This window comes from Streptomyces sp. NPDC102274 (assembly GCF_044766385.1).
Taxonomy (GTDB): domain Bacteria; phylum Actinomycetota; class Actinomycetes; order Streptomycetales; family Streptomycetaceae; genus Streptomyces.
The window spans coordinates 112,216-169,886 of the sequence record NZ_JBIWLW010000010.1 but is presented as its reverse complement, the minus strand read 5'-3'; the positions used below and the strand labels follow the sequence as shown (position 1 = coordinate 169,886).

The window sequence follows — 57,671 nt, the reverse complement described above, 5'->3', positions numbered from 1 at the left end:
GACAGGGGGCGCTGCCCGGTGAGGACCTCGGTGACCGACCACCCCGTCCAGGGCAGCAGGGCGGCGTCGCACATGGCCACGGTCTCGGCGAACACCGGCGAGTGCTCACACAGAACCCGGCCCATGCCCTCCCACTGCGACCCCTGCCCCGGGAATACCCACACACCGCCGGAACCAGCCCCTTGGCGGGCCTCTTCGCCCAGTCCCTCGACGGGCGCGATCACGCCGGCCGCGTCGGTCCCCTCGGCGAGTGCTTCCAGTCGGCTGATGGCCTCGTCGCGGGTGGCGGCCAGTACGGCGCCCCGGTGGTCGAACCAGCCGCGGTTCCACAGCGCGGTGGACGCCACCCGGTCCAGCGAGACCTCCGGGTGCTTACGCCACCACTGGGCCCAGCGCCGGGCCTGCGCCCGCACCACACCCGCGTCCCGACCCGACACCACCACCGGGAACACACCCTCCGTCACCGTCTGCTCAGTGACGGCCTCCGCGGCAGGGGACTCCTCAAGTACGAGGTGGGCGTTGGTCCCGCTCAGTCCGAACGACGACACACCCGCGCGCCGCGGCCGGGACTCCTCCCGTGGCCAGGAGCGTGCCTCGCCCAACAGCCGGAGCCCGCTGCCCTCCCAATCGATGTGCTCGCTGGGCCGCTCGGCGTGCAATGTCGCGGGCAGCCGCTCGTGCTGCAGCGCGAGCACCATCTTGATCACCCCGGCCACGCCCGCGGCGGCCTGGGCGTGACCGATGTTCGACTTCGACGACCCCAGGTACACCGGCCGCCCCACGGAACGCCCCGGCCCGAAGACCGCCGCCAGAGCGCCCGCCTCGATCGGGTCACCGAGCGGGGTCCCGGTGCCGTGCGCCTCGACCGCGTCCACGTCCGACGGGAAGAGTCCCGCACGCGACAACGCCTGCTCGATCACCCGCTGCTGCGAGGGCCCGTTCGGAGCGGTCAGACCCTGGGACCGGCCGTCCTGATTCACCGCCGATCCGCGGATCACCGCCAGAACGCGGTCCCCGGCCGCCTGCGCGGCCGACAGCCGCTTCAGGACGAGCACGCCGCAACCCTCGGACCAGCCGGCCCCGTCCGCGTCGGCGGAGAAACTCTTGCACCGCCCATCGGCAGCGGTGCCCCGCAGCCGGGAGAACTCCACGAACACCGACGGCGTCGACATCACCGTCACACCACCGGCCAACGCGACATCACACTCCCGCTGCCGCAGCGCCGTCACCGCCAGGTGCAAGGCCACCAACGACGACGAACACGCCGTGTCCACCGTCACCGCCGGGCCCCGCAACCCCAGCGAATACGACACCCGACCCGACAGCACACTGCCGGCGCTGCCCATCGAGCCGTACGCGTCGAGCGCACTCAGGTCATGCTTGTTGAAACGGTCGTAGTCCGACCCCATCGCACCGAGGTACACGCCGGTGTTGCTGCCCTCAAGGGTTTCGGGGCGGAATCCGGCGCGTTCGAGAGCCTCCCACGAGGCTTCCAGCACAAGCCGTTGCTGCGGGTCCATCGCCTGCGCCTCACGCGGCGGAATCCCGAAGAACCCCGCGTCGAACTCCTCGACGTCCCGCAGGAATCCGCCCGTACGCGCATAGCTCTTGCCCACGGCCTCCGGATCCGGGTCGTACACGTCCCAGCCGTCCCACCGCGACGGAAACCCCTCGATCGCATCCCCGCCCGAGGACAACAGCTCCCAGAACTCCTCCGGCGTCCCCACCCCGCCCGGCAGCCGGCACGCCATCGACACGATCGCGACCGGATCGTCGTCCTCGTCCGCGGCCCGGACGACAGCCTCGGCGGTCAGCACCGCCTGTGACAGGTCCAGCCGTTCCAGGAGGAACTCCGCCATGGCGGCCGGGGTCGGGTGGTCGAACGCCAGTGTCGCGGGCAGCGGAACCTCGGTTTCCCGCGAGACCCGGCGCCGCAGTTCCACGGCCATCAGCGAATCGAGGCCGAGGTCCCTGAGTACCTGCTGGGCCGGCACCGCACCCTCGTCCGGAAGGCCGAGCACGCTCGCCGCCGCCGACCGCACCAGCAGCGTCACCGACTCCCGCCGCTGGTCGGGAGAGAGCGCCGCGAGCCTGCCGCGCAGGCCCGAGGGGGCCTCACCCGCGTTCGCCCGCCGCAGGCGCGTCCTGACCATGCCGCGAAGCAGCGCCGGCACCTCGTCCTGGCCACGGTGCGACGAGGTCGGCCCGAGCCGCACGGGAACCAGATGTCCCCGCGAATCCGTCGCCAGCGCCGCGTCCAGTGTCCGCAGCCCCTCGTCCACGGACAACGGCTCGACGCCCATGCGCCGGATCCGGGCCAGCTCGGCCTGGCCGAGGTGCGCGGTCAACCCCGTGCCGGCCTGCTCCCACAGTCCCCAGGACAGACTTCTGGCGGGCAGGCCCGCGTGCACACGCCATACGGCGAAGGCGTCGAGGAACGCGTTGCCCGCGGCGTACGTGCTCTGACCGGCACTTCCGAACACTCCGGCGAGCGAGGAGAACAGGACGAACTCGGACAGTGAGTGCTCTCGGGTGAGGTCGTGCAGATGCAGCGCGGCGTCCAGCTTCGGAGCGAGTACGCGTTCCAGCCGCTCCGTGTTCTGGTCCAGCAGCAGTCCGTCGTCCAGCACGCCGGCCAGGTGCCATACCGAGTCCAGATCGTCGATGGAACCGATCAGACCGGCAAGGGCCTCCCTGTCGGCGACGTCACAGGCCACGATCCGTACGCTGTCGGCCCCGGCCCCCGTGAGTTCGGCGGCGAGGTCAGCGGCCCCCGGGGCCCGGTCACCCTGACGCGAGGTCAGCACGAGACGCCGGACCCCACGGGTGCGCACCAGATGCCTGGCGAGTTCCCTGCCCAGCTCACCGGTTCCTCCGGTGATCAGTGCCGTTCCCTCCGACGCCGGAGTTCCCGTGGTGACGTCTTCCGGCTCCCGTTCGACCGCGACCAGCCGCGCGACCCGGATCTCGCCTCCCCGTACCGCGATCTCGGGCTCGTCCGTGACGGACACGGCCCTGGCGAGCGCGGCGTCGTCCTCGGCTCCGGAACCGGTGTCCACCAGTCGCAGCGAGCGCTGCGGGTACTCGGCGCGCGCGGCACGGACGAGACCCCACAGCGGGGCGTGCACCAGGCCGTCGACGCCCTTCCCCGGCTCGGCCGGTACGGCCTCCCGGGTCACCCAGACCAGTTCGGTCCCGTCCAGCCGGGACTCGGCCAGCAGACCCTGCGCCACGTGCAGTCCAGTGGCGGTGGCCGTGCGCACCGCGTCCGCCAGATCACCCGGCTCCCGCGTGGTGCTGTCGACGACGAGGCGAGCCGGGGGCTCGTCGCCGGCGTCGAGCCGGGCGCGCAGCTCGTCCACGTCGATGACGGGCCGTCCGCCGATCACATGCGCGAGATCACCGGAGCCGCCGAGGACCCAGGTCTCGGCCGGTGCCTCGCGAGTCGTGCGGGGAAGCTGGAAGTCGAGCCGGTAGAGGTGGCCGCCTGTGCGCTGCCGCAGCTGTTGTTCCGTCGCCGAACGGAGAACGAGCGCATCCACGTAGGCCACCGGATCGCCCTGGGCATCCGCCATCCACAGCCGGGCCTCGGATGACGCGGGATCCCGCTCTACCCGGACACGGAGTTCGGTCGCCCCGGTGGCGTACAGCTCCGCCCCGGTCCACTCGAAGGGGAGCGATACCCGTCCGGTGTCGGCGTCCAGCACGGAGACCGCGTGCAGCGCCGCGTCCAGCAGCGCCGGATGCACCGCGAAGTCGCCTGCCGCCGCACTCTCGGCTTCGGCCTCGGGCAGGCGGACCACGGCGTAAGCGGTGTCGCCGCTGCGGGAAAGCTCCACCAGGCCCTGGAAGGCGGGTCCGTAGTCGATTCCGCGCTCGCGCAGCCGGTCGTAGAACCCGTCCAGATCCACTGACGTGGTGCCCGCCACCGGCCAGCTCCGGAGTTCCCGGAACCCGTGGCCGTCGGTGTCGCCGACTGTCAGGTGGGTGAGTTGGGCGGTGGCGTGGGTGGTCCAGGGGGTGTCGGGGTGGGTGTCGGGGTCGGGGTGGGTGTGGACGGTGACCTGGCGGCACCCGTGGCCGTCGGTGCCGGTGACGGCGACCTGGACGCGCAGCGCGCCGGTTTCGGGGAGGACGAGGGGGGTGGTCAGGGCGAGGGTGTTGATCCCGGTGGCGCCCACGCGTTCGGCGGCGGTGAGGACCATGTCGAGGATCCCGGTGCCGGGCAGGAGCACGGTGTCGAACACCTTGTGGTCGCTCAGCCAGCGCTGTCCGGGTTCGGTGGCGTCGATCCTGCCGGTGAGGATGAGGCCGTCGTCGTCGGCCAAGGGGGTGGAGAGCGTGAGCCAGGGGTGGTCGAGCCCGTCCGCGCCCCAGGCCGAGGGGTCGGCCGGGGTGCTGCTGGGGGTGGGGAGCCAGTACCGCCGGCGGTCGAAGGCGTAGGTGGGGAGGGCGGTTTCCACCGATGTCCGCGGCACCGCGCGCTGCCACGGCCACCCGTTCCCCCGGGCCAGTCCCGCGCGGACCCATGCGGACAGCACATCAGTGGTGTCGGCCTGGTTCCGGTGGGCGGTGGCGACGGTGGTTCCGCCGTGGTGCTGGGTGATCTCGTCGAGGGCCATGGCCATGACGGGGTGGGGGCTGACTTCGATCCAGGTGTGGTGGCCGTCGGTGGTGGCGGCGTGGCTGGCCTGGTCGAACCGGACCGGCCGGCGGAGGTTGGCGCACCAGTAGTCGGCGTTCATTTCGGTGCCGTGGATCAGGCGGCCGTGGACGGTGGAGTAAAGCGGGATCCGTCCGGCTTCCGGCTGGAGGCCGGCGAGCTCTTCGGCCAGGGCGGGCAGGAGGGGGTCCATGTGTGCGCTGTGGGAGGCGTAGTCGACCTGTACCCGGCGGGCGAACACGTCCTCGGTCCGCAGTTGGGCGAGGAGGGTGTCGAGGGCGTCGCTGTCTCCGGAGATCACGGTGGATCCTGGGGTGTTGACCGCGGCCACGGACAGTTCGGTGCCGGTGAGGCGTTCGGTGATCCAGTCCACGCCGCGTTCGACGACGGCCATGCCACCCTGCCCGCGGCAGGTGGCCACGGCCCGCGAGCGGGCGGCGACGATCCGCGCGCCCTGTTCGGCGGTGAGGATTCCTGCGACGACCGCGGCGGCCACTTCGCCCTGCGAATGCCCGATCACGGCCTGCGGGGTGATGCCCATGGACTCCCACCACGCGGCCAGGCCCAGGCTCATCGTGAACAGCGCCGGCTGCACCTCCTCCACGCCGGACAGGGGGCGCTGCCCGGTGAGGACCTCGGTGACCGACCACCCCGTCCAGGGCAGCAGGGCGGCGTCGCACATGGCCACGGCTTGGGCGAACGCGGTGGAGTGTTCGTACAGGGACCGGCCCATGCCTTCCCACTGCGACCCCTGGCCGGGGAACACCCATACGCCCCCGGGGCCGGCCTCCAGGAGGGCCTCCTCACCCTGCGTCTCGATGGGAGCGATCACTCCGATGGCATCGGTGCCTTCGGCGAGGGCTCCCAGCCGGTCGATGGCCTCCTCGCGGGTGGTGGCGAGGACGGCGCCGCGGGAGTCGAACCAGCCGCGGTGCCACAGGGCTGTGGAGGCGACCCGGTCGAGCGACACCTCCGGGTGCTCGCGCCACCACTGGGCCCAGCGCCGGGCCTGCGCCCGCACCACACCCGCGTCCCGACCCGACACCACCACCGGAAACACACCACCGGTGGCGGCACCGGCCTCGGGCCCGGAGACCTCCTCGGGTTCCCCCGTGGATTCCGTTCGCGCCGGCGCTTCTTCGAGGATCAGATGAGCGTTGGTCCCGGACAGGCCGAACGACGACACACCCGCGCGCCGCGGCCGGGACTCCTCCCGCGGCCAGGAGCGCGCCTCGCCCAACAGCCGGAGCCCGCTGCCCTCCCAATCGATGTGCTCGCTGGGCCGCTCGGCGTGCAGACTCGGGGGCAGGGACTCGTGCCGCAGCGCGAGCACCATCTTGATCACGCCGGCCACGCCCGCGGCGGCCTGGGCGTGACCGATGTTCGACTTCGACGACCCCAGCCATACCGGCCGCTCCGCGGACCGGTCCGCTCCGAAGACCGCCGCCAGCGCCCCGGCTTCGACCGGGTCGCCCAAGGGAGTCCCGGTGCCGTGTGCCTCGATCGCGTCCACGTCCGACGGGGACAGCCCCGCACGCGACAGTGCTTCCTGGATCACCCGCTGCTGCGAGGGCCCGTTCGGAGCGGTCAGCCCCTGGGACCGGCCGTCCTGGTTCACCGCCGATCCGCGGATCACCGCCAGCACGCGGTCCCCGGCCGCCTGCGCGGCCGACAGCCGCTTCAGGACGAGCACGCCGCAGCCCTCGGACCAGCCGGCCCCGTCCGCGTCGGCGGAGAAACTCTTGCACCGCCCATCGGCAGCGGTGCCCCGCAGCCGGGAGAACTCCACGAACACCGACGGCGTCGACATCACCGTCACACCACCGGCCAACGCGACATCACACTCCCGCTGCCGCAGCGCCGTCACCGCCAGGTGCAAGGCCACCAACGACGACGAACACGCCGTGTCCACCGTCACCGCCGGGCCCCGCAACCCCAGCGAATACGACACCCGACCCGACAGCACACTGCTCGCCCGGCCGGTGTTGACGTATCCGTCCTGGTCCCCGAGACCGTGCCCCAGGCTGCCGTAGTCGCCGTTCATCGTGCCCAGGTACACACCGGTGTCGCTGCTCTCCAGGGCTTCGGAGCGGATCCCGGCGCGTTCGAGGGCTTCCCAGGAGGTTTCCAGGACCAACCGCTGCTGCGGGTCCATCGCCCGCGCCTCACGCGGCGGAATCCCGAAGAACCCCGCGTCGAACTCCTCGACGTCCCGCAGGAATCCGCCCGTACGCGCATAGCTCTTGCCCACGGCCTCCGGATCCGGGTCGTACACGTCCCAGCCGTCCCACCGCGACGGAAACCCCTCGATCGCATCCCCGCCCGAGGACAACAGCTCCCAGAACTCCTCCGGCGTCCCCACCCCGCCCGGCAGCCGGCACGCCATCGACACGATCGCGACCGGTTCGGTCAGTTGCGCCTCCAGATCGGTCGCCCGCTGTTTGAGTTCCCGGATCGCGGGCAGAGCGAGTTCCAACCGATTCTGTTCAGACATCAGGAATTCCTTCCAAGAAGTGCACGGTGTGGAAGCTTCTAGAGTTCGAGGAGAGCGTCGAGCTCGGCGCCGATCTCGGCGACCGATCGGGCCGGCGCCGACGCGTCCGGGTCCGATGACGACTCCGGTTCCGGTGCCGTCCCGGATTCCGGGCGAGCGATCCCCAAGAGCCGCATCAGCAGATCCGCGATGTCCGCCGGGGTCGGGTGGTCGAAGGCGAGACTCGCGGACAGCGGGACCTCGGTGGCGCTCGCGAGCCTGCGCCGCAGCTCCATGGCCATCAGCGAATCGAGGCCGAGGTCCTTCAGTACGGCCTTGCTCCTGAGCGCTCCGGGGCCGGGCAGCCCCAGTACGACGGCGACTTCCTCCATCACCAGCCTGGTGACCGAGGCGGCCTGCTCGGCGGGCGTCCGGCCCCGCAGGCGCTTGTGCAGCCCACCGCCTGCGGGGTCGTTGCCGACGCGGCGGAGGGACGGCCGGACGAGTCCCCGCAGCAGCGCCGGGGGTTCACCTTCCAACGAGGCGAGGTCGAGCCTGACGGGGACGAGGTTGCCGTCCGGCGAGCGCAGCGCGCGGTCCAGCAGCCGCAGGGCCTTGGCGACGGGCAGCGGCGCGATTCCTTGCCTGCGCAGGCGCCCCAGTTCCGCCTCCGCGAGGTGTGCGGTCATTCCCGAGCCCGCTTGCTCCCACAGCCCCCAGGCCAGACTGGTCCCACCGGTGCGGGCGGCGAGGGCGTCCAGGTAGGCGTTGGCCGCCGCGTACGCGCCCTGCCCGGCGGAACCGAGGGTTCCCGAGACCGAGGAGAACAGCACGAACGCCGACAGGCCCAGATCCCCGGTGAGTTCCGCCAGGTGCGCGGCCCCGTCGAGCTTGGGGGCCAGTACCGTGCGCAGGCGCCGCCGGTCGTAGTCGAGCAGCAGGCCGTCGTCGAGTACGCCGGCGAGATGCAGTACCGCCGACCAGTTGTCCACCGAGGACAGCACGTCGGCCACCTGGGTCCGGTCGGCGACGTCGCAGGCCAGCACCCGGACGGATCGTGCACCGGCTCCGGTCAGTTCCGCGATCAGGCTCCCGGCTTCCGGGTTCTCGGGGCCGCTGCGCGAGGTCAGCACCAGCTCGCGGACCCCGTGCTCGGTCACCAAGTGCCGGGCGACCGCCCTGCCGAGTTCGCCGGTGCCGCCGGTGATCAGCACCGTTCCGTCGGCCACGGCGGCGGCGGTGGTCGCACCGGCCGCGCCCGCCGCGGTCAGCCGGGGCGCCCGGAGCTTCCCGTCCCTGACGGCGAGCTCCGGCTCGCCGGTCACGGACAGCGCCGACAGCAGGGTCGTGGCGTCGATCCGGTCGCAGTCGACGATCCGGATGGCCGCCTCCGGGTGCTCGCGCCGCGCCGCCCGCAGCAGGCCCCACAGGGGTGCCTGCGCGAGGCCGCGGACGCGGTCCCCGGGGCGTGCGGCGAGGCTGTCCCTGGTGATCCATACGAGCTCGACGTCCCTGAGCGGCACCAGCCGGCGCAGCAGGTCCAGCGCGTGCGCGGTCGACTCGTGGGCGGCGGCGACACCCTCGGGATTCCCGGTGGCGTCGATCAGGATCCGGCGCGGGCCGTCTCCCGTGACCGTCTCGGCCGGCGTCACCCCGAGGACCTCGGACACGAGGCCGCGGCCCAGGATCCGCATCGGCTCCGGAACCGAGGGCACCTTCGGCACGGGCCGGAGGACCACGCGGTAGAGGTCGGGAACGGAGAGGGCGGCACGCAGCAGATCGGCGCTGACCGGACGCAGCCGCAAGGCGCCGACGTACGCCACCGGCGCCCCGGCAGGGTCGGTGATCGTGGCCCGGATCCCGTCGTCCAGGACGTCGACCCGGACGCGGAGCTCGGTGGCTCCCGTGGCATACAGGCGGACATCGGTGAACTGGAAGGGGAGTTGGGCCTCGGCGGAGGCCGGGACCACCGCGCGCATCACCTGCAAGGCCGCGTCCAGCAGGGCCGGGTGAACACCGAATCCGCCCGCCTCGCCGACCGGTAGCCGGACCACACCGCAGGCGGTCCGGCCCTGCCCGCGCAGTTCGGCCACGCCGTGGAAGGCGGCGCCGTAGTCGACGCCCTGGGCGGCGAAGCCCTCGTAGAAGCCGGAGACGTCCACGGCGGGCAGCGCGGGCATCGACCAGTCGGTGGGCTCCGGACCGAACGCGTCCACCAGCACACCCTCGGCATGGGTGCTCCAGGCACCCGAGCCGTCCACCTTGCTGTGCAGGGTCACCGGTCGCCGTCCGCCTTCGGCGGGGCCGATCCTGACCTGCACGTGTGCCGCGTCCTCCAGCACCATCGGCCGCGACAGGGTCAGCTCGCCGACACCGGCCGCTCCGGCCTGACCGGCTCCGGCCAGGACCAGGTCGAGCAGTGCGGTGCCGGGTACGACGACGGTGTCGAAGACCACGTGATCGGCCAGCCAGGGCTGGGACGACGCCGACACCCGGCCGGACAGCACCCAGCCGCCGTCGGCCAGTTCGGTGATCTCGGTCAGCCAGGGGTGCCCGGCGCCGGAGGTGTCCAGCCAGAAGCGCTTGCGCTGGAAGGCGTAGGTGGGAAGGTCGACGCGGCGACGCCGCTCGCCGAGGAGCGAGGGCCAGTCCAGCCCGGCGCCCGCCGTGTGTGCTCCGGCGACCGCCAGGGTCAGTGCCTCGGGTCCGGACCGGTCCGGACGCTGGGTCGGGACCACGACGGCGTCGCGGTCCAGGCAGTCCTCGATCATGGCGGCAGGTGTTCCGTCGGGGCCGATGTCGAGGAATATGGTGACGCCTTCGCCGAGTGCGGTGCGGATTCCGTCGGCGAACCGGACCGGTTGCCTCACCTGGCGCACCCAGTGGTCGGGACCGCAGTCGGTGACGATCCGCCCGGTCAGGTTCGTCACCAGCGGAATGCGCGGCGGGTGGAAGGTGAGTCCTTCGGCCACGCTCCGGAACTCATCGAGCATGCCGTCCATGTGCGCGGAGTGGAAGGCATGGGACACGTTGAGCCGTTTGGTGCGGCGTCCGGTGAACCGCCCGGCCACCTCGTCCACGGCATCGGCGTCACCGGCGATCACCACGGACTCCGGCCCGTTGACCGCGGCGAGAGCGACCCGCGCGGACAACAGCGGGGCGATCTCCCGCTCGCCGGCCTGAAGGGCGAGCATCACGCCGGTGTCCGGCCGGGCCTGCATCAGCCGGGCCCGTGCGACGACCAGCGCGCAGGCGTCCTCCAGGGAGAGCACGCCCGCCACGTGTGCGGCGGCGAGTTCACCGACGGAGTGTCCGAGAACCAGATCGGGCTTGACCCCCGAGCTCTCCAGGAGCCGGAACAGCGCCACCTCGAAGGCGAACAGCGCGGGCTGGGTGAACTCGGTACGGCGCAGTGCGTCCGGGTCGTCGATGACCTCGGCGAGCGGAAGGCGGAGGTGCCGGTCGAGTCCGGCGCAGATCTCCTGCCACGCGGCGGCGAACACCGGGTACGCCTCGCGCAGATCCGCTCCCATGCCCGCACGCTGGGTTCCCTGGCCGGCGAAGACGAACGCCGTCCGGCCGTCCCCCGCCGACCCTTCCACCACCGACGCCGAGGACTCTCCCTCGGTGATCGCACGCAGCCCGGCGAGCAGGTCGGTGGTGTCCCGGCCGATGACGACGGCGCGCTCCTGGAAGGACGTGCGCGAGGTGGCCAAGGAGAACGCCAGGTCGGCCGGGTCCGTCTCGGGGTGCGTCCCGACCCGGACGGCCAGCCGGGACGCCTGCTCGCGCAGGGCTTCCCGGCTCCGCGCGGACAGAGCCCAGGGCAGCAGCCCAGGATGGGAGCCGGCCACCGGTTCCTCGGCCTCGGCCTCGGCGGCCTGCTCCAGGATCAGGTGGGCGTTGGTGCCGCTGATACCGAACGAGGAGACGCCCGCTCGCCGAAGGCCGTCACCGTCCCAGGCAACGGGGTCCGTGACCAGTCGGAGGGAGCCCGCCGACCAGTCGACGTGGCGGGAGGGGGTCTCGGCGTGCAGGGTGCGGGGCACCATGCCGTGGTTCATGGCCAGCACCATCTTGATGACGCCGGCCACGCCCGCTGCCGCCTGGGTGTGTCCGATGTTGGACTTCACCGAGCCCAGCCATACCGGCCTGCCGGAGGCGCCGTAGGTGGCCTGCAGCGCGCGTGCCTCGATGGGATCGCCCAGCGTCGTGCCGGTGCCGTGGGCTTCCACGACGTCCACGTCGGAGGCTTCGACCCCCGCCGCGGCGAGGGCCTTGCGGATGACCTGCTGCTGGGCCCGGCCGTTGGGCGCGGTGAGCCCGTTGGACGTGCCGTCCTGGTTGACGGCCGAACCCCGGATCACGGCCAGGACCGGATGCCCGTTGCGCCGCGCGTCGGACAGCTTCTCCAGCAGCAGCAGTCCACTGCCCTCGGACAGTGCCGTGCCGGAGGCGCCGTCCGAGAAGGCGCGGCACCGTCCACGGGGGTCGAGGCCGCGCTGCCGGCTGAACCCGACGAACAGTCTCGGCGTGGCCATCACGGTGGCGCCGCCGGCGACGGCCATCGTGCACTCACCCCTCGACAGGGCCTGCGCGGCAAGGTGGATGGCCACCAGCGAGGCCGAGCACGCGGTGTCCACCGTGGCCGACGGCCCCTCCAGGCCGAGTGCGTAGGAGATGCGGCCGGAGACCACGCTGGCGGCGCTTCCGGTGAGCCCGAACCCCTCGGAGCCGTGGGGAGTGCCCAGCGACGCATAGTCCTGGCCGTTGGTGCCGAGGTAGACACCGGTGTCGCTGCCCCTCAGCGTGTCCGGCGCGATTCCGGCCCTCTCCAGCAGCTCCCAGGATCCCTCCAGCAGGACCCGCTGCTGCGGATCCATGGTCAGCGCCTCGCGGGGGCTGATTCCGAAGAACTCCGGGTCGAATTCTGCGGCGGCCACGAACCCGCCTTCGCGGACGTAGCTGGTTCCGGGGTGGTCCGGGTCCGGGTGGTACAGCGCGGAGAGGTCCCAGCCCCGGTCCTCGGGGAATGACGTGATGGCGTCGCCACCGTCGGCGAGCAGCCGCCAGAAGCCTTCCGGATCGCGGACTCCGCCGGGGAACCGGCAGCTCATGGCGACGATGGCGATGTGCTCCGCCGAACTCTCGGGAGCGGACGCCGGGGTGCTGACGGTGATGTCGGCCGGGGCGAGTTCGGCGAGCAGGTGTTCGGCGAGCCGCGCGGGTGTGGGGTGATCGAAGATCAGTGTCGCGGGCAGCCGCAGTCCGGTTGTCGCGCCCAGCCGGTTGCGCAGTTCGACCCCGAGGACCGAGTCGAGGGCGAGTTCCCTGAAAGTGCGCTCGACGTCCACGGCGTCGGGGGCCGTGTGACCGAGTATGAGCGCTGTCTGCCTCCTGACCTGGTCGAGTACGGCACGCGTCCGGCTTTCCGGGGGGAGTTCGGCCAGGCGCCGGCTGAACGCGGGCTCGTGGTCGGTCGCGGTGTCCCGGCCGTCGGGCAGGTCGCCGAGCAGGGCGCTCGGACGGGTGGCCGTGAACACCGTGCGGAACCGGTCCCAGTTCACGTCCGCCACGGTGACGCAGGGTTCCGGGCGCGCCACGGCCCTGCCCAGGGCCAGCAGTGCCAGGTCCGGCGCCATCGTGGGTACGCCGTGGCGGTCGAGGATCTCCTTCACCGGCCCCCGCGCCATTCCGTCCCCGGCCCACGGGCCCCATGCCACCGAGGTCGCGGGCAGTCCCCGCGCGCGGCGGAGCCTGGCCAGGCCGTCCAGGTAAGCGTTGCCGGGCGCGTAGTTGCCCTGGCCCGGGACGCCGACGGTCGCGCCCCAGGAAGAGAAGAGCACGAACATGTCCAGTTCGGTGGTGAGTTCATGCAGGTTCCACGCGCCCCGCACCTTCACCCGCAGCGCCGCGTCGACCTGGTCGAGGGTGAGATCCTGGACGAGTCCGTCGTGCAGTGCTCCGGCGGCGTGCACCACCGCGCGGGGCCCGGTTCGCTCCAGGAGTTCCCGGAGCGCTTCCCGGTCGGCGACGTCGCAGGCGACGATCTCGACCCCCGCCCCGAGCCGGCGGAGTTCGGTGGTCAGGGCGGCCGCCCGAGGGGCGTCCGGCCCGCTGCGGCTGACCAGCACCAGACGTTCGGCGCCCCGGCCGGCCAGCCAGCGCGCGACCTCGGCGCCGAGCGCGCCCGTTCCGCCGGTGATCAGGACCGTTCCCCCGGGACTCCAGTCGCGGGCCGGAGTGGCGGCGGTGGCGCGGACCAGGCGGCGGCCGTACGGGACAGAACCCCGGATCGCCACCTGATCCTCACCGTGATCGCCGGTGAGTATCCCGGCCAGTACCGCGGTGTCACCGTGGCGGGACAGGTCGATCAGACCACCCCAGCGCGCGGAGTGTTCCAGGGCGACGACTCTGCCCAGCCCCCACACCAGACCCCCGTCCGGGGCGACCGGTTCGTCCGCGACCGCGACGGCGTCCAGCGTCACGCACCAGAGCGGCGCGACGACACCGGCGTCCCCCAGCGCCTGCACGGTGGTCAGGGTCGCGGCATGACCGGCGGGAATCCCCGGATACCCGGGGTGCGGACCGTCCTCCGCGGCCAGCAGGCAGAGCACGCCGTCGCAAGTCGCGCCACGCAGGCGCGCGGCCATCGCGCCCCGGTCGAGGCCGGGTTCGATCTCCATGACAGTGACGCGCAGTCCCTGTCCGGCCAGGGCCTCGGCCACCGAGCCTGCCCACGTGTTGCCGAGGGGCGCGAGGACCAGCCAGTCACCCCGGCGGACCGTGGTGGGTGCGGGGATCTCCTTCCAGTCGACCTGGTACTCCCAGTTGTCCACGACGGATTCCGAGGTGCGTTTCCTGCGCCAGGAGGCCAGGGCGGGCAGGACGGGAGCGAGGGCGTCCCGGTCGATACGCAGGGTCCGGGCCACCTCGTCGAGATCCTCCCGGCCCACCGCGTCCCAGAACGGGGCGTCCCGCGTCCCCCCGCCGCCCGTCGCCTCGGCGTCGATCCAGTACCTCTGGTGCTGGAAGGGGTATGTGGGCAGGTCCACGACGGTCGCCCGCTCGAAGGCCCGGCTCCAGTCGATGTCCACCCCGCTGGTGTACGCCTCGGCCAGAGCCGTCAGGAACCGGTCGCCCTCCTGCCTGCGCAGGGTTCCGACGGTGCACACGTCGGCGATCCCCTCCACACCCATGGTCAGCACGGGGTGCGGAGTGCATTCGATGAACACGCGACGGCCCTCGGCCGCCAGCTCGCGTACACACGCGTCGAGTTCGACCGTGGAGCGCAGGTTCCGGTACCAGTAACCCGCGTCCAGTGCCGCGGTGTCGATCCGTCCGACGTCGACGGTGGAGAAGAAACCCTCGACACCCGGACGCGGCCGGACTCCCGCCAGTTCGGTGAGGATGTCCTCGCGGATCGCCTCCACCTGCGACGAGTGCGAGGCGTAGTCCACCGGGATTCGCCTGGCCCGGATTCCCTCGGACTCGCAATCCGCGATCAGTTCCGCGAGCGCCTCGGGATCGCCGGAGACCACGGTGCTCCTGGGCCCGTTGAGGGCGGCCACCGACAGCCGGTCCGGCCACCGCGCGATCAGCCGCCGCGCATCGGACCGCGAGCACACCAGCGACACCATGCCGCCCCGGCCCGCCAGACCGCGGCGGATGGCCTGAGCACGCAGCGCCACCACGGCCGCGGCGTCCACGAGCGACAGCGCCCCGGACACGCACGCAGCGGCGATCTCACCCTGCGAGTGCCCGAGCAGGACCTCCGGCTCGACGCCGAAGTGCTTCCACAGCCGTGCCAGTGACACCATCACCGCCCACAGGGCGGGCTGTACGACGTCCACCCGTTCCAGGGCGTCCGCATCCCCGACCACCTCGGTGAGCTTCCAGTCCACGAGGGTTTCCAGCGCCGCCTCGCATTCGGCGAACCTCTCGCTGAAGACCGGGGAGGACCGGAGCAACTCGGAGGCCATTCCGGCCCATTGGGCACCCTGTCCGGCGAACATCAGCACCGGACGGCGCCCTCGGCCGGATCCGACGACCAGGTTCGGCGCCTGGGCTCCCGACGCGAGCGCCTCCAGGCCGCGGACGAGGTCCGTGGTCTCCCACCCCAGCAGGACGGCTCGGTGCTCATGGTCGGCACGGGTGGTGGCCAGGGAGAAGCCGACATCATTGGCCGAGAGGCCGGGGTGCGCGGCGAGGTGGGCGCGCAGACGGCGGGCCTGTTCCCGCAGGGCCGGTTCGGAGCGCGCCGACAGCACCCAGGGAACCCGCATCCGCTCGGTGGGTGCCTTGACGCCGGCGGCTTCCGGCGGTGGCCCGGCCAGCGCGAGGTGGGCGTTGGTACCGCCGTAGCCGAAGCTGCTCACTCCGGCCAGGCGCGGTCCCTCCGGCCACGGACGGCGGCCGGTGACCACAGCCAGGTTCGCCGCGTCGAAGTCGATGTCCGGATTCGGCTGCCGGAAGTGCAGGCTGGCGGGTAGTTCGCCGTGGAAGAGCGCCAGGGAGGTCTTGAGTACACCGAGCACTCCGGCGGCCGGTTCGAGGTGGCCGAAGTTGGTCTTGACCGACCCTATGAGCAGCGGGTTCTTCCTGCAGTCGCCGAACACCTCTCCCAGGGCCGCCGCTTCGATCGGATCGCCTCGGCGGGTCCCCGTGCCGTGGGCCTCCACATAGGACACCAGGCTCGGGGAGACGCCGGCCTCCCGCCATGCCGAGCGCAGCACCTCGGCCTGTGTCTCGAAACCCGGGGTGGCCAGGCCGTCGGTGGTGCCGTCGTTGTTCACGGCGCTGCCGCGGATCACCGCGTAGATCCGGTCGCCGTTGCGCCGGGCGTCCGCGAGCCTGCGCAGCACGACAACCCCGCAACCTTCGCTGCGGACGTATCCGTTGGCGTCCGCGTCGAAGGCGCGGCACTGCCCGTCGGGATTCAGCGCGCCGAACTTGGACATCGCCACGGTCGTGTGGGGGTGGAGGATGACACTGACCCCGCCCGCCAGGGCCAGATCCGACTCTCCCGACCGCAGGCTCCGGACCGCCTGATGAACGGCGACCAGGGAGGAGCTGCATCCGGTGCCGATGGACATCACGGGGCCGCGCAGGCCGAGGGCGTAGGCGATGCGGGCCGGAATGATCGAGGTGTCCGTACCGATGGCTGTGTGCGAGCGGATCTCACCGGGGGACGCCCCGGTGGCGAGGTGGTACTCCTGCCACATGGTTCCGAAGAACACGGAGGTGGCCGACTCGGCGAGCCGGTCGGCCCGGATCCTGGCATCCTCCACCGCGGCCCAGGCGACTTCGAGCGCCAGCCGCTGCTGCGGATCCATCTGACTGGCCTCGGTGGGCGAGATTCCGAAGAACTCGGCGTCGAACCCCGCGACGTCGTCCAGGAATCCACCCCGCCGGGACGTCATCTTTCCGGGTGCCGAGGGATCGACGTCATGCCAGTCATCGGCTCGCCACCGCTGCGGGGGGACCTCGCTGATGGCGTCGATTCCCTTCAGCAGGCCCTGCCAGAGCGCCTCCGGGGTGTCGATTCCGCCGGGGAGACGGCAGCCGAGTCCAATGATGGCAATGTCGTCAGCGTTCATCACGCATCCTCACTTCGGGCAGGTGAAAGGCACGGCGGTCCGCAGACGAAGCCGACGGCGGGAGCGGATTCGAGGGAAACTTCGTTGGCGGGGCGCCGGAGTCAGGACTTTCGATCCGTGGGGAGCGCGTGCGCTTCCCACCCACGGAGCCGGGTGTCGCGGTCGCTCACGAATCGACCACCCGGGTCACTCCGCGTTCCCGTCGAGACTGATCGCCTGGGAAGGGCACAGCCGTACGCATTCCTCGACGCTGTCCCACAACTCCTCCGGCGGATGAGGAGAGAGCAGTACGACCGTCCCGTCCTCCCCGCCCTGGTCGAACACCTGGGGCTGTGTCAGGGCGCACATACCCGCACCACAGCACCTGGTCCGGTCGACATCGACTCTCATCGCCGTCACCAGCCGACGGGAAGACGCCGCACGCCGTACATCGACGCCAGGTGGGCCGTCTGGATCTCGTCGGGCGCCACGGCCAGATGCAGACCGGGGAACTCGCGGATCAACTGGCTGAAAGCCACGCGCATTTCGATCCTGGCGAGCTGCTGCCCCACACACTGGTGCGCGCCATAGCCGAAAGCGAGGTGCCTTCCGGCGTTGCGGCTCAGGTCGAGCACGTCCGGATCTCCGAAGAACGCGGGATCCCGGTTGGCCGTGGACAGGGCCACCGTCACGACCTCACCCTCACGGATCAGCCGGCCGTCCAGCTCGATGTCCTCGGTGGCTCCCCGGATGATCCCGAACTGGACGATGCTCAGGTAGCGCATCATCTCCTCGACCGCGCCGTTGATCAGCTCCGGCTTCTCCCGCAGCAACGCCAGTTGCTCCGGATGAGACAGCAGCAGATAGGTGCCGAGCCCCAGCATCTTCGCGGTGGTCTCGTGTCCCGCCGTGAGGAGGAGCATCGCCGAACCCGCGGCCTCGGCATCCGTGAGATCGGATGCGGCCACCCTGCTCAGCAGGTCGTCCTCCGGCTTGGCGCGCTTGCGGCGGATCAGCTCGGTGAGGAACTCCGCCATCAGGGTGAACGCTTCCACGGCCTCGTGCATGGGGCGCTCGTAGTCGAGCATGGTTTCCGAATGCCGCTGAAAGAACTCGTGATCCTCGTACGGAACACCCAGCAGAGCGCAGATGACCAGCGAGGGAACCGGCAGGGCGAACTCTTGCACGAGATCCGCCGGAGGTCCCATTTCCCGCATCGCCGCGATCCGGTCCGCGGTGATCCGCTCCACTTTCGGTTCCAGGTTCTTCGTCCGCCGTACGGTGAATTCGCCGGTGAACAGTTTGCGGAAACGGGTGTGATCCGGCGGATCCATGAAGATGAAAACTCCCGGCCGTGTCGGCTGGGGAGCTCCCTCCCCGACCGCCATCCTGCGGTGTTCACCGCGTGAGCTGAACCGCGGATCGTTCAGCACGGCACGCGCCGCGGCATGCCCGGTGACCAGCCATCCGGTGGTGCCGTCCGGATAGGCCAGCCTGCTCACCGGGTGCTCGTCCCGCAACTCGGTCAGCTTCGGGGGAGGGCTGAAGGGGCAGGTGCGCTCAGTGGGAAATTCCACCGGTTTCAGATCGGTCCTGGTCACGTCGACTCCGTGGTTGTAACGGCCTGTTCGTCCGGCCAAGCGGAACCCCTGCTCGGAGGACATCCGGTCACACCCGGCCGCGGAGACGGATTCTTATGAAACTTCGGGAAAAGCCCCGCGGATTGGCGTGACTCGATGATGCCAGACAACCCGGATCTCGATCTTTCCATTCATGCCGTGTGCGGCTTTCCCGCGATTTCGGCACGATCACTTCTTGAGCGTTCCCTGAGGACTTCTGCCGCGATGACCCCGAGCACCTCCGGCCGGCGCGGCCGTGGTGAACCTCCGAACGGCTCAGCGGTCCCCGAGGCCCGGGCTGTTGCTCGCACCGACCAGTACGGCCGAGTTGCCCGGTGCCTGCACACCCTCAAGCAGGTCCTGATGGGCCCGGCCGATTTCCTCGAAGGTGTACGTGTGTCCCAGGTGCGGGTCCAGGAGACCCATGTCGACGAGGCGGGTCACGGCGTGACACTCGCGCGGATTGGCGAAATGAGATCCCTGAAGCCGCTTCTGCCTCATCCACAGATATCTGAGGTCGACGTCCACATTGAAGCCGGATGTGGCCCCGCAGATCACGATCATTCCGCCCGTGCCGCACACATAGACCGACGTGGGGATGGTATCGCTGCCCGGATGCTCGAAAACTATCTTGGGCGATGCCTTTTCGCCGAGGATGTCCCAGATCTCCCGCCCGAAGGCCCGGAGTTCGGCGGTCCACCGCTTGTGCTCTTCACTGCCGGCCGGAGGCACGCGTCCCCAGTGGCTGAACTTGGTTCTGTCGATGACGCCTGTGGCACCCAGGTCGAGGCAGTACTTGGCCTTCTCCGGTGAAGACACGACGGCTATGGGCCTGCCTCCCATGTGCCGGGTCAGGGATATGGCCATGGAGCCGAGGCCGCCGGAGCCACCCCAGATGAGGACTCCATCCCCAGGTTGAACCGTGTTGGGTGCCCAGCCGTTGAGCTGCCGGTACGCTGTCGCACCGGTCAGCAGAAATCCTGCGGCTTCCGCCCAGCTCAGCCTGGCAGGCCTGGGCAGACACTGGAACTCGGCCACCAGGGCGAACTGGGCGAACGAACCCCAATTCGATTCGTAGCCCCACGCTTTCAGCGATGCCGCGAGCATGGGATCGACGCCGAGCCGAATGTCAGGATCGTGCTCGTCCCATAGGCCGGCCGAGACGATGACCTCATCTCCCACCTTGACCTGCCGTACGCCGGCTCCCAATTTTCAGACGATTCCGGAGGCATCTGATCCGCCGACGTGAAAAGGCTCTGGGCTGCCTTGTCGCTGACGTGCCGCCACAACATCAACGGGCTGTCCCTTGGCGGCCCAGACGTTGTTGTAGTTGATGCCGGCGGCCATGACCGCGACGAGAACGAACCCGGGGGGAACCTCGGGCGTGTCAACGACTTCCGTCCGGAAGGCCGTTGCCGGATTCCCGTACCGTTCCGGGCGGATTACCGATGCGTACATGGAACTGGGGACAGTCCCGAGCGGGGGCAGGTCTCCTACCTCGTAAAGAGTGCTGGTCGTCGAGGAATCCAATGTAATCTCCGGTGTCGAGTGGTCGGTTGGTCCCTGGGCTCTGTCGTGTGCTGCACGACGTCAGACGTGTACGTGATCGCGCGGGGGGGGCTGCTACTACGGCGGCAGACCTTCGGTTTCGTGCCCGTCAGATACTGGAGGCGTTCGTCACCGGGACGACCTCGGCGGGGACCGCGTTCTCCAGCATGTAGCCCCGCCCCCACACGGTCCGGATGGACAGTTCGATGGGCAGGAGCCGGCGGCGGAGCCGCATGATGTGCAGATCGAGCGAGTTCCTGTTCAGTGTCAGAGCCCGCAGGGCGAAGCACTGCACGAACTCGGTGCGGTGCACAACGTCACCGAAGCGGTCTATGAGCAGCCGCATCAACTCGGTCTGCGTACTGGAGACGGTGATGGAGTGATGACCGAAGCTCAGGGTTCCGGTCGAGTCGACCGTCGGTACCCGATTGCTGTCGAAACGGTTCTGTAGGACTGTGACCCGGGCCTCCAGGTCATCCCGGGACAACGGGGGGCGTACCCAGTCCTCGACCGGGTCGTTGCTGATCGGCGGCTGCGCACCTGCCTCCACGACGAGTAGTCGCGGCATCCCGTCTTTCCGGCAGCGGGTTCTCAGATCCGCCTGCGCCGGCCATCGGACGAAAACGACGTCGGAATTTCGACCGCCCACGGCACGTCCTCCCTGTACATCCCACGTACATCCCGGTCCGTCCCACGAAAGCCCATGGACCTCTCGGCACGGATGAGCCCCGGTCGAGTCCGTCGGCACAGGGCCCACCACGGCGGCGAGCGGGTCTTCGGAGATCGTCAGCTGTACGTCTGTACGTCCAGGGAAGGCGGGTCGGCGGGCACGGCCCCCGGTGGGGTGCGGAGTCACCGTCCGCCCGCAGGCCGCTCGGCGTGCTCACCGTCCCGACCCGCGTGGCGGGTTCGGCCCCGCCTCAGCACGCCGGCGTCGCCTCGCGCAGGCCCCGGGGCCGCATGTCGGTCCAGTTCTCCTCGACGTACGCGATGCTCTCCGCGCGGCCCGCCGGCCCGGCCACGACCCGCCAGCCGCCGGGCATGTCGGCGAACGTGGGCCACAGCGCGTGCTGCTCCTCGTCGTTGACCACCACATAGAACTCGCCGTTCTCGTCGTCGAACGGGTTCACTGCCATTTCTCCTCCATTGCCTTCACGTCCGGTTCGCGACGGAAGCCGGCTCCGCGTGCCGATCCAGTGATCGCGTCGACGATCCGGCCGTTCACAGGTTCCGTGTGTACGGCGAGCCCTCATCACCGCCTGCTCGCTCCGGTTCGGGGAGCGCGGCGCGGTCGACCTTGCCGCGGGCGGTCAGCGGCATGCGTACGATGACCATGATGTCGTCCGGCACCAAGTGGTCGGGCAGTTCGGCCGCCAGATCCCGCCGCAGCACCGCCGGCAGCTTCGACGCCCGGCGGGACACCGCGGGCGCGTTGGCGAGCGGCCTGGCCCGGGTGTCCATGGGCCGGTACACGCCGCCGTAGCAGTGCGTACCGTCCGCGGGCACGATCACCGCCTCGAACCAGCCGGGTGCCTCGGCCGACCAGGTGCACAGGACGGCACAGCCGTGCTCCTCGCCCCAGGTCTCCAGCGCGTGCGGGTCGAGCGGCGTCTCTTCCGCCATGGCGGGAACCCCGCACTCGGCCGCCTCGCTCACCAGCCTGGCGTTCGGTATCCGGGTCAGCCGGAGGCGGCCGCCGTGCCGGGCCAGCTCGGCCTCCAGGCCGGACACCTGGTGCACGTCCGAGCCCCAGGTGACGGTGGGGACGTCCGCGAGGTGCGTCGGCCCGCTCGACCGCTTGTGCAGGACGACTTCGTAGCGGTGACGGATGAGTTCGTTCCCGTTCGATCCCGGCTTCAGCCGGACGTCCACGGCCACGACATCGCGGTGCGCGTCGGCCCACTCGGTGAAGAAGCCCGGATCGAGGTGGAGTTCCGTCTCGCGGAGCACGGCGCGTGCGACCGCCGCCCGGACGGCGGACGGCTCGTCATCGGGGCGCTGAGCGTGGTGGACGGCCGTCAGGAACTCCCGCAGGGTGCCGTGGTTCCGGATGTCGCCGATGACGATCCGGCCGCCCGGGGCGAGCCGTTGGAGCGCGACGTCCAGGACTCCCGAGAGGTAGCCGGCGTCGGGGAAGTACTGCACGACCGAGTTGAGGAGGACCGTGTCGAAGTACTCCGCCGGCAGTCCGTCGGCGACGTCGGCGGGCTGACATCGCAGCGTCACCTTGTCCTTCAGCCGCGGATCCATACCGACCTGGGCGCCGAGGCGTTCGATGACCGGCTCCGAGAAGTCGGTGCCCCAGTAGACCTCGGCCTCCAGGGCCAGCGGCCCGAGCAGGAGGCCGGAGCCGACCCCGATCTCCAGCACCCGGCGCGGCTCCAGACCGCGCACCCGCTTCACCGCGGACGCGCGCCACTGGAGCATCTCCGACAGGGGGATGGGTTCACGCGTGTAGGAGCTGTTCCATCCGGTGAAGTCGTCGCCGATCCCGGTGGCGTCCGGCGCGGTGTCGCCGTACATCGAGTCGTAGATCGCGCGCCACTTCTCGACGTGCTTGGTCACGTCCGCGTCCGGCACCTCGGGTACCACGTACGCCACCAGGCAGCGCTCCCCGAGCCGGTTCTCGCGGGAGACCACGGCCGCCTGCGCCACGCCGTCCCGCTTCCGGAGCGCGGCCTCGACCTCCTCGAACCGGTTGATGAACATGCTCTGTTGCGCGTACGTGAGGGACGCCATGATCCTGTTACCTTTCGGTCATCCTGCGCAGGGTTTTCCGGACGGTGGCCGATAGCCCGCTCCACCGCCGGGTGGGCTCGGCAGGGGGCGGTGCGGCGAAGAGCGCACACAGCGCGACCTCGCGGGGCGGCCGCGGGGCGCGGTACGGCGCGCTGGGGGCAGGCGCGAGAGCCTGTTCAGGCCACATCGCCCCTGCGACGAAGAAACACCGCCGCCAGAACCCATGCAGACTCCCCGAAGAAACTCTCGATCGTCACTGGCCCGCGTCGCAGCGCAGCTCGGACGTCCGGTGCGCGGCTCCCCTGTCATGGCCAGCGGAAACCGCCGCCACTCGTGAGCCCACCCTAGGAAGGGATTCTTGAGTCATCCGACCGCCTGACAGATGTCTGCCAGACCCGACCGGGCGCCGCGGACACGGCAGGCCCGGCCACCACGTCGGCCCCTCCGGGGCGTCCTCGACGCATACGAGAACGTCCGTGCTGGCCAGGTGGGCCGGGCCCGCGCCCGTGCTCAGGCGACGGCCGCCAGGGCCTCGCGGATGGCCGCCGCCAGGTCCGCCGGACGGCTGCTCGGCAGGTCATGACTGCCCGGCAGCGACACGACCCGGAACGGCCCGGTGGTGAGCGCCGACCATGCGTCGACCTGGGCGGGGTCGACGGTGTGGTCGTCGCGGCCGTACACGGCCACCGTCGGAACCGGGACGGGCTCGGTGGCACCGCCCTCGTACAGCTCCAGCTCGTAGGTCTCGATGAGTTCGTAGTCGGCGCGCAGGGCGGGCTCGACGATGTCGAGCAATTCCTCGTTGGCGAGGAGCTGCGACGGGAGGTACCCGTCCGCCACGACCTGCTGGAGGAAGTCCTGCCGCGGCAACGCCCACGTGGGCTCGCGGCGGACGCTCCCAGGAGCCGGGTGCGAGGAGACGACCAGCGCCCGCACCCGGGCGGGGTCCAGGCGCCGTGCCACCTCGTAGGCGATCGCCGAGCCGGCGCAGTGCCCGTACAGCACCACCGGCCGTCCCTGTGCGTGGTGGAGCAGTTCGTCGGCGAGCTTGTCGGCGAGTTCTGGCATGACGGTCTCCACTGGATCCCCGAGCCGGGACTCCCGGCCCGGGAGGCGTACCGCGAAGGCGTCGAAAGCGTCGGAAAGCTCGACGCACAGCTGACGCACCGTGGTCACGCCGGCGCCCGCGTGCGGAAAGGCGTACAGCGCGCACTCCTTGAGGTCATCGTGCGGGACACCGACGAACCAGCGACTTTTCGTGTTTGTTCCCATGCACGTGAGGATGACCAGTCACCGCGGCCCTCGGGCGCCAACCCTGACTGATCTCTGAAAGATCCTCGGACAACGGCCGATCGCCACGGCAAGACTGACACCCGGTTGAAGAAGCGGAGCACCGAGAGAGAAGGCGGGAGAGAGCGGTGAACGATTTCGGATCGGTCGGGGTGGCGAGCCCGGACCACGTCGGCCACGATGGCCCGGACCTTGAGCTGCTGCGCGCCCAGGTGCGGGTTCGGTGGGTCGACGCACTGGAGCACGACGACTTCGACGACGACGAGGACTTCTTCGATGCCGGCGGGAATTCCCTGCTGGTCGCCGAGATCATGGCCACGCTCGGGGCCCTGTTCGGCGTGCGCCTGGCGCTCCGGCTCTTCTTCGACCACCCGACGGTGAACGAACTGACCGGCGCGCTGGCGGCCCACGAGGCCTTTCGGGCACCGGCCCGGTGAGCGCCCCGCCGACGTCCGTTCCGGGCGCCCCCTGGAGCGGGTGGAACGAGACCGCGCGGCCGTTCCGCGACGACGCCACGATCCCCGGGCTGATCGCCGAGGCCGCCCGGCGGTACCCGGACCACCCGGCGATCGTGACCTCCGACAAGCAGGTCCTCACCCACGGCGAACTGGACCGCCACTCCAACCGGTTGGCACGGCTGCTGCGCGAGCTGGGACTGGGCCGGGGCTCCAGCGTGGGTGTCTACGGCGAGCGCGACGCCTCGGCCCTCGTCGGAATGCTCGCGGTGCTCAAAGCCGGCGCCTCCTACGTCCCGCTCGACCCGGCGTGGCCCGCCCCCCGGGTGGTCGGGCTGCTCGACCAGCTCAATGTGGCGGCCGTGCTGACCGACCGCGTATCTCTGACCTCCGTACAGGAGTTCCGGTGGGAGGTGCCGTCGCTCCGCCACGTGTTGTGCCCCGACATCCCCGAGGAGTTCTCCTGGTCGGCCACCTTCCGGCGCGAGCGGATCGCGGACCTCTTCGACTACGTGTCCGGCTCCCCGGACCCGCTCGAAGCCGCCGGCTTCAACACGCGCCGCTCGGAACGGCCCTTCACCGCGGATGACGTCCGGGGCTACCAGGACCACGTGACGCGGTTCGTACGGGCCGCGACGTCCGCCGAACAGCCCTCGATCCTGGAGATCGGGTGCGGATCCGGCCTGATCGTCGAGGCCCTGGCACCGTGGGCGTCCCGCTACGTCGCCGTCGACCCCTCCCCGGTGTCCGTGGCCCGAAGCGAGGAGACCGGGGTCCGCGCCGGGGGCGAGGTCGACGGCGTGGTGTGCTTCGCCCATGAGGCCGCCGAGCGGGTACACGGCCCGTTCGACGTCGTCGTGCTCGCCAGTACGGTGCAGTTCCTGCCGGACCTCGACCACCTGACCGGCGTCCTCGACTCGCTCCTCGGGCTGCTCGCCGATGACGGCGTCATCGTCCTCGCCGACCTCATCGACCCCGGGCTCAGCACCTACCCCGGCCTCCGGGTGCCGCCCCGCTTCGTCGAGCGCCTCCCCGAACTCCTGCCCGGGGTGGCCCACGCGAGCGTCCACCGCCGCCGGGCCGAGGAGTTCACGGGCGAACTCGCCGAGCGGTACGACGCCGTCATCCGCGTCGAGCCGTCCCGCGACCGTGTGGCACCGGGCCGCGAGCCGCTGTGGACCGGCCATCACGTCGGCCTCCGGCCGACCGCCCCCCTCGCCACCGGTCCGACGGCCGACGACGTCTGCTACACCATTTTCACGTCCGGCTCGACCGGTGCGCCCAAGGGAGTCGTCGTCACCCACCGGTCGGCGGTGAACCTCATCGACTGGATGAACCGTACCTACGAGGTCGGGCCCGCCGACGAGATCCTGTTCGTCACGTCCTTCTGCTTCGACCTCTCGGTCTACGACATCTTCGGCGTGCTGGCCGCCGGCGCGACCATACGGCTGGCGTCGGCGGCGGAACTCGCCGAGCCGGACACCCTGGTGGACCTGCTCGAACAGGAGGCCATCACCATCTGGGACTCGGCGCCCGCCTCCCTGGCCATGGTCATGCCCTTCGTCCAGGCCCGCGAGCCCGCCGGGCGCGACGCGCTCCGCCTGGTCCTCCTCAGCGGCGACTGGATCCCGGTGCCGCTCCCGGACCAGATCCGGGCCGCGTTCCCGAACGCAGAGGTGGTGGCGCTGGGCGGCGCCACGGAATGTACCGTCTGGTCGAACCACTACCGGGTGAGCGACGTCGACCCCGCGTGGCCGAGCATCCCCTACGGAAAACCGATGCAGAACGCCCGCTACTACGTGCTCGACGGCGACCTGCGGCCCTGCCCCCTCGGCGAGGAGGGCGATCTGTACATCGCCGGCACATGCGTGGCCCTGGGCTACGCCGCGGCCGCCCGTCTCACCGCTGCCAAGTTCCTGCCCGACCCGGGAGCCCAGCGCCCCGGCGAGCGCATGTACCGCACAGGTGACCGCGCCCGCTGGCTGCCGAGCGGCGACCTGGAGTTCCTGGGCCGCCTCGACGACCAGGTCAAGGTGCGCGGCTACCGGATCGAACTGGGCGAGGTGCAGAGCGCCCTCCTCCAGTGCCCGGGCGTCCGGGCCGCGTCGGTGGTGGCGCCCACGGGGCCGGGCGGGCGGACGCTGGCCGCCTTCTACGTGCCGACGGCCGAGCCGCTTTCGAAGGCCGAGGTCGTACGCGCCCTGCGGGCCATCCTGCCGTCGTACATGATCCCCACGCGCGTCGTCGCGCTCGACGAGCTGCCCCTGACCAGCACGGGCAAGGTCGACCGGGCGGCCCTCCTGCGCCGGCGGTGAACCCCCGGGCGGTCCCGGCCCCCATCCCCCGACGGCGAGGCGGCATGCGTGCGGCTGATGTGTGCCGCCCTCAGCCGCGAAGCCACCGTTGGTCGGACTGGAGGCCGGGTGGCATGAACCGGCGGCAAATCGACGCCGCTTCCGACGGCGGTCCGCTGGACTCCGTTATCCGGCGTACGGCAGCGGGGCGAGTCCGGCGATCCCCGGGTCGACGGTGAACACGGCGCCCGCCGCCGGGTCGTCGCCGTCCGCGAGGCCCTGCCGCGAGGTGGTGACGAAGAGCCGGCGATAGCTGTCACCACCGAACGAACAGGCGCTGACCTGGCGTGCGTTGACCTCGACCACCTCGTCCAGGGCGCCATCGGCGGCGTAGCGGCGGACGGCGGATCCGCCCCACAGAGCGACCCACACTCCCCCTTCGGCGTCCACGGTCAGGCCGTCGGGGGAGCCGTCGCCCGGATCGATGGTGACCCAGGGCTCGGGGGTGGAGAAGTGTCCGGTCGACGGGTCGGTCGTGATCCGGGCGATGGTCTGCGTGGGGGTGTCGACGTAGTAGGCGAAGTCACCGTCAGGGGCCCACGCGAGGCCGTTGGATATGGTGACCCCGGTGTGGACGAGAGAGGTGGCACCGTCGGGGGCGAGGCGGTGGACGGAACCGGCACCGGGGCGGGCGTCGTACGCCATGGAACCGCAGTAGAAGTTCCCGGCCGGATCGCAGGCCCCGTCGTTCATCCGGACCGTGGGATCGCTCCACAGCTCGTCGCCGGGGGTGACCGTGCCGTCCTCGGCCACCAGGACGAAGCCTCGCTCGACGGCCGCGACCACACCGCCGGAGCGCCGGGGCCGCCAGGCCGCCGCGACCTCGCCGAGATGCCACCGTTGGTACGCACCGCCGCCGTCGGCTTCGGTGTCGAAGGTGAGGAGGTCGCCGGCCAGCAGGTCGACAATCCTCAGCCGCCCGGCGCCGGGATCCCAGCCGGGGCCCTCGCCGTGATGGGTGACGACCCCGGTCCACTGTTCGGCGCGCATAGCGGCCCCTCTCGTCCCAGCCTTCCGGAGGCCCCGGCACCCCGACGGCTCCGCTCGCGATCACACGCATGCTAGTGCCTGTCTTCAAAGTCCCGCCTGCCCGGCGGCGCCCGGCACGCACGCTCGCCGCATAACCGTCGAAGTGTCAGAAACTCGCTGGTCCAGCCGACATCCGCATGGTGATACTCATGTTCATGGCTCACGATGACCTCACCGGAGACGTCCCCCTCAACCCGGCGTTGCGTCGGGTTCTGGCACGGGCCGGCGATCCGGAACTGTTGGAGCTGCTGGCCGACGGGATGTCGGGCGCGGATCTGACCACGCTGCTGCTGGAGGTGTTCCGGCGCCGGGCGGACCAGGTCTCGCCGGCCGAGGTGATGCGGCGCTATCGCAGCGATCGGTTCGTGGCCCCAGCGCCGGTCGGCTTCGCAGCGCTGCGCCGCGCCGAGGACGCGTTGGTGTCGGCGTTGCCCGACGACTTCGAGGTTCTCGTGCTCGCCCCGGTTGTGCCGCTGGCCACGCATTCGGCCGTCGCGACCGTCGATCCGCGCAAGGTGATCGCGACTGTCCGGGGCAGCGAGGTGGCCGCCGACCCGACGAACGCACTGGCGTTGGAGGCATCCCACCGACGCTCCCTCGCCCTGGCCGTCGACCCGCGCTCGAACGCGCCGGTGCGGCTTGCTGCGAGCCAGCGAGTGGCGCGTGCCCAGTGGACCGACGACCCAAGAATGCTCGCCCACTTTCAGCTCTTCGGTCTGGTGACCGCGGGCCGGGACACCGGCAACCGACTCTTCGAGCGGCGGCACTTGGTCGAGCACCTACGATTCGCCGCGCGGGCCATGGCCGATGTCGGGGCACAGGACACACGGATCCGGCTGACCTTTCCGGAGGACGCGACCGGTCCGACGCTGGAGCAGGTGCGCCACGACCTCGCCGGACTGCCAGGAGTCGAGGTGTGTGAGGACCCCGACCGGGCCACCGGACGCGGCTACTACACCGGCGTCTGCTTCAAGATCTACACCAATATCGGAGGCCAACAGCTGGAAGTCGGCGACGGCGGCTTCGTTCAATGGAGCCAGCTGCTCACCGGTAACCGTAAGGAACGCCTGCTGATCAGCGGATTCGGCGTCGACCGCCTCGCCGAGACCGTATACGTGCGAGGTGGTGACCACCATCGAGCGAACCCGGATGAGAGGAACCCGCATGGATGACGACGCACTGCTCGCAGAACAGAGGGCCTACTACAGGGCCGGAGCCGCCGAATACGACCGGCCCTATGCGGAGCGCGAAGACCTGCGGGAGTTGCTGACCGTCGTCGATGAACTCCCGATCGCCGGGGATGTGCTGGAGTTGGCCTGCGGAACGGGTCAGTGGACCCCGAGGATTGCCGCGAGGGCGCGTTCGGTGACGGCTGTCGACGCGGCAGCCGAGGTGTTGGCCCTCGCCCGTGCGCGTACCGCCTCGCCCAGTGTTCAGTTCATTCAGGCCGACGTGTTCGAGTGGCGTCCGCCGCGGCGCTACGACACCGTGTTCTTCGCCTTCTGGCTTTCCCATGTTCCGCCGGCGCGGTTGCCCGACTTCTGGAACGCCGTCGCCGCCGCCCTCGCCCCGGGCGGCAAAGCGATCTTCATCGATGACGGTCCCGCCGTGGCCGCCGAGGAGGAAGTCCTGACGGATCAGCCCGTCCCCGCGGCGCTGCGCCGACTCGATGACGGCAGCCAGTACCGCATCGTGAAGGTATTCCACGATGCCCGGACGCTCACGGACGACCTGACCGCGCTGGGGTGGTCGGTCCGCATCCGGCCCGTGGCGAGGAACTTCGTCGGCGTCACGGAACCGCCGGCCGCCCCTGGCCCCGGCTGAGGAGAGCGAGCCGAGTTCGCGAGGTGCGGCAGGGCCGGCGGAGCTCGAACGGTGTGGTCCATCCGCCCCGCCCACAGCGCCGCCGGTCCCCCGGCGACGCCACGCCGTGTGTGCGGGGCCCGCGTCCTACGGCTTGGGCAGGGTGCAGCCCGTACGGTTCAGGTCGATCTTGCTGCCGGTGCCGACGCACGGCACGATCCCGTAGGTCTCCTGGGCATAGTTGATGCCCTGACGCACGGTCACCGTGCCGTTCTCGTCCACCTCGCACGGGTTGTTGACCGTGCAGCGCCCGCCGCTCTCATTGCCGGTGTTGTTGACGGCGACTACCTTGCCGGTGGTGTTGTCGATCACGGGCGAGCCCGAGGTACCGCCTATCGTGTTGCACGCGGAGGTGTAGCGGACCGAGTCCTTCCAGGTCCAGCTCCCTTCCTTCAACTGGTAGGCGAATCCATCGATGTTGCAGCTGTAGATCCGCTTCCAGTAGCCGGAGACGACCTTGATCGCGGTGCCCTGGACCGGGCGGGTGGCGTTGAGTTCCAGCGCCGATATCCCGTACGAGCTCTGTATCTGCGCGTAGGTGCTGGTGAGTTGGTACAGCGACACATCGGTGTCGGTCATCGTCGCGTACGCGATCTTGCTGGCGCGCAGGGTCGCGACGCCGGTGCCCGAGGAGTTCAGCAGGCTGAAGGTGCGGGTGGATGCCCGGTCCACGATGACCTGGCCGGCGGCGGGCATGCCGCTCTCCAGGCAGTGGCCGTTGGACAGCACGAGAGCGGGGTCGCTCGGTTGCGAAGCGGGCGTACGGACAACGGAGCCGGAACAGTTGCTGAGCGCCACCGTTCCGGCGAAGTCGACTGCCTGGACCTTGGCTTGGGCGGGTGCCGCGATCCCGGCGGCCTTCGTGGGCGCGCCCGCGTCATGGCCTGTGGCCATGGCGGGTGCCGCTCCCGCTCCGAGGAGCAGAACGGCGAGCAGCGCGCCGAGGAGAGGCTTTCTCATGTGGGGTCCTCTCTGTGACCGAAGTTCCTTCGGTTTTGTCATGGGCATTGTTGACGCATGTGTGGCAGCGGGCAACCATGCCTGGACGAGTGAGCCCGAAGTAGCGACGTCCGCCCGGGGGACGGGCCTGACCCCTTTCGCGGGATCCCTGGGATTCCGGCCCGTGACATGACGGTGGGGCGGCGCCGGCCCGGCACCGCCCCCACCGTCAATCCCTTCAGCTGATCAGATCGTTCCCCGCCTTCACGGCGTCGGCCCCGGCCTTCACCGCGCCCTTCACGGCGCCCACCTTCTTGTCGACCTTGCCTCCGAGGACACCTTCCACGACGGGCTCGGCCTTGGTGCCCACGGTCGCCGCGGTCTGCGCCGTGCTGCTCAGGGTGGAGCCGAATTCGACCGCCTGGGCGGCGGGGGCGACGGCGGCGAGCAGCGCGGAGCCTGCCGCGGCGGCGGTGAGAAATCGATACGCGTTCATGATCGGTGTAACGCGTGGAGACGACAGAGGACACGCGTCCCTCCACCGGCGGGCGGAGGGCGTCACGGGCGGGCCGAGGCATGGGCGCGGTTCTCTGTCAGGCCGCCCCCGCCCTCGCCTCCGTTCCCGTACCCGTACCCGCGATCACCTCCGGGCGCAGCAGGGCCATGAGCCGGTCGGCCGGCAGCAGCCCTCGTTCCAGGACCAGTTCGGCGACACCGCGCCCGGAGGCGAGGGCCTCCTTGGCGATCTCGGTCGCGGCGAGGTAGCCGATATGCGGGTTGAGCGCGGTGACGAGCCCGATGGAGTTCTCCACGCTCGCGCGCATGGTCTCGGTATTGGCGGTGATACCGGACACGCAGCGCTCGGCGAGCGTGACGCAGGCGGCCCGGAGATGGGTGATGCTCTCCGAGAGGGAGTGCAGGATGACCGGTTCGAAGGCGTTGAGCTGGAGCTGCCCCGCCTCCGCCGCCATGGTGATGGTGACGTCGTTGCCGATCACCTCGAAGGCCACCTGATTGACGACCTCGGGGATCACCGGGTTGACCTTGCCCGGCATGATGCTCGAACCCGCCTGCACCGGTGGCAGGTTGATCTCCGCGAAGCCCGCGCGCGGTCCCGAGGAGAGCAGCCGCAGATCGTTGCAGCTCTTCGAGAGCTTGACCGCGATGCGCTTGAGTACGCCGGAGAGATGGACGAAGGCGCCGCAGTCCTGGGTGGCCTCGACGAGATTGGCCGCGGTGATCAGGGGCAGTCCGGTGATGGCGGCGAGATGGCGGCGGGCGGCCTCCGCGTAACCCGTCGGGGCGTTGAGGCCGGTGCCGATGGCGGTCGCACCGAGGTTGATCTCATGGACGAGGCAGACGGCCTCGGCCAGCCGGCACTCGTCCTCCTCCAGCATCACCGCGTACGCGGAGAACTCCTGGCCGAGGGTCATCGGCACCGCGTCCTGGAGCTGGGTCCTGCCCATCTTGAGGATCTCGCGGAACTCCTCCGCCTTGGCCGCGAACGCCTCGCGCAGGATCGTCATCGCGTCGAGCAGTTCCCGTACGGCGATGATCGTGGCGACATTGACGGCGGTCGGGTAGACGTCGTTCGTCGACTGGCTGAGGTTGACGTCCTCGTTCGGGTGCAGCTCGTGGTAGTCGCCCTTGGCGTGACCGAGGATCTCCAGCGCCCGGTTGGCGATGACCTCGTTGGCGTTCATATTGGTCGACGTACCGGCGCCGCCCTGGATCACGTCCACGACGAACTGGTCGTGCAGCAGGCCCTCGTCCCTGATCTCCCGGCAGGCGGCGGCGATGGCGTCGGCCTTCCCGGCGGTGAGCAGCCCGAGGTCCTGGTTGGCGCGGGCCGCGGCTTCCTTGACGGCGGCGAGCGCGTTGATCAGATGGGGGTAGGCGGCGATCGGAGTACCGGTGATGGGGAAGTTCTCCGAGGCGCGCAGGGTGTGGACTCCCCAGTACGCGTCGGCGGGGATGTCGCGGTCGCCCAGCAGATCGTGTTCGCGGCGGTGGCCGACAGTCATGTCGCGGGTCCTTCGTGAGCTGAGGGTGGGTGTCCCGTAGCAAAGGGACGAGGGAAGGCGGGAAGGCGGGGCAACGGAACGGCGGAACGGCGAAGCCGTGGAACGGTGTTACGCGACGGACGAGGCGGGCGGCGCGGACGGGACGGGCGGAACCGAACCTGCCGACGGGGCGAAGAAGGGGACCAGAGCGCCTGCCGCACGCAGGTTTCCGACCTCCTGTCCGCCCCCGATGACCGGCGCGCGGTCGAATCCGGCGAGGATCTCCGGGTCGATCCCGCACCTGGCGAGAGCCGCCGCCGTCACCGGCATCCTGGCGCGGTCGGCGCCGTCGGCTATCTTCACGCCGACGGCCCGCCCGTCCGGCAGCGCCGCGATCTGTACGCCCTCGAACCCGTCCTTGGCGAGCAGTCCCGGGACCGCGCGCATCAGCCGGGCGACATCCCGGCCGCTGCCGGAGACCATCTCCGGGTGCTCGCGCATGGCATGGGCGATCCGGCCCTCGTCGGTGCCGGGCGCGGCCGTCGCGATCCGGGCCGCGGCCCGGGTGAGACCGTGCAGGGACACGGCGAACAGCGGCGCGCCGCATCCGTCGACCGTCACCCGGGCGATCGCCTGCCCGGTCAACTCCTCGACGGCCGAGGCGATCTCCCGCTGGAGCGGATGCCCGGGGTGGAGGTAGTTCTCCAGCGACCAGCCCCTGGCCTGGGCCGTCATCAGCATGGCGGCGTGCTTGCCCGAGCAGTTCTGGGCGAGCCGGCTCGGGCCGCGCCCGGCCCGGATCCACTCGTCACGCACCGCCGGGCCGTACGGCAGATCGGGCACATTGCGCAGGTCGTCCTCGGTCAGTCCGGCGGCGTCCAGGATGCGCCGGGCCGTGGCCAGATGACGTTCCTCGCCGGAGTGGCTGGCCGCGGTGAGGGCCAGCGACTCGCTGTCGAGCGGCAGCAGTCCGGCGCGCAGCAGTCCGACCGCCTGGACGGGCTTGAGCGCCGAGCGGGGGTAGAAAGCGGCCTCTATGTCGCCCGCGCGGAACTCCACGCTGCCGTCGGCCGCGAGGACGACGACCGAGCCGTGGTGGACGCCCTCGATGACGCCTCCCCGTACGACATGCGCGACGGGGACATGGGCCGGTTCGCGGACGGCGGGGGGCTCTCCCCGTACGGGGCGTGGCGGGGTGGCACCCGCTGGGGTGGGGTGGCTCATGCTCAGCTCTCGTTGTCGTTCTTGGTACCGGCGGAAGTCCCGGTACCGGCGGAAGTCCCGGTACCGGCGGAAGTCCCGGTACCGGCGGAAGTCCCGGCAGCGGCAGCGGTCCCGGCAGCGGCTTTCCACGGCGAGCCGGGGAGCCGGCGGGATGGTTCACTCACGCCCGGTCTTCGCCTTCTGTGCCGGACACCGCGCGCCGCGGCGAGCGCACGATGGTGGTCAACGTCGACTCGACGCGGGCCAGATGGTGGGTCATGGCGTCCACGGCGTCGTGCTCGGAACGGTCGACGAGCGCGTCGACGATCGCCTGGTGCTCCTGATTCGACTGCTCGCGCCGGCCGCCCAGATCGTTGAGGAACGCCGACTGGCGGGACAGCGCGTCCCGGATCTCCTCGATGACTCTCCGGAAGACGGGGTTCTGGGCGGCCCGCGCGACCGCGAGATGGAAGAGGGTGTCCATCGCCACCCACGCGGTGGTGTCGGTCTCCCGTTCCATCCGCTCCAGCAGATGCGCGAGATGGTCGAGGTCCTCGGGGGTGCGGCGGAGCGCCGCGTAACCGGCCACCGGGATCTCCACATGGCGGCGCACCTCAAGGAGGTCGCTCGCCGAGTAGTCACCGAAGGTCGGGTCCTCGACCGGGCCGTGGGAGAGGACGAAGGTGCCCTTACCGGTGCGCGAGGCCGTGAGGCCCATGGTCTGGAGCGCGCGCAGCGCCTCCCGGAGCACGGGTCTGCTCACTTCCAGGCGGCGGCAGAGCTCCGCCTCGGAGGGGAGCTTCTCCCCCACGGCGTACTCGCCGCGCTCGATGGCACCGCGCAGATGACCGAGCACCGCTTCCAGGGCGCTGATCCGCTTGAGCGGTTCGCCAGCTGTCTGGCTGTCTGACAGGTTCACCCGCGCATCCTGAACCCCCGGGGAGATCGCTGTCAAGAACGCCCTTCGCGGAGCGGCTCGGGGTCAGGATGAACACCGTCCTCCGGCACGGCAAGACCACTGACCGAACGGGCGGGCGGACTGGGCTGATCGCGGTCCGCGGCCACGGAGAGGCACGGAGAGGGGAAGGGGCAGGTGGCCCCCGCAGGCAGCCGCGCACTTCGCGTTGTCGGCGAGGTATTCGTCGGTGACAGACACATATGTCCCACTTTCCATAGCTGACCGGATCAGGGTAGAGGCCCGGCATTCGGCTACAGAGGATGACAATCCATCCCATCACGACATCGCCACGCGGCGGCGACATCCGGGGGCCGCGGCAGTTGCGGCGCCGTCAGAAGGGCCGGTCGCCCGCGATGGCGACGCGCTCGGCCACGCGGCGGTGCGGAGCGTAGTCGTTGACCGCGTAGTGCTGGGTGGCGCGGTTGTCCCAGAAGGCGATGTCCCCCGCCTGCCAGCGGAACCGCACCTGGTACTCGGGCACATGGGCCTGCTGGAACAGCAGGCGCAGCAGCCGGTCGCTCTCCGCACGCTCCAGCCCCACGATCCGGGTGGTGAAGGAGGTGTTGACGAACAGCATCCGCCGGCCGGTCTCGGGGTGGCGCCGTACGACGGGATGCTCGACGGGCGGGAACAGCTCCTGGAACGGGGCCAGTTGGGCGGGTGAGGAGAACCGCGCGAAGCCCGGGACGAAGTCGTGCACGGCACGGGCGCCGTCGATACGATCCTTCACGCCTTGCGGCAGATTGTCGTACGCCGCCGCCATGCAGGACCACATCGTGTCACCACCGACCGGCGGCACCTCGCGCAGTTGGAGCACCGCGCCCAGCGCGGGCCGCTCACGGAACGTCACATCCGTGTGCCACACATTCTCGAAGGTGGGCACGGCGCTCCGGTCGAACCGGACCACCTCCGGGGCGTCGCCGGTGGCCAGCAGCGGATTGGTCTCCAACTCGCCCCAGTTGCGGGCGAAGGCGCGCTGCGCCTCGGACGACAGATGCTGCCCGCGGAAGAAGAGCACCTTCCACTCCAGCAGCGCCCGGTTGAGCTCGTCACGCACGGCGGGCGCGGGCGGGAGGGACAGGTCGAGCCCGCGGATCTCGGCGCCGATGATCCGTCCCTGCGGGACGACGTCGAAGAGTTCGTAGGGCCGGTCCTCCCACTTCTCCGGGAGGCGGCGGAGCGCGCGGGGGCCTTCGTACAGGCCGTCGGCGGGTATGCGGTGATCACGCAGTACGGGTGACACGGACGGTGCGGAGGATACGGAGGCGGCGGAGGGGGTGGAGGCGGCGGAGGGGGCGGCGATGGTCACGGGTCTCCTCTGGGGTAACGACGGGAGGCACCACACAGGGCAGTTCGGCGGAGCAGGATCCCGGAGCGTACGGGCCGTCGACGACAGGCCGGTGGGGCTACGGGTGGCGTCGCGGATCAGCGACAGGAACGGGCCGGGGGAGATCCCACCCGGCCGCGGCGACGCAGAAAGCTGTGGCCGCGGGGCTCGCACTCACCGTGGGGGCCGCTGTGGCGCGGCTCCGCTGCACGGAAGTTCGAGTACGTACCCATGGCAGGCACGGTACCTCAGATCGCCCGCCGGAACGTGGTGAGGAGCTGTCTCGTCCGGCTCGCGGACTCCGCGTGGGCCACCATCCGGTCCATGACCCGCATATGTTCGGTGACCTCGGCGTCCTGATCGAGATAGAGAGCACCGGTCAGATACTCGATGTACACCATGTCGGACACTTCGGGCATATCGAAGCGGAACAGCACGAACGGACTGTAGGTGCCGGGGTGATGGCCCGCGGCGAACTCGGCTATCTGAATCGTCACATTGGGCAGTTCCGTCGCCTCGAGCAGCCGGTCGATCTGTGCCCGCATCACGGCCGACGAGCCGACGGGTCTGCGCAGTACCGTTTCGTCCAGGACGACCCAGAGGGTCGGGGCTTCCGCGCGGGTCAGCAACGCCTGGCGCCGCTTGCGCAGCGCGACATGGCGTTCGATCCTGCCGGGGTCGGTCATCCGACCCAGGGCGCCCGCGGTGAGGACCTCGCGGGCGTACTCCTCGGTCTGGAGCAGCCCCGGTACGAAGTGCGGTTCGTAGGAGCGAATGGTCGTGGCGGCCTCTTCGAGGCTCACGTATCCGCTGAACCAGTCCGGGAGTATGTCGTGGAACCGCTGCCACCAGCCCGGTTCGTTCGCCTCGTCGGCCAGTCGCAGAAAGATCTCGGCCTCGTCGGCGGGCACGCCGTACGCGGGTAACAGGATCTGCACGTAGGGGATCTTGAGCGAGACCTCGGCCGTCTCCATCCGGCGGACGGTGGCGGCGGTGACACGCAGCAGCCTGCCCGCCTGCTCCCGGCTCAGGCCCGCGCCCTCGCGCAGGGTCTGCAACTGCTTGCTGAGGACGAGTTGGCCGATCGTCGGCGCGGAGCGCGGCTCGCTCACATCCCACCTCTACGCACCACAGCACCCCCCGAGCGCCACCGTTACACCGGGGAGTCTGCCACAGCGGCCCCGGCATGAACATGGGAATCTGACGCCTCGTCCGGAACTCCCAGGAGTGGTGACATCTTCGGCCGGGCCGAAGAATCCGGTGAGCTCGCGAACACGTCACCGTCCGAACCGCCGGCGCGGCGGCCGCATGCGCGACGATTTCAGCTACGGACCCGAGGGCGGCGTTCTCCCTTGACATGGCCGCTCCCCGCGCTGGTCAGAATCGCGCTCGCGACCACCTCGAAGAGGTGATCGGCGCGTGGTGCGAGCGAGGGTTGATCGCCGAGCCAGGCGAGCATGGCTACCAGCGCAAACAAATCGGTGCCGTCGATATCGCTCCGTGCCATGCCCGCGGCCTGGGCACGGGTGAGGAGCCGCGCACCGGCCGCGCGCAGGGTGACACACGAGGCGTGGAGCGCGGATTCGGTGTCCTCGATGGCGGCTGCCATCAGCACGGTCACGCCCCGGTACTCGGTTGTCCACGCGACGCAGTCGCGTAGCCACGAAACGAGAGCGTGTTCGGGCGAGCTCGACGTTTCGAGCTCGCCCGCCTTTGCCGTCAGCTCGTCGAAGCTCGCGCGGAGGAGGGCGTCGAGCAGGGCCTCGCGCGTCGGGAAGTGCCGCAGCAGCGTGGCGAGCCCTACGTCGGCTCTGCGTGCGATGTCGCGCAGCGATGCGTCGACGCCTTGCTCGGTGATGACGGCGCCCGCGACTGCGAGCAGATGGTCACGGTTCTTCCTGGCGTCGGCCCGCATCTGTCCCTCTTGACTATCCGGATCAGTGGTCCATATATTCGGATCAGTGGTCCGGATATATGGACCACTGATCCGATCAGCCTATCCCGCGGTGCGGGCAGGAGAAAATGATGCCGAAACACACGATGAGGGCGGTCCGGCTCCATGAACACGGCGACCCCGAGGTTCTGCGTTACGACGAGGTGCCCACTCCCGAGCCGGAGCCGGGTGAGGTGCTCGTTCGCGTTCACGCGGTCGGCGTCAATCCTCCTGACTGGTACCTGCGCGACGGGCTGACCAACCTGCCTCCGGAGACGAGGCCGAAGTTCAGCTTGCCCGTGATTCCGGGGACGGACGTGTCGGGCGTCGTCGAGGCCGTCGCCGCGGATGTGGACGGCCTCTCCGTCGGTGAGGAAGTCTTCGGTCTTCTGCGTTTTCCCAGCTTCGACGGCAGCGCATATGCCGAGTACGTGGCCGCGCCGGCGTCGGACCTCGCACGCAAGCCGGCCGGCATCGACCACGTGCACGCCGCCGGGGCGCCCATGGCCGGGCTCACCGCGTGGCAGTTCCTGATCGAGCTCGGACACGATCACCCCTCGCCCTTCCAAGCGGCGCGGCATCGCCCAATGACACTCGACGCCGACACGACGGTGCTCATCAACGGCGCCGCGGGCGGCGTGGGGCACTTCGCACTGCAACTGGCGAAATGGAAGGGCGCACAGGTCATCGCGGTGGCATCGGGCGCGCATGAATCGTTTTTGCGGGAGCTCGGCGCCGACCAGTTCATCGACTACACCAAGACTCGTCCCGAGGAGCTCGTGCACGACGTCGACCTCGTTCTCGACGCCGTCGGCGGCCCCGACAGCAAACGCTTCCTGCGCACGCTCAAGCGCGGCGGCGCCCTGTACCCGGTGTTCTTCGGCGACTACGACGACAAAGAGACCGCGAAGCTGGGCGTCGCGGTCTCGGCCACCCAGGTCCGCTCGAACGGCGCGCAACTCGCCGAACTGGGACGCCTGCTCGACGCGGGCACGGTCCGCGCCGCGATAGACAGCACGTATCCGCTCGCGGATGCCCGAGCGGCACACGAACGCGCCGCCCGAGGGCACATCCAAGGCAAGATCGTTCTCACGGTCGCCTAGGAGCCCTGTCCGGCGCTTGTCCTGCGTCGGCGCCTGTCCTGTGGCTGCCCAACCAAGCGACAGCGCTGTCCTGATACGGACGTGTCAGGACTCTCCCGAGACACGGCAAGTGGGGAGCGTGAAGCCCAGTTCCTCCGCCGCCAGGGCGGGGGTGGGCTGCGACCAACGCTTGACGGCGTGCTCGGTGCTGGACAGCGAGCGCGTCTCGGCGAGGTCGAGGTAGAGCGTTCCGCCGAGATGGTCCGTCTCGTGCTGGACGATACGGGCCGGCCACCCCGAGAACTCCTCGTCGAGCTCCCGCCCCCGCTCGTCCTGCCCGCGCAACCGGACCCGCGCGGGGCGTACAACCACCGCCTGCCAGCCGGGGACGCTCAGGCAGCCTTCGAAAAAGGCGGCCCGGTCGTCGCCGAGCGGCTCGTACGACGGATTGACCAGCACCCGGAACGGCTGCGGAACCCGTCCCCGTGCGGCCCGCACCTCGTCACTCACCTCGGCGGGATCCTCGATGACCGCGAGCCGCAGGGGGATTGCGACCTGAGGCGCCGCCAGTCCGACGCCGGGCGCGGCATGCATCGTCTCGCGCATCACGCGCACCAGACGCTCCAGCCGGGCGTCCCCCAACTGCCCCTCGTACGGGGCCGCGGGGCCCCGCAGCACGGGGTCGCCCGCGGAGACGACGGGAAGCGGCGAGGGCCCGTCGAGAAGGGAGTCGACGAGATCGGTGAGTTCGGTGTGCGTCATGGCCTGCATGGCCCCACTTTCCCAGACTCCGGGAAAGGGACTGCTCGCCGGGCAGGAGGCCGTACCCCTTTTCAGCAGCGGCGCACGGGGGTGTGCCCGTCGCCGGGGGACGGCGGCCGGCCCGCCCGGCGTACCGGGACAGGCCGAACCGCTCGACTCAGGCCTTTCGGCGGTTGCGGCCGCTCTTCATCGCCGCGCCCACGCACACCAGACCGAGCAGGATGGTCAGCGCGCCGATGACCGCGTTGGTCCAGATGATGCCCTTGTCCGGACCGGTGCCGACGATCCAGGGCGCGATGATCAGCCACACACCCATGAGGCACATGGCCCAGCTGAGGCCGTACATGCGCTGGGGCATGACGGTGAAGCCCACAGCCATCACCACGAGTGCGACTCCCATGATGAGGTTGTGCGCCGCCAGAGCGGGCTGGGTAGTTGAGAAGTGGATGATCCAGGGCGACACGGCACAGAACAGGCCGACGAGAAACACCGGTCCGTCCACGAGCGCCACGTCGCGTCCGCCGAGCATGCGGTTGTAACGCTCCCGCATCTCCGGGACATCGGGATGACCGGCCAGGTCCTGCCTCGTATGTGAGACGTCCTGCCGTTGTGAGACGTCCTGCCTCGTGTGTGAGACGTCGGCCATACGACTCGCCTCCTTCGATTGCGCAAGTCAGACCGCGATGCGCGGCATCGAGCCGCAACAGATCCATTCTGCGCGCTTTGACCAGTTTTGTGTAGCGGTGGGATAAGAAGAGCGAAATTTCTTTCACTCATAAAACACTGGCTGATCTCTTCTCATGGCGAAGCGCACCACACGGATCCGCCCGCTTCCGGTCAGGAGCGCCGGGGCACGTGGCGCACGCGCTGCCGTACGCGGCCCGCGCCCGCGCCACGTGCCCCGCTCGTCCGTCGGACCGCGCCGACGGCCGCCCGTACCCTGAGTCCGCCGGAACCGGAACAGAGGAGCGTACCCGTGGCCGAGGACATCGTCGCAGGCGTGATGCGGCAGTGGCAGCAGGTACTGCCCGAACTGGACACCGCCCCGATGGCGGTCATCGGGCGGCTCAACCGCTGTTCCGCGCTCCTCCAGCAGGCCGCCGACGCGCCCCTCGGGCAGGAGGGACTGACCCGGCCCGAGTTCGACATCCTGGGGACCCTGCGCCGTACGGACCGGGAGCTGACCCCGGGCCGGATCGCCCGGGAGACCTTCGCCTCAGGGGCGGCGGTGACCAAGCGGCTGCGGCAGTTGGAGGAGCGCGGACTGATCGCCCGGCGGCCGGACGACCGGGACCGCCGTGTCACGCATCTGTCCCTGACCGCCGAGGGACGTGAGTTGCTCGACCGTCTGCTGCCCGAGCAACTGGCTTACGAGGCAGCCCTGTTGGCTGGCCTCGGCACCCGGAGTCAGGAGCGGCTGGCGGGCGCGCTGGGCGAGTTGCTGGTCCTGCTGGAGGGCCGCCTCGGGAGCCTGCTGGACTGACACCGCCCGGACCGGCGCCGGTTACGGCCCGTGCAAGCCGCAGGTCACCCGCCGGGGCCCGGTCTTTCGGATCGCGCCCGACTCTTGACGTGGCGCGCCGTGGGGAAAGTCGTACCGGGAGACGCCTTCCCGCAGAGAGGACCTCCCCCGTGGCCGTCGAGGATTTCCCGCGCTATCCCCTGCTCTTCGGACCGAGCCCGATACACAGACTGGACCGGCTGACCGCGTTCCTCGGCGGCGCCCGCGTCTGGGCCAAACGCGAGGACTGCAACTCCGGTCTCGCCTACGGCGGGAACAAGACCCGGAAGCTGGAGTACATCGTCCCCGACGTGCTGGCCCAGGGCGCGGACACGCTCGTATCGATCGGGGGGTATCAGTCGAACCACACTCGGCAGGTCGCCGCCGTCGCCGCTCATCTCGGTCTCAAGGCCCGGCTCATCCAGGAGAAGTGGGTCGACTGGCCCGACCCGGTGAACGACAAGGCCGGCAACATCCTGCTGTCCCGGATCATGGGCGCCGATGTCCGGCTCGGATCGGCGGGGTTCGGTATCGGGATCAAGGACTCCTGGCAGCAGGCGCTGGACGAGGTACGGGCCGAGGGCGGCGCACCTTACCCGATCCCGGCCGGGGCCTCCGAACACCCCTTCGGCGGGCTGGGGTTCGCGAACTGGGCGTACGAGGTGGAGCGCCAGGAGGCCGAGCACGACGTCTTCTTCGACACGATCGTCGTCTGCAGCGTCACGGGTTCCACGCAGGCCGGGATGATCGCCGGATTCGCGGGCCAGGACCGTCCGCGGCGGGTGATCGGTATCGACGCCTCCGCCAGGATCGACGAGACCCGCGAACAGGTCGGGCGTATCGCGCGGCACACCGCCGACCTGATCGGCCTCCGGCGCGAGCTGCGCGACGACGAGATCAACGTGCTCGAAAGGTGGGCGGGCGAACGCTACGGCGTCCCGGTGGCGTCGACGCTGGAGGCGATCCGGCTCACCGGCCGGCTGGAGGGGATGATCATCGACCCGGTGTACGAGGGCAAGTCCATGGCCGGGCTGATCGATCTGGTGCGTACGGGCGAGATCGGCAAGGACTCGACGGTGCTGTACGCGCACCTGGGCGGCCAGCCCGCGCTCAACGCCTACAGCGGCGCCTTCGACACCTCCGACACCTCCGACAGCTTCCACAGCTTCGACTGATGGCGTGACCCTGCGACCCCGTGCCCCGTGCCCCCAGCCGCCATTGGCCCATGACCACGTGGCACAACCGCCGTCAGCCGAGGAACGCCGCCACTATCACCAGCCCCGGTACCGACAGCATCGTGGACAGCAGAATCGATTCGCGGGCCAGCCGCTCGGCGACGCGATAACGGGACGCGTACGTATAGAGGTTCTGCGCGGCCGGCAGGGCCGAGGTCACCACGACATCGAGCAGGGCCGCGCCGTGCAGCCCGAAGACCAGGGCCCCGAGCGCCCAGGCCGCCAGCGGCTGGCCCACGGACTTCAGGACCGCGGACAGCAGCACCGGCCGGCGGTCGGGGCCCCGGCCCGGCAGGGCGCTGCCGTACAGCGAGATGCCGAAGGCGAGCAGCACCGCGGGGACGGACATGTTGCCGATCAGGATCAGCGGGTCCAGTACCGGCCCCGGTACCGTCGCCCCCGTGGCCGCCACCGCGACTCCGCACAGCGAACTGGCCGCGACCGGGTTGCGCAGCGGCGTCGTCACCCGCTGCCACACCGGTCGTTTCTCGCCCGAGCCCGAGAGATCGAGCACCGTCAGCGCGATCGGTGTGACCACGATCTGCTGGAAGAGCAGGACGGGCGCCACCAGTGAGGCGTCACCGAGGACGTACACGGCGATCGGGATGCCGAGATTCCCGGCGTTGACGTAGCTGGAGCAGAGCGCGCCGATCGTGGTGGCCCCCACGTCCCAGCGGCGTACGAGCGCGACCGCCACGAACACACCGGCGGCGGCCGCCGTACTGAGCGCGGTGATCAGCAGTCTGCTGGAGAGGACCACCGACAGATCGGCCTGGGCCAGGGTCGTGAACAGCAGCGCCGGTGTGGCCACGTGGAACGCGAGTTTGGTGAGCACCTCGCGTCCGTTGTCCCCGAGATACTTGCGCCGACCTATCAGATAGCCGACGCCGATGACGATCGCGATGACGCCGAATCCGGTCAGTACGCCGCGCACCGCACGCCCCCGTCGGTGAAGAGGGCAGCCCTCGGGGGCGGTACAGATGCATGGGTCATGCACCCAACCTTCCCGGGGAACGTCACTCGGGGTCAACGTGATCTCGCGCACCGAGACCGGCCCGCCGCGCCGCAGCTCGGCCGGACAGGACCTGGCCGACGCCGGACAGCATCTGGCTGACGCCGGGCAGCACCTGGCCGACGCCGGGCAGCACCTGGCCGACGCCGGGCAGGACCTGGCTGACGGTGGGTCAGCTCAGTGGCTTGTCGACGACCGCCTTCGCATGGCTGAAGGTGTCGATCGAGTACTCACCGTGATAGCGCCCCATGCCGCTCGCGCCGACACCGCCGAAGGGCAGCTCCGGCATCGCCAGATGGGAGACGGGCAGCCCGAAGGTGAGCGCGCCGGAGGAAGTCTCCTCGGTCAGCCGCCGCTTGGTCTCCTCGGACTCGGTGAACCCGTAGAGCGCCAGCGGCTTGTCGCGGTCGTTGATGAAGGCGATCGCCGCGTCCAGGTCCGGTACGGAGATGATCGGCAGCACGGGGCCGAAGATCTCCTCGCGCATCACCGGGGCGTCCGGCGGGACGTCGGCCAGTACGGTCGGGTCGATATGGCGGGCCGCGCGGTCACTGCCACCGCCGAGGACGACGCGCCCGTCTCCGAGGAACGGGATCAGCCGGTCGAAGTTCCGCTCGTTGACGATCTTCCCGTACTTCGGGTTGCCCCTGGGGTCGTCCCCGTACAGGGACAGGACGGCGGCGGTCAGCCGCGGCTCCAGCTGCGCCGCCGTCTCGCCGATGGCGAGGATGTAGTCGGGCGCCACACACGTCTGACCCGCGTTGGCGAACTTGCCGCGCGCGATCCGCCGAGCGGTGACCTCCAGATCGGCGCCCGGCTCGACCACGGCCGGGCTCTTGCCGCCCAGTTCCAGCGTGACGGGGGTGAGATGGCGGGCGGCGGCGGTCATGACGATACGCCCGACCGGCCCACTGCCGGTGTAGAAGATGTGGTCGAAGCGCTGCTCCAGCAGGGCGGTGGTCTCCGGGACCGCGCCCTGGACCACGGCGACGGCCTCGTTGTCGAGATACCGGGGCACCAGCTCGGCGAGGGCGTCCGAGGTCGAGGGCGCCAGCTCGCTGGGCTTGATGACCACGGTGTTGCCCGAGGCGAGAGCCCCCACCAGCGGTGCGAGCACGAGCTGTACAGGGTAGTTCCACGGGCCGATGATCAGCACCACCCCGAGCGGATCCCGTACGACCCGGGCCCCGGCGGGGAGGAAGGCGTCGGGGACGGCGGCCGGCTTGGGGCGCAGCCACTCCTCCAGATGCTCGACCGTATGGTCCAGTTCGTTGAGGGTGAAGCCGATCTCGGCGCGGTACGCCTCGGCCGGATTCTTGCCCAGATCCGCGAGCAGGGCCGCCTGGAGTGCGTCGGTCCGCTCGGTGAGCAGCCGGCGCAGGGCGTCGAGCTGTCCCAGCCGCCAGGAGAGCGGCCTGCCGCGGCCGGTGTTGAAGGTGGCGCGCAGCCGCGCGACAGTGGCGGCGGGGGGCGCGGTGACGGTGGTCATGGTCGTGCTCCTTGCTCGGCGGGGTGCGGGGCTCGGTGAGCGGATGCCCGGTGTGCGGGCACCGGATCACTATGCGTGAAGGATGTATGCGGGACGCACGGGGGACGCATAAGGGTCGTATGCCGTATGAGGCATGCACGAGGGAAGGGAGGACAGACGGATGATCAGTGAAACCGCGGCGGCCCCTGTCGTCGGCACCGAATACGGCCGGGTGCGCGGCCGGATCGAGCGCGGGGTCGCCGTTTTCCGCGGTATCCCGTACGCGGCGGCGCCCGTCGGCCCGTATCGCTTCCGCCCGCCGGCCGCGCCCCCGCCGTGGGACGGTGTCCGTGATGCCTCCGCCTTCGGGCCGACCGCTCCGAAGCTGCCCTACGACCCGCCGCTGGACCGGATACTGCCCGATCCGTCGGTGCCGGGGGACGACTGCCTGAACCTCAATGTGTGGACCCCCGATCCGGGCGGCGCCGGGCTGCCCGTGATGGTCTGGATCCATGGCGGCTCGCTGCGGCACGGCTCGTCGGCCGTTCCCACGTACGACGGCGCCGCGTTCGCCCGGGACGGCGTGGTCCTCGTGTCGCTGAACTACCGGCTCGGTATCGAGGGGTTCGGGGTGTTCCCCGACGCGCCCGCCAACCTGGGGCTGCGGGACCAGCTCGCGGCGCTCGCGTGGGTACGGCGGAATGTGGCCGCCTTCGGCGGCGATCCCGAACGGGTCACCGTCTTCGGCGAATCCGCCGGGGCGTTCTCCGTCGCCGGGATCCTGGCCTCCCCGCTCTCCGCCGGCCTGCTGCGGCGGGCCGTGCTGCAGAGCGGCGTCCCGTCCGCCGTAGCCCCGGCCAGGGGGCGGCGCACCACGCGGCGCATCGCCCGGCGGCTGGGGGTCCCGGCCACGGCGGCGGCCCTCGCCGGGGTGGACCGCGACCGGCTGCTGCGGGCGCAGCGCGACGTCACCGCGGGCAGCCCGCTGGGCGGCGGCGCGAGCTTCGATCTCGTGGTGGACGGCGAGGTGCTGCCCCGTGACCCGGCCGCCGCGCTGGCGGCGGGGCAGGGCGCGGACATCGGTCTGCTGATGGGGACCACCTCGGAGGAGTACCGGCTGTGGTTCATACCCAGCGGTGCGCTCGACCGGATCGGTCCGGTCGCGCTGCGGCTGGCCATGGCCCGGTTCGGGATACGGGGCCGGACGGCGGCGGTGTACCGGGCCAACCGGCCGGACGCGTCGCCCGGGGAGCTGCTCGGCGCGCTCGCCACCGACCGGCTGCTGCGTATCCCGCTCACCCGGCTCGCCGACGCGCGCCAAAAGGCCCCGGCCGCCACCTACTTCTACGAGTTCGCCTGGCCCTCGCCGGTCCGGCGGCTCGGCGCGTGCCACGCCCTGGAGATCGGCTTCGTCTTCGACACCCTGCGGGAGCCGGCCACGCTCTCGCTCACCGGCACCGGGGCGCCGCAGTCCCTCGCGGACACCATGCACGGCGACTGGGTGCGTTTCGCGGCCACCGGCGATCCGGGCTGGCCCGCCTGGGACGCCTCGCGCCCCGTGATGACGTACGGCCCCGGCGCCCCCATGGTCGTCCACGCCCCCCGGGACGACGAACGCCGCGCCTGGGACTGACGGGCCGGAGACCGGAACGGGAACGCGGACGCGGCCATGCGGGGACGGCCGGCCCTTCCATGTACGTACCATTCCCGGTACGTACCAAGGGGGCCGGCTCGTCCCGTCATTGTGCCGACAGGCTCTCAGCGCAGAGTCGTCAGCGCGCCGCCGTCGAAGGGCACCAGCTCGTCCGCCCGTCCCTCGATCGTCTTCGCCGCCCACTCGGGGTCGGCCAGCAGCGCGCGCCCGACGGCCACCAGGTCGAACTCGTCCCGCTCCAGCCGGTCGAGCAGCGGGTCGATACCCGCGACCCCCTTCACCTTGCCCTGATCAACAGCCTCCAGGAACACGCTGTCCAGTCCGACGGAGCCGACGGTGATGGTGGGCCGGCCCGTCAGCTTCTTCGCCCAGCCGGCGAGGTTCAGCTCCGAACCGTCGAACTCCGGCTCCCAGTAGCGGCGTGTCGAGGCGTGGAAGACATCGGCGCCCGCCTCGGCCAGCGGGGTCAGCAGGCGTTCCAGCTCTTCGGGGGTCTCGGTGACCTTGGCGGTGTAGTGGTGCGCCTTCCACTGGGACAGCCGGAAGATGATCGGGAAGGACGCCGACACGGCCGCGCGCGCGGCCGCGACGATCTCGGTGGCGAAGCGGAACCGGGACGCCTCGTCACCGCCGTAGGCGTCGGCGCGCCGGTTCGTACGGGACCAGAGGAATTGGTCGATGAGGTAGCCGTGCGCTCCGTGCAGCTCGATACCGTCGAAGCCGAGGCGCTCGGCGTCGGCCGCCGCGGCGGCGAAGGCCGCGACCACCTCGTCGATTTCGGCGAGGCTCACCGCCCGGCCCGCCGGGTTGCCGTCCAGCCCCAGCCCGGACGGGCTGACCGCCTTCGCCACCGACTCGTCGTCGGTCACCCGGCCGGTGCCCTCCTGCCAGAGCTGCGGAACGATCCGGCCGCCGGCGCGGTGTACGGCATCGACGACCCGGGCCCAGCCGGCGAGCGCGTCCTCCCCGTGGAAGCGCGGGATCCGTTCCTCGCGCCCGGAGTAGGGATGGTCGACATGGGTCCCCTCCGTGATGATCAGACCCACGCCGCCGGCCGCCCGGCGCGCGTAGTACTCCGCGACATCGGCACCGGGGACACCACCGGGCGAGAAGTTGCGCGTCATGGGCGCCATGGCGATCCGGTTCGGCAGGACCAGGTCCCCGATGCTGAAGGGGCGGGAAAGGATCTGTCCCGCCCGGTTCGCCCGCTCGTTCGGTGTAGCTGATGTCGCCGGTACCGTCGATGTCACGGATGTTCTCCCTCGGATGGCTGGAGAGTGGTCGATCACTCCCCGCGCTCAACGAGATGGAGCGGGAGCGTATTCCCTGCCCGGAGGCTCACTTGGGCGGGGAGCGGTGACCGGGCCCGGGGCCGGAGAGGGTGCGCGCCCACGGGGCGTCCACCGCCGCCACGTCGAGGGCGGCGAGTACGTTGCCGAGCAGGCCGTCCGCGAAGAATCCGCGGATGCATTCGTCGGAGGCGAGGGACGCCGCCCGTACGTACTCCACCTGCTTCGCGTAACAGTCGCGCACGGCCGCGCAGATGGCCGGCTCGCTCGCGGCGCCGTTGGCCTGGAGCAGCACCATGACCAAGTCCCGTTCCTCGGTGGCCAGCCGGCGGAAGACCGACGCCATGGTGGTGAGCACCTCCGCCGGATCGGTGCTCTCGGCGGCGGCCAGACAGCGTGACATCCGCTCGCGCATCAGCCACGCGCAATGGTTGATCAGCGCGATGAACAGGGCTTCCTTGTTCGGGAAGAGCCGGTAGAGATAGGCCTGCGAGATACCGGCGGCCTCGGCGACCTCGGTGGTGCTCGTCCCGTAGTACCCGCGAGCCGCGAAGGCGTGCATGGCCGTGCGCAGCACCGTCTCGCGACGCTCGTCCGCGGTCGACAACCGGCGTCTTCCCGAGGATGGCATGTGAGTAACCAATCACTCTTTTGTCGACACTGTCAACGCGTTGCCCCGGGCAAGACCCAGGAGGGCACGGGCGGTCGGAGCTTTCCGGTCGGGGAGGTCCGGTCGGGGAGGTCCGGTCGGGGAGGTCCGGTCGGGGAGGTCGGCGACGAGGACACGTTCGTGCCGCGTGTGCGCCCCGCCACCGGTGGCGCCCATGCCGCGGGGGACCGCACGTTCGGGTGAATGTCGCCCGGCGGCGATTGCCGGACGCGGACGCCCCGATACGCCGCGATGCCACCCATCGGCCCAGTCACAGCACGCCTCCGGGGAATCCCTCCGGATCCGGTGACGATTCTCGCGACGCGCCGGAGGGGGGAAGGTTCGCACCGGCCCGGTGAAAGCAACGCCATGCTGCTGCCGAGTTCACACGCGACTGTTGACCGGAGGAGCGTTGCAGTGACCACGACGGGCACGGAAGAATCGGCGGAGGCCGACGACAGCTATGAGAATGAGCTGCCGGTACGGCGCAGGGAGCCGGGCAAAGTCATCGTGGGGTGGCTGACCACCACCGATCATAAGACGATCGGCACGCTCTATCTGCTGACATCGTTCGGGTTCTTCATCATGGCCGGGGTGTTGGCGCTCTTCATGCGCGCCGAACTGGGCCGTCCAGGTATTCAGATCATCTCGCACGAGCAGTTCAATCAGGCGTTCACGATCCACGGCACGATCATGCTGCTGCTGTTCGCGACACCACTGTTCGCCGGATTCACGAACTGGATCATGCCGCTGCAGATCGGCGCTCCCGATGTGGCGTTCCCTCGGCTCAACATCTTCGCGTACTGGCTCTATCTCTTCGGGGCGCTCATGGTCGTAGGCGCTCTGCTCACTCCGAACGGCGGGGCGAGTTTCGGTTGGTTCGCGTACTCACCGCTGACGGACGCGGTCCACTCGCCGGGGGTCGGCGGGGATCTGTGGATCATGGGTCTGGCGTTCTCCGGCTTCGGTACGATCGTCGGCGCGGTCAACTTCATCACCACCATCGTCTGTATGCGCGCGCCCGGCATGACGATGTTCCGGATGCCGATCTTCACCTGGAACGTGCTGCTCACCGCCGTACTGGTCCTGTTCGCCTTCCCCGTCCTGGCCGCCGCGCTGCTGGTCCTGGAGGCGGACCGCAAATTCGGCGCGCATGTCTTCGAGGCGGCCAATGGCGGGGCCTTGCTGTGGCAGCACCTCTTCTGGTTCTTCGGCCATCCCGAGGTCTACATCATCGCCCTTCCATTCTTCGGCATCGTCACGGAAATCCTCCCGGTCTTCAGCCGCAAGCCGGTCTTCGGCTATATCGGTCTGGTGGCGGCGACGATCTCGATCACGGGGCTGTCGATCACGGTATGGGCGCACCATATGTTCGTGACCGGTGGTGTGCTGCTGCCGTTCTTCTCGTTCATGTCCTTCCTGATCGCAGTGCCGACCGGGGTCAAGTTCTTCAACTGGATCGGCACGATGTGGAACGGTTCACTGTCCTTCGAAACGCCGATGCTCTGGTCGATCGGCTTCCTGGTCACGTTCCTCTTCGGCGGTCTGACCGGCGTCATCCTGGCGTCGCCGCCGCTGGACTTCCATGTGTCCGACTCGTACTTCGTGGTGGCGCACTTCCACTACGTGGTGTTCGGCACGGTGGTGTTCGCGATGTTCGCCGGATTCCACTTCTGGTGGCCGAAGTTCACCGGCAAGATGCTGGACGAGCGGCTCGGGAAGATCACTTTCTGGACGCTGTTCGCCGGTTTCCACGGCACCTTCCTCGTCCAGCACTGGCTGGGCGCCGAGGGGATGCCGCGCCGCTACGCGGATTATCTCGCCGCCGACGGTTTCACCGCGCTGAACATGGTCTCCACGATCAGCTCGTTCGTCCTCGGCCTGTCGATGCTGCCGTTCTTCTACAACGTCTGGAAGACCTCCAAGTACGGCAAGCAGGTCGAGGCCGACGACCCCTGGGGGTACGGGCGTTCGCTGGAATGGGCCACGTCCTGTCCCCCGCCGCGGCACAACTTCATGACGCTGCCGCGGATCCGTTCCGAGTCCCCCGCGTTCGATCTGCACTATCCGTCCATCCGGCTGCTGGACGAGGCGTTGAACAACCCCGCCGCCTCCGCCGCAGCGGCACCGGGTGACCAGCGAAAATAACCGGCCCGGCCCTTTGTACGAGCGGAGCGGCTCGTACGGGGAGAGCGCGGCGCACGAGGAGAACACGGCATACGGGAACAGCAAGGCTCACGGGGACAGCACGGCGAACGGGGAGAGCGAGGAGAATTGCGTGGAGCCCGACAAGGACAGCGCCCGCGGTCTCTACCAGATTGAGGGCTATCTGCTCTGGAGCGCGGAGATCGAGGACGTACGCCGGCAGGCCGCGCGCTTCACCGCGCAATTGCCCTGGCTGACCACGGCCCAGCGCGAGGACGTGGAGCGGGTCTACACCGCGGACCGGGCGGCCGCCTCCCGGGCGATGCTCGTACGGATCTCCGACCGCGCTACCGAACTGCGCCGCGAATACACCGCGCGCTACCGGCAGCTCAGAACGCGCGTGGTGACGGCGGCGGTTGTGGCCGTCGGGGTGGCGAGCGGAGCCTGTGGCGCGGTCACGTTTCTGACCCGCTAACATAAGCACCCAAGCGGTGCATTTCTCGCCAACAGGACACAAGGCGGCGCGCCGGACGGATTTTGATTCGGCTTGTTTCTCGCGCAGGATCGAGTGGTCCTGTGAAGCGGTCGTGAATTCATCTTCATACCCGTCCGGCGACACGCTTCTGACCACGCTCTATCGCCTCCGAACGGCATCGCGGTAAATGATCACCCGATGACCGAATCACCATCTTGACCACCCTTGACGCACAATCCAGACTCGCAAGCGGCACTCATGCATCAGGAGCCACTGACGCATACGCATGCGCCCTTCGCATACGCGTGCGGATGGCCCTGCGAGACCGATATCGCACGGGGTGTGTGACGGGGGAAAAAACGGAGAGCGCGTAGGCCGGTTCGGCGCATACACGCATTCCCTTCACTTCCCCTCCTCATCTCTTGGTGCGCGAAGGGAATGGAGGGGGAATGCCGACGCACATGGGCTATCCCGGCGTTTACATCGAAGAGCTTCCCAGCAGCACCCGTACCATCGCCTCGGTCACCACCTCGGTGACCGCGTTCGTGGGGCACACCCGCCGGGGTCCGCTCAATCAACCCGTGCGGATCACCAGCTTCGCGGACTTCGAGCGCCGCTTCGGCGGGCTCACCTCCCAGAGCGCTGTCAGCTACGCCGTCCACCAGTTCTTCGGCAACGGCGGCTCCGTCGCGGTGATCGTGCGCGTGGCCAAGGCCGGCACCGGCGAAGAAGCCTGTGTCACGCTCGAATCCACCGAGGGGCACAGTCAGTGCCCGGTGCTCGAAGTGCGCGCCAAGGAGCCCGGCGTCTGGGGCTCGGGGCTGCGGGTGGCTGTCGACCACGACACACCGACCCCGGACAAGACGTTCAACCTCCGGATCCTCGACGCGCGCGGCGGCGCGCGTGAGACCTTCACCGGTCTGTCGATGAATTCCGGCCACGGACGGTTCGTGGAGACGGTCGTCAACGCGGGTTCCTCCCTCGTCCGGGTCAAGGCCCTCGACGAGGACAGGCCCGACCCCTCCGGCACCGTCTCCAAGCCCTTCTCGGCGGAACTGCCCCATCTGAACGTCGAGTTGAAGGTCAAGATCGGCGATGTGGAGCGTGAGTTCACGCTCTACGATCCCGACCACGACGGCGAAGCCCCGAGCGGTGTCACGGAACTGGCCCTCCTGCTGGAACGCAAGCTGCGCTCGCTCCCGGACGCCCCGGGGAAGCACACCTTCGCCGGCGCCGAGGTCACGGCGTTCGGCCGGCGTATCCAGGTCGTCGCCGGGTCCGTCGACCCCGACGACGTGGTGCGCTTCGTCGGCGAATGCGCCAATGACCTGGGCCTTGAGGCCTCGGTCAACCCGCCCGTCTTCCCGCTGGAGGGCGGCAAGGACGGCGATCCGCCCGGCCCCCGCGACCTCATCGGCAGCGAGGCGAGCAAGACCGGTGTGCAGGCGCTGCGCGATGTGGACGATGTCAATCTGCTGGCTCTGCCCGAGCTTTCGGCGTACGAGTCCACCGAGGACATGGTCACCGTGCTCTCCGCGGCCGAGCAGCTCTGCCGGGAGCGGCGGATCTTCCTTCTCGTGGACTCCCCGTCCACCTGGGGCAGTGTGGACAACGCGCGCGCCGGGATCGGCGCGTTCGACCCCGTACGCAGCGATCACACCGCGCTGTACTTCCCGCACCTCCAGCTGACGGACCCGCTCACGGGACGGCTGCGCTCCTTCCCGCCGTCGGGCGCCATCGCCGGGGTCATCGCCCGTACCGACGGAGAGCGCGGCGTCTGGAAGGCGCCGGCCGGGACCGAGGCGCGGCTCGCCGGGGTGCGGTCGCTGACGGTCAAGCTCACCGACCGGGAGAACGGACTGCTCAATCCGCTAGGTGTGAACTGTCTGCGCACCTTCCCGGTGGTCGGTCCGCTGGTCTGGGGCGCCCGCACACTCCAGGGCGCCGACGCGCTCGACAGCGAGTGGAAGTACGTGCCGGTGCGCCGGCTCGCGCTGCATGTCGAGGAGAGCCTCTACCGCGGTCTCCAGTGGGTCGTCTTCGAGCCCAACACCGAGCAGTTGTGGCAGCAGATCCGGCTGAAGGCCTCGGCCTATCTCAACGATCTGTTCCGGCAGGGCGCCTTCCAGGGCGGCACACCGCGCGAGGCGTACTTCGTCAAGTGTGACAAGGACACCACCACCGAGGCCGATGTCGAGCGCGGAGTGGTCAATGTCGTGATCGGCATCGCGCCGGTCAAGCCCGCGGAGTTCGTGATCGTGAAGATCCAGCAGGTGGCCGGGCAGTTCGACCTGTCGTAACCGAGGAAAAGGAACACGAAGGAAACCGATGGCTGAGTTCCAGATCAACGCCCATCGCTTCGACCCCTACAAGAATTTCAAGTTCCTGGTCCTGTGGGACGGTCGAACGGTCGCGGGCGTCAGCAAGATCAGTCCGCTCAAGCGCACCACCGAAGTGGTCAAACACCGTCACGGCGGCGACCCCAGCTCACCGCGGAAGTCGCCGGGCCGCTCCGAGTTCGAGGGGGTCACGCTCGAACGAGGCGTCACCCACGACCCGGAGTTCGACCGCTGGGCCAACAAGGTCTGGCAGGTCGGGGCCGGGCTCGGCTCGGAGGTCTCGCTGCGGGACTTCCGCAAGGACATCATCATCCAGGTCCTCAACGAGGCCGGGCAGGTGGCTGTCTCGCACAAGCTCTACCGGGCCTGGGTGAGCGAGTACCAGGTGCTCGGCGAGCTGGACGCCAACGCGAACGCCGTCGCCATCCAGAGCGTCAAGCTCGAATGCGAGGGCTGGGAGCGGGACTACGAGGTGGAGGAGCCGGTCGAGCCCTCGTTCACCCATCCGGCCTGATCCGCGCGAGCCCTACCACCCGTACCACTGGTACCGCCCGTACCACTGGCACCGCCGCTACCCCTGGCACCACCCGTACGACCCGTAACACCTGCACATCGGAGGAATGAGGGATGACGCCGACGGGGCCGGCCGAGCTGCTCGCCACCTGGGAATCCGGGCTGGCGCAGCACGACGCGGGACGGTCCCTGCTGCTGCACCGGGCGGCCCGCCCGGGGGCCGGCACCGACGAGTTGCTGTCGATGCCGGTCGGCGCGCGGGAGGCGGATCTCTTCGCGCTGCGCCGGGCGCTGTTCGGCGAGCGCATGCAGGTACGCGTCGAGTGCGCGTCGTGCGGAGAGGCGATGGAGTTCGATCTCGACGCGACGCGGCTGGGCGTCGGGGGGCGGACTCCGGACGGGCCGCTGCGGGTGGAGGAGGGCGACTGGGTGGTGGAGTTCCGGCTGCCCACCGTCGCCGATCTCGCGGCGGCCGGCTCCGCACCGGACGCGGCGGAGGCCCGTCGGCTGCTGGTGGCGCGCTGCGCGGTCTCGGCCGTACGGGGCGGGGAGACGGTGCCGCCGGAGCGGCTGGCCGGGCTGCTGCCCGCGGAGGTACAGCGGCGTCTCGCCGAGACGGCGGCGGAGGCGGATCCAGCGGCCGACATGACGCTCAATGTCAGCTGCCCGGAGTGCGGCGGCGCCACCCCCGCCGAACTGGACATCACCTCGTATCTGTGGACCGAACTGGACACCTGGGCAAGGGACGTGCTGCTCGATGTCCATCTGCTCGCGAGCGCCTACGGGTGGAGCGAGCCGGAGATCCTGGCGCTCAGCCCGCTGCGGCGTCGTTATTACCTGGAGCTGTGTGCCGATGCCTGACTACTTCGACCGGCTGCTCGCCCGGTACACACCGGTGCCCGGGGTGGGCGGTGCAGAGGGCGCCGGGGGCGCCGGGGGCATGACGCGTGTCCGGCCACGGCTGCCCGGCCCGTTCGAGCGGGTGGAGGCGCTGCGGTCCGGCCCGCGGGAGCCCGACGAGCCGGCCGCGCCGATCCCGTCCGTTTCTCAGCCTTCCTTCGGTCCGGCCGAGTTGGTGCGCGAGGAACGTGAGGTGCGGATGGACCGGCATACGGTGGTACGGACCGAGGCCGTACGTACGGACGGCGAGCCCGAGCGGCCCGTCGGCTCCGCCGCCACGCCGAGCGCGGGGCCACTGCTCCCGCCGCTGTCGCACCGGGCTCCGGGGCGGCTCGCGGTGTCGGGCGACGGCCCGCGCGCACCGCGACGGCCCGCGACCCCCTCGGCATCCGGTACGGAGCGGACCGCGCCCGCCACCGTGCCGCGCGCCGCCGCCACTCCCCCGGCCGCCATGGCGCCGCTCAGGCCGCGCGACGCCGACACCGCCGCCGCCCGGGGCGCCGCGCCGAACGGGGTGGGACGGCGCGCGCCCCAGCAGGCCGAACGCGTCGTCCACGTACAGATCGGCCGGCTCGAAGTGAGCGCGGCGCCGCCGCCCGGCGGGAATCGCCCCACCGCCGCCGGACGCCCCGATCGCACCGGACGGCGCGAGCCCGCGCTGACCCTGGACGACTATCTGTCGCGCGGCGAGAAGAAGAGGAACTGAGGCCATGAGCAACGCACTTGCCGTCGCGACGGTCACCCAGGCCCTGGCCCTGCTGATCGAGAGCAATCTCGGGCCCGAGATGGATATCGCGGTCAAGGTGGAGACCCGCAAACCGCCAGCCGAGCCACCGACCGAGCCGACCGTCAATGTCTTTCTGTACCAGGTCACTCCGAACGCCTCGATGCGCCACACCGACCTGCCCACACGCGCGTCGGACGGCACACTGGTCAAGCGGCCCGCCGCACCCCTCGATCTGCACTATCTGATCAGCGCGTACGGGGAGGAGGCCGAGCTGGTCGGCCAGCGGCTGATCGGGTGTGTGGTCCGGATCCTGCACGAAATCCCGGTTCTGCCCAGGGAGTTGATCGAGCTGGCGGCTGAGCGCCCTCATCTGGCGGGCAGCGATCTGGCCGCGTCCGAGCAGCGGGTGCGCTTCACACCGACGGTGATGGACATCGACGAGACGTCGAAACTCTGGGGGATGCTCCACCACACGCCGTACACACTGTCGGTGGCGTACCAGGCGTCGCTGGTACTGATCGAGGGCCGCGAGAGGCCCGTACCGGCGAAACCGGTGGAGCGACGGACGGTACGGGCGCTGCCGTTCGGGGCACCGGGCGCGCCGGTGCCCCCGGCGGCGGACACTCCACCGGCCGAGGAGCCCACAAGCGTCGGCGACACCGCCACAGAGAACGAAACAGAGAACGAAACGGAGAGCGCAGCGGAGAACGCGCGGGAGAAGAAGCCGGAGACGAAGCCGACAGCCGACGCGCCCGTGAAGAAGCGCGCGGCGAGCAGGACCGCCGCCGCCAAGACGCCGGCCAAGCGGGCCGCCACCGCCTCTCGTACACGTACCCACACCCGCGGAAAGCCCGGCAAGGGCGCGGACGGCACGGAGAGCTGAGGCACGGTGCGGGAGACGGGGGCGGGTGAGGGCATGGGTACGTACGAGGGGACGGCCCGTGGCGCGGGGGAAGGCGCCGGTACGGACGGGCGCGCGCTGGCCGCGGCCGTACGCTCCGTCCTCGCGCGTGTCGACGCCCACGCACGACGCGCCGAGGACCGTACGCGGCCGGGGGACGGGGACACGCCCGCGGGTACGGGCACCGGTCCCGGCACTCTGGACGCGCTCGTCAGGTGCTTCGGGCTCAGCGCGTTCGAGCGCGAGGTGATCCTGCTCGCCGCCGCCGCGGAGCTGGACCCCACCACCGGCGCCCGGTGCGCCGCCGCGAGCGGCGATCCCGACCGGGCGCACCCGACTTTCTCGCTCGCCCTCGCCGCTCTGGTGGAACCGCACTGGAGCGCGCTGACGCCCGTCGCCCCGCTGCGTCGCTGGCGGCTGGTCGAGCTGGACGACGAGACGCGGCTGACCACTTCCCGGCTGCGCCTCGACGAGCGCATCCTGCACTTCCTCGTCGGCTCTCCGTATCTGGACGCGCGGCTGCACGGCCTGTTGCGCCGTACGACCGCACCGGACTCCCTCCCCGCCTCGTACGAACGGGCGGCGGCCCGGGTCGCGTCGGGGCTGGCGGGCGCCGGACCGTACGCTCCGTTACGTGTCGAGCTGGTCGGCGGGGATCTGCGCTCCCGGGCCGATATCGCTGCCGCGGGCGCCCGCCGTTCGGGGCTCGGTCTGTACGCGCTGGCCGCCGACGATCTGCCCACCGATCCGGCGGAACGCGACCGGCTGGCCCGGCTGTGGCAGCGTGAGGCCATCCTGCTGCCCGCCGCGCTGCTGGTGGAGATCGGTGAGCCGGACCGCGAACAGACCGCCGCCACCGAGGCGTTCGTGGAGAGCGCGGGCGTACCGCTGGTGGTCTCCAGTCTCGACCCGCGGCAGACCGCCCGGCCGCGCGGCGAGCGGGTGACCGTGCCGACGCTCGACGCCGAGGAGCGGTTGGGGGTCTGGACGGACGCCTTCCAGGACGTACCGGCGGTGTCGGAGCACGACTTGAGGGCACTGGTCG

The 57,671-nt window shown here is 70.4% G+C and carries 39 protein-coding genes and 1 pseudogene (2 of these 40 only partly in view); 16 read left to right on the top strand and 24 right to left on the bottom strand.

Annotation, left to right across the window (positions count from 1 at the left end):
- The 9 genes and pseudogenes from ACIRQP_RS16645 to ACIRQP_RS16605 form a co-directional block, all read right to left on the bottom strand.
- Positions 1-7,157: the start of an amino acid adenylation domain-containing protein gene (locus ACIRQP_RS16645; protein ID WP_403889812.1), read on the bottom strand. The gene continues 16,426 nt to the left of window position 1, outside the view; 7,157 of the gene's 23,583 nt are visible here — the first part of the coding sequence; its start codon is at positions 7,155-7,157; its stop codon lies off the left edge, out of view.
- Positions 7,158-7,195: 38 nt separating this feature from the next.
- Positions 7,196-16,735: a type I polyketide synthase gene (locus tag ACIRQP_RS16640; protein WP_403889809.1), complete on the bottom strand. Its 9,540-nt coding sequence runs from the start codon at positions 16,733-16,735 to the stop codon at positions 7,196-7,198.
- A gap of 186 nt (positions 16,736-16,921) precedes the next feature.
- A complete protein-coding gene (locus ACIRQP_RS16635) occupies positions 16,922-17,125 on the bottom strand; it encodes a ferredoxin (RefSeq protein ID WP_403890047.1) in 204 nt (67 codons plus the stop codon).
- Positions 17,126-17,130: 5 nt separating this feature from the next.
- Positions 17,131-18,315: a cytochrome P450 gene (locus tag ACIRQP_RS16630; RefSeq protein WP_403889806.1), complete on the bottom strand. Its 1,185-nt coding sequence runs from the start codon at positions 18,313-18,315 to the stop codon at positions 17,131-17,133.
- 294 nt (positions 18,316-18,609) lie between these two features.
- Positions 18,610-19,791, bottom strand: a pseudogene (gene ccrA / locus ACIRQP_RS16625) (crotonyl-CoA carboxylase/reductase).
- Between the two features lie 199 nt (positions 19,792-19,990).
- On the bottom strand, positions 19,991-20,449 hold the full coding sequence (locus tag ACIRQP_RS16620) for a helix-turn-helix domain-containing protein (RefSeq protein WP_403889803.1): 459 nt from the start codon (positions 20,447-20,449) through the stop codon (positions 19,991-19,993).
- A 352-nt stretch (positions 20,450-20,801) separates the two neighbouring features.
- Positions 20,802-21,017: an MbtH family protein gene (locus ACIRQP_RS16615; RefSeq protein WP_403889800.1), complete on the bottom strand. Its 216-nt coding sequence runs from the start codon at positions 21,015-21,017 to the stop codon at positions 20,802-20,804.
- An 85-nt stretch (positions 21,018-21,102) separates the two neighbouring features.
- Complete coding sequence (locus tag ACIRQP_RS16610) at positions 21,103-22,620, bottom strand: methyltransferase (protein WP_403889797.1); 1,518 nt, start codon at positions 22,618-22,620, stop codon at positions 21,103-21,105.
- 510 nt (positions 22,621-23,130) lie between these two features.
- The gene (locus ACIRQP_RS16605) at positions 23,131-23,892 is read right to left on the bottom strand and encodes a thioesterase II family protein (RefSeq protein ID WP_403889794.1); all 762 of its coding nucleotides are present in this window, start codon (positions 23,890-23,892) and stop codon (positions 23,131-23,133) included.
- 146 nt (positions 23,893-24,038) lie between these two features.
- Here ACIRQP_RS16605 and ACIRQP_RS16600 point away from each other — a divergent pair, with 146 nt between their 5' ends.
- Together ACIRQP_RS16600 and ACIRQP_RS16595 are read left to right on the top strand one after the other, a co-directional pair.
- On the top strand, positions 24,039-24,347 hold the full coding sequence (locus ACIRQP_RS16600) for an acyl carrier protein (protein WP_403889791.1): 309 nt from the start codon (positions 24,039-24,041) through the stop codon (positions 24,345-24,347).
- On the top strand, positions 24,344-26,680 hold the full coding sequence (locus ACIRQP_RS16595; RefSeq protein WP_403889790.1) for an amino acid adenylation domain-containing protein: 2,337 nt from the start codon (positions 24,344-24,346) through the stop codon (positions 26,678-26,680). Before ACIRQP_RS16600 ends, ACIRQP_RS16595 begins: the two co-directional genes overlap by 4 nt.
- Before the next feature lie 165 nt (positions 26,681-26,845).
- On the opposite strand, the gene ACIRQP_RS16590 is transcribed toward ACIRQP_RS16595, so the two are convergent.
- Complete coding sequence (locus tag ACIRQP_RS16590; RefSeq protein WP_403889787.1) at positions 26,846-27,709, bottom strand: SMP-30/gluconolactonase/LRE family protein; 864 nt, start codon at positions 27,707-27,709, stop codon at positions 26,846-26,848.
- Between the two features lie 194 nt (positions 27,710-27,903).
- Between ACIRQP_RS16590 and ACIRQP_RS16585 the strand changes: the two genes are divergently transcribed.
- On the top strand, positions 27,904-28,920 hold the full coding sequence (locus ACIRQP_RS16585) for a hypothetical protein (RefSeq protein WP_403889784.1): 1,017 nt from the start codon (positions 27,904-27,906) through the stop codon (positions 28,918-28,920).
- Complete coding sequence (locus tag ACIRQP_RS16580; protein WP_403889781.1) at positions 28,913-29,572, top strand: class I SAM-dependent methyltransferase; 660 nt, start codon at positions 28,913-28,915, stop codon at positions 29,570-29,572. The genes ACIRQP_RS16585 and ACIRQP_RS16580 overlap by 8 nt, the downstream gene beginning before the upstream one ends.
- Positions 29,573-29,698: 126 nt before the next feature.
- On the opposite strand, the gene ACIRQP_RS16575 is transcribed toward ACIRQP_RS16580, so the two are convergent.
- From ACIRQP_RS16575 to ACIRQP_RS16540, 8 genes are all read right to left on the bottom strand, one after another.
- On the bottom strand, positions 29,699-30,571 hold the full coding sequence (locus ACIRQP_RS16575) for a serine protease (RefSeq protein WP_403889778.1): 873 nt from the start codon (positions 30,569-30,571) through the stop codon (positions 29,699-29,701).
- A gap of 217 nt (positions 30,572-30,788) precedes the next feature.
- Positions 30,789-31,046 (bottom strand): hypothetical protein, encoded by a 258-nt coding sequence (locus ACIRQP_RS16570; protein WP_403889776.1) that lies wholly within the window; start codon positions 31,044-31,046, stop codon positions 30,789-30,791.
- 97 nt (positions 31,047-31,143) lie between these two features.
- Complete coding sequence (aspA, locus tag ACIRQP_RS16565; RefSeq protein ID WP_403889773.1) at positions 31,144-32,574, bottom strand: aspartate ammonia-lyase; 1,431 nt, start codon at positions 32,572-32,574, stop codon at positions 31,144-31,146.
- A 108-nt stretch (positions 32,575-32,682) separates the two neighbouring features.
- Complete coding sequence (locus ACIRQP_RS16560; RefSeq protein ID WP_403889771.1) at positions 32,683-33,777, bottom strand: asparaginase; 1,095 nt, start codon at positions 33,775-33,777, stop codon at positions 32,683-32,685.
- 160 nt (positions 33,778-33,937) lie between these two features.
- On the bottom strand, positions 33,938-34,675 hold the full coding sequence (locus tag ACIRQP_RS16555) for a FadR/GntR family transcriptional regulator (RefSeq protein ID WP_403889769.1): 738 nt from the start codon (positions 34,673-34,675) through the stop codon (positions 33,938-33,940).
- Between the two features lie 370 nt (positions 34,676-35,045).
- Positions 35,046-35,957, bottom strand: a complete 912-nt coding sequence (locus ACIRQP_RS16550; RefSeq protein WP_403890044.1) for a TauD/TfdA dioxygenase family protein — start codon at positions 35,955-35,957, stop codon at positions 35,046-35,048.
- A 332-nt stretch (positions 35,958-36,289) separates the two neighbouring features.
- A complete protein-coding gene (locus ACIRQP_RS16545; protein WP_403889767.1) occupies positions 36,290-37,153 on the bottom strand; it encodes a helix-turn-helix domain-containing protein in 864 nt (287 codons plus the stop codon).
- 209 nt (positions 37,154-37,362) lie between these two features.
- Positions 37,363-37,956, bottom strand: coding sequence for a TetR/AcrR family transcriptional regulator (locus ACIRQP_RS16540; RefSeq protein WP_403889764.1), 594 nt, complete (start codon positions 37,954-37,956; stop codon positions 37,363-37,365).
- A gap of 110 nt (positions 37,957-38,066) precedes the next feature.
- Here ACIRQP_RS16540 and ACIRQP_RS16535 point away from each other — a divergent pair, with 110 nt between their 5' ends.
- Complete coding sequence (locus ACIRQP_RS16535) at positions 38,067-39,077, top strand: NADP-dependent oxidoreductase (RefSeq protein WP_403890041.1); 1,011 nt, start codon at positions 38,067-38,069, stop codon at positions 39,075-39,077.
- Between the two features lie 84 nt (positions 39,078-39,161).
- On the opposite strand, the gene ACIRQP_RS16530 is transcribed toward ACIRQP_RS16535, so the two are convergent.
- A complete protein-coding gene (locus ACIRQP_RS16530; RefSeq protein WP_403890038.1) occupies positions 39,162-39,818 on the bottom strand; it encodes a peptide deformylase in 657 nt (218 codons plus the stop codon).
- A gap of 157 nt (positions 39,819-39,975) precedes the next feature.
- Positions 39,976-40,464: an SPW repeat protein gene (locus ACIRQP_RS16525; RefSeq protein WP_403889761.1), complete on the bottom strand. Its 489-nt coding sequence runs from the start codon at positions 40,462-40,464 to the stop codon at positions 39,976-39,978.
- 330 nt (positions 40,465-40,794) lie between these two features.
- On the opposite strand from ACIRQP_RS16525, the gene ACIRQP_RS16520 reads away from it, so the two are divergent.
- Positions 40,795-41,301, top strand: a complete 507-nt coding sequence (locus tag ACIRQP_RS16520) for a MarR family winged helix-turn-helix transcriptional regulator (protein WP_403889757.1) — start codon at positions 40,795-40,797, stop codon at positions 41,299-41,301.
- Positions 41,302-41,450: 149 nt separating this feature from the next.
- Complete coding sequence (locus ACIRQP_RS16515; protein WP_403889754.1) at positions 41,451-42,494, top strand: 1-aminocyclopropane-1-carboxylate deaminase; 1,044 nt, start codon at positions 41,451-41,453, stop codon at positions 42,492-42,494.
- 73 nt (positions 42,495-42,567) lie between these two features.
- On the opposite strand, the gene ACIRQP_RS16510 is transcribed toward ACIRQP_RS16515, so the two are convergent.
- Both ACIRQP_RS16510 and ACIRQP_RS16505 read right to left on the bottom strand, forming a co-directional pair.
- On the bottom strand, positions 42,568-43,488 hold the full coding sequence (locus tag ACIRQP_RS16510) for an AEC family transporter (RefSeq protein WP_403889751.1): 921 nt from the start codon (positions 43,486-43,488) through the stop codon (positions 42,568-42,570).
- Between the two features lie 250 nt (positions 43,489-43,738).
- Entirely contained in the window at positions 43,739-45,055 is a 1,317-nt protein-coding gene (locus tag ACIRQP_RS16505) for an aldehyde dehydrogenase family protein (protein WP_403889748.1), read from the bottom strand.
- Positions 45,056-45,215: 160 nt separating this feature from the next.
- Here ACIRQP_RS16505 and ACIRQP_RS16500 point away from each other — a divergent pair, with 160 nt between their 5' ends.
- Positions 45,216-46,667 (top strand): carboxylesterase/lipase family protein, encoded by a 1,452-nt coding sequence (locus ACIRQP_RS16500; RefSeq protein WP_403889745.1) that lies wholly within the window; start codon positions 45,216-45,218, stop codon positions 46,665-46,667.
- A gap of 125 nt (positions 46,668-46,792) precedes the next feature.
- Here the strand turns inward: ACIRQP_RS16500 and ACIRQP_RS16495 are convergent, their stop codons facing one another.
- Positions 46,793-47,938, bottom strand: a complete 1,146-nt coding sequence (locus ACIRQP_RS16495; RefSeq protein ID WP_403889742.1) for an NADH:flavin oxidoreductase — start codon at positions 47,936-47,938, stop codon at positions 46,793-46,795.
- Positions 47,939-48,026: 88 nt separating this feature from the next.
- Entirely contained in the window at positions 48,027-48,584 is a 558-nt protein-coding gene (locus ACIRQP_RS16490) for a TetR/AcrR family transcriptional regulator (RefSeq protein WP_403889739.1), read from the bottom strand.
- A 459-nt stretch (positions 48,585-49,043) separates the two neighbouring features.
- Between ACIRQP_RS16490 and ctaD the strand changes: the two genes are divergently transcribed.
- From ctaD to ACIRQP_RS16450, 8 genes are all read left to right on the top strand, one after another.
- A complete protein-coding gene (ctaD, locus tag ACIRQP_RS16485) occupies positions 49,044-50,774 on the top strand; it encodes a cytochrome c oxidase subunit I (RefSeq protein ID WP_403889736.1) in 1,731 nt (576 codons plus the stop codon).
- A gap of 130 nt (positions 50,775-50,904) precedes the next feature.
- The gene (locus ACIRQP_RS16480; RefSeq protein WP_403890035.1) at positions 50,905-51,246 is read left to right on the top strand and encodes a hypothetical protein; all 342 of its coding nucleotides are present in this window, start codon (positions 50,905-50,907) and stop codon (positions 51,244-51,246) included.
- A 449-nt stretch (positions 51,247-51,695) separates the two neighbouring features.
- The gene (locus ACIRQP_RS16475) at positions 51,696-53,546 is read left to right on the top strand and encodes a phage tail sheath family protein (RefSeq protein WP_403889733.1); all 1,851 of its coding nucleotides are present in this window, start codon (positions 51,696-51,698) and stop codon (positions 53,544-53,546) included.
- A gap of 28 nt (positions 53,547-53,574) precedes the next feature.
- The gene (locus ACIRQP_RS16470; protein WP_249950016.1) at positions 53,575-54,099 is read left to right on the top strand and encodes a phage tail protein; all 525 of its coding nucleotides are present in this window, start codon (positions 53,575-53,577) and stop codon (positions 54,097-54,099) included.
- Between the two features lie 113 nt (positions 54,100-54,212).
- Complete coding sequence (locus tag ACIRQP_RS16465; RefSeq protein WP_403889730.1) at positions 54,213-54,959, top strand: hypothetical protein; 747 nt, start codon at positions 54,213-54,215, stop codon at positions 54,957-54,959.
- Complete coding sequence (locus ACIRQP_RS16460) at positions 54,952-55,704, top strand: hypothetical protein (RefSeq protein ID WP_403889727.1); 753 nt, start codon at positions 54,952-54,954, stop codon at positions 55,702-55,704. Before ACIRQP_RS16465 ends, ACIRQP_RS16460 begins: the two co-directional genes overlap by 8 nt.
- 4 nt (positions 55,705-55,708) lie before the next feature.
- Positions 55,709-56,608, top strand: a complete 900-nt coding sequence (locus ACIRQP_RS16455; RefSeq protein ID WP_403889724.1) for a DUF4255 domain-containing protein — start codon at positions 55,709-55,711, stop codon at positions 56,606-56,608.
- Between the two features lie 33 nt (positions 56,609-56,641).
- On the top strand, positions 56,642-57,671 hold the 5' portion of the coding sequence (locus tag ACIRQP_RS16450; RefSeq protein WP_403889721.1) for an ATP-binding protein. 941 nt of this gene lie beyond the right edge of the window; the window shows 1,030 of its 1,971 coding nt (coding positions 1-1,030); it begins with the start codon at positions 56,642-56,644; its stop codon lies off the right edge, out of view.

Bases quoted from the DNA above. Each gene is read 5' to 3' on its own strand.
- ACIRQP_RS16640 (WP_403889809.1), bottom strand. From the start codon at position 16,735: ATGAACGCTGACGACATTGCCATCATTGGACTCGGCTGCCGTCTCCCC.
- ACIRQP_RS16635 (WP_403890047.1), bottom strand. From the start codon at position 17,125: ATGAGAGTCGATGTCGACCGGACCAGGTGCTGTGGTGCGGGTATGTGC.
- ACIRQP_RS16620 (WP_403889803.1), bottom strand. From the start codon at position 20,449: ATGCCGCGACTACTCGTCGTGGAGGCAGGTGCGCAGCCGCCGATCAGC.
- ACIRQP_RS16615 (WP_403889800.1), bottom strand. From the start codon at position 21,017: ATGGCAGTGAACCCGTTCGACGACGAGAACGGCGAGTTCTATGTGGTG.
- ACIRQP_RS16610 (WP_403889797.1), bottom strand. From the start codon at position 22,620: ATGGCGTCCCTCACGTACGCGCAACAGAGCATGTTCATCAACCGGTTC.
- ACIRQP_RS16605 (WP_403889794.1), bottom strand. From the start codon at position 23,892: ATGGGAACAAACACGAAAAGTCGCTGGTTCGTCGGTGTCCCGCACGAT.
- ACIRQP_RS16590 (WP_403889787.1), bottom strand. From the start codon at position 27,709: ATGCGCGCCGAACAGTGGACCGGGGTCGTCACCCATCACGGCGAGGGC.
- ACIRQP_RS16585 (WP_403889784.1), top strand. From the start codon at position 27,904: ATGGCTCACGATGACCTCACCGGAGACGTCCCCCTCAACCCGGCGTTG.
- ACIRQP_RS16580 (WP_403889781.1), top strand. From the start codon at position 28,913: ATGGATGACGACGCACTGCTCGCAGAACAGAGGGCCTACTACAGGGCC.
- ACIRQP_RS16575 (WP_403889778.1), bottom strand. From the start codon at position 30,571: ATGAGAAAGCCTCTCCTCGGCGCGCTGCTCGCCGTTCTGCTCCTCGGA.
- ACIRQP_RS16570 (WP_403889776.1), bottom strand. From the start codon at position 31,046: ATGAACGCGTATCGATTTCTCACCGCCGCCGCGGCAGGCTCCGCGCTG.
- aspA (WP_403889773.1), bottom strand. From the start codon at position 32,574: ATGACTGTCGGCCACCGCCGCGAACACGATCTGCTGGGCGACCGCGAC.
- ACIRQP_RS16560 (WP_403889771.1), bottom strand. From the start codon at position 33,777: ATGAGCCACCCCACCCCAGCGGGTGCCACCCCGCCACGCCCCGTACGG.
- ACIRQP_RS16540 (WP_403889764.1), bottom strand. From the start codon at position 37,956: ATGCGGGCCGACGCCAGGAAGAACCGTGACCATCTGCTCGCAGTCGCG.
- ACIRQP_RS16535 (WP_403890041.1), top strand. From the start codon at position 38,067: ATGCCGAAACACACGATGAGGGCGGTCCGGCTCCATGAACACGGCGAC.
- ACIRQP_RS16530 (WP_403890038.1), bottom strand. From the start codon at position 39,818: ATGACGCACACCGAACTCACCGATCTCGTCGACTCCCTTCTCGACGGG.
- ACIRQP_RS16525 (WP_403889761.1), bottom strand. From the start codon at position 40,464: ATGGCCGACGTCTCACACACGAGGCAGGACGTCTCACAACGGCAGGAC.
- ACIRQP_RS16505 (WP_403889748.1), bottom strand. From the start codon at position 45,055: ATGACCACCGTCACCGCGCCCCCCGCCGCCACTGTCGCGCGGCTGCGC.
- ACIRQP_RS16500 (WP_403889745.1), top strand. From the start codon at position 45,216: ATGATCAGTGAAACCGCGGCGGCCCCTGTCGTCGGCACCGAATACGGC.
- ACIRQP_RS16475 (WP_403889733.1), top strand. From the start codon at position 51,696: ATGCCGACGCACATGGGCTATCCCGGCGTTTACATCGAAGAGCTTCCC.
- ACIRQP_RS16470 (WP_249950016.1), top strand. From the start codon at position 53,575: ATGGCTGAGTTCCAGATCAACGCCCATCGCTTCGACCCCTACAAGAAT.
- ACIRQP_RS16465 (WP_403889730.1), top strand. From the start codon at position 54,213: ATGACGCCGACGGGGCCGGCCGAGCTGCTCGCCACCTGGGAATCCGGG.
- ACIRQP_RS16460 (WP_403889727.1), top strand. From the start codon at position 54,952: ATGCCTGACTACTTCGACCGGCTGCTCGCCCGGTACACACCGGTGCCC.
- ACIRQP_RS16455 (WP_403889724.1), top strand. From the start codon at position 55,709: ATGAGCAACGCACTTGCCGTCGCGACGGTCACCCAGGCCCTGGCCCTG.